This is a genomic window from Nocardiopsis sp. NPDC057823 (genome assembly GCF_042797335.1).
Taxonomy (GTDB): domain Bacteria; phylum Actinomycetota; class Actinomycetes; order Streptosporangiales; family Streptosporangiaceae; genus Nocardiopsis; species Nocardiopsis changdeensis.
In genome coordinates this window covers 166,417-223,001 of the sequence record NZ_JBHVLR010000011.1, presented here as the reverse complement: position 1 = coordinate 223,001, position 56,585 = coordinate 166,417, and the positions used below count along the sequence as shown (strand labels likewise).

Genomic DNA, 56,585 nt, shown 5'->3' with positions numbered 1-56,585 from the left:
AAGAACTTCGGCCGCCTGTTCGTCCACTTCAAGCACTGACGCCGCCCGGGACCACCGCCCCGGGGATCGAAACCGTGTTCGGGTGATTGCGGTGAGTTGTGCGAGACTTTGCCGCCGCCATCCCCGGGGCGCCGGGAGGACGGTCCACACTCGGGAATGACGTGTCCACGAGGGGGGACCAGATGATCACGACCGACTTCCTGCCCGGGTCGCCCTGCTGGGTCGAGGTGTCCTCGCCCGACACCGACGCCTCGGCCGCCTTCTACCGGCGGGTCTTCGGCTGGAAGGCGATCGAGGACAGCCCCGAGGCCGCCGGCTACCTGTGCTTCCAGCTCGACGAGGACAAGGTCGCCGGGCTCAGCCCCCTCCTCGGCGAGGGCGAGCACCCCGCGTGGACGGTCTTCTTCCACGACCCCGACGTGGACTCCACGGTCCCCGCCGTCGAACGCCTGGGCGGCACCGTCCTGTTCGAGCCGTTCGACGTGCTGCGGCTGGGCCGCACCGCCCAGTTCTTCGACCCGCAGGGCGGCCGGTTCGCGGTCTGGAACCCCATCGGGTTCCCCGGCGTGCAGCGCGCCGACACCCACGGGTCCCTCTGCCGGGTGGAGCTGTGGACCCCCGACGGGAACGGCTCGGAGGACTTCTACCGGGAGCTGTTCCGCTGGAGCTACGCCGACTCGCCCCGGTCGGCCTGGAACGGCCGCTACCGCGCCATCACACCCGCCGGGGCCGGTCGCGACCGCGACCAGGGCGGCATCGTGGCCCTGCCCCCCGAGCGGGTGGACGACACCGAGGGCTCGGCCGAATGGAACCCGGTCTTCCGGGTGGCCGACGCCGACAGGGCCCTGGAGGCCGTCCGCGCCGGAGGCGGACAGGTCTACACGGGCCCCGAGGACACTCTCGGCGCGGGCCGCATCGCGGTCTGCGCGGACCCCTTCGGTGCCGGGTTCGTCCTGTCGGAGCCTCCGCAGGGCTGAATCCCCGGGGTGTCCTCCGCCTCCGAAGAGCGGGGGCGGGGGACACCGGGCCGCCTCACTGGCGCGAGACCGCCGAGGCCCCGCCGCGCAGGACGAACTTCTGGATCTTGCCGGTGGCCGTCTTGGGCAGCGCCTCCACGAATTCCACGCTGGTCGGCGCCTTGAAGTGCGCCAGGTTGTCCCGGGCGAAGTCGATGATCTCCTGCTCGGTCGCCCGTGCGCCCTCGCGCAGCACCACCGCGGCGCGCGGCGACTCCCCCCACTTCTCGTGCGCGACGCCGAACACCGCCACCTCCAGGACGGCCGGGTGGCGCAGCAGCACGCCCTCGACTTCGACGGAGGAGATGTTCTCCCCGCCGGAGATGATGACGTCCTTGAGCCGGTCCTGGATCTCCACGTACCCGTCCGGGTGCACCAGGGCGGCGTCGCCACTGTGGAACCACCCGTCGCCCATGGCGCGTTCGGTGGCCTCGGGGTCGTTGTAGTACCCCTTCATCACCACGTTGCCGCGCACGGTGATCTCGCCGACCGTCCTGCCGTCCCAGGGCACCTCGTTCCCGTCCTCGCCGACCACCCGCAGTTCGCCGGAGGTGATCAGTTCGACGCCCTGCCGGGCCTTGACCGCGGCCCGCTCCCGCGGCGGCAGCCCCGCGTGCTCGGCGCGGGGCTCGCAGACGGTGATGAACGGCGCCGTCTCGGTCAGGCCGTACACGTGGGTGACGGTCCAGCCGAACCCGTCCTCCAGGCGCTCGATGGTGGCCGCCGCCGGGGAGGCCCCCGCCGTGAACACGTGGACCCCGGCCGGCACCTCGCCGCGCACGCCGTCGGGGGTGTTGGCGAGCATGATGAGCACGGTCGGGGCGGCGCACAGCCACCGGACGTCCTCGGTGCGGATGAGCTCGAACACCGTCGCCGGGTCCATCGCCGGCAGGCACACGTGCACCCCGGCCGCCGCCGTCACCGTCCACGTGAACGTCCACCCGTTGGCGTGGAACATCGGCAGCGTCCACAGGTAGGACTCGCCGATGCCGATCCGCCCGTACAGCAGGGTGCCCACCGAGTTCATGTACGCGTTGCGGTGGGTGATCATCACGCCCTTGGGCCGGGCCGTGGTCCCCGAGGTGTAGTTGATGGTCAGCAGCCGGTGTTCGTCGATCCCGGGCCGGTCGAACGCCGGGTCCGCCCCCGCGACCAGCGCCTCGTAGTCCTCCCACCCCTCCCGGGCGCCCTCCAGCGCGACGAACCGCTCCACCCCCGGCATCCGGTCGCGCACGCCGTCGACCGCGTCCAGCTGGTCGGCGTGCGCGCACAGCACCTTCGCGCCGGAGTGGTTCACGATGTAGACGAAGTCCTCGGCGGTCAGCCGGAAGTTCACCGGCACCAGCACCGCCCCCAGCTGCGGCACCGCGTAGAACGACTCCAGCTGGGCGTGCGTGTTGGGCGCGATGTAGGCGACCCGGTCGCCCGGGGACACCCCCATCCCCTGGAGGGCCGACGACCACCGGTCGCAGCGGTCGAAGAACTCCTCGTAGGTCAGCCGCAGGCCGCGGTCGACCACCGCGAGCCGGTCGGGGTGCAGCCTGCGGGTCCGGCGGGCGAACTCCAAAGGCGTGAGCGCGAGTTCCATGGCGGCCTTTCTCTGCGTCGTGCGGGCTCCGCGCCGTGCGGGCGCGTCAGAGGTCGAACAGTCGGGCGGCGTTGTCGTGCAGGACGCCGCGCATCCAGTCGTCGCCCAGGCCGAGGCCGGCCAGGGCGTCGAGCTGCTCCACGTAGGGGTAGGGGATGTTCGGGTAGTCCGTGCCGAGCAGGACGCGGTCGGCCAGGTCCTTGAGCCGGGGGTACCCGTCCGCGGGGAAGGGGGCCTTCCGCTCGGTGAAGCGGGTGAACACCATGGTGGTGTCCAGGTGCACGCCGGGGTACCGCTCGGCCAGGTCGAGGAAGGCCGTGTACTCGGGGGAGCCGGCGTGGGCGATGATCGCGGTCAGCCCGGGATGGCGGCGCAGCACCTCCCCGAACGGGCCCGGCCCGGTGTGCTCGCCGGGCTGCGGTCCGGACCCGCAGTGCACCACGACGGGGACCCCGGCGTCGGCGAGCGCGCCCCAGGCGCCGTCGAGCAGGGGGTCGCGCGGGTCGTAGCCGCCGACCTGCACGTGGGCCTTGAACACGCGGGCGCCCGCGGCGATGGCGGCGGGGACGTAGTCGCGCGCTTCGGGCTCGGGGTAGAAGGTGGCGCTGTGCAGGCAGTCGGGGTGGCCGGCGGCGAACCCGGCGGCCCAGTCGTTGAGCCAGGCGGCCATGCCGGGGCGGTGGGCGTAGAACAGCGAGGTGTACCGCCGCACGCCGAACCCCCGCAGCCGGGCGACCCTGGCCTCCTCGTCGTCCCGGTAGGTGATGGGCCAGTACCCGCCCAGGGCGTCGAAGTAGGACCACACCTTGCGCAGGACGTTGTCGGGCATGAAATGGGTGTGCACGTCCACGAGCCCGGGCAGGCCCAGGCCCTGCCAGTGGTGGCGGACGGCGTCTGACTCCGTTGAGACGTCGGTCACACGGACACGATACGAGGGCGACCGGCCGCGGACCAGCCCGGGGAGGCGGACGGCCGAATCCCGTTCAGGACGCCAGGAGCAGGACCCCGCAGACGACGATCGCGGAGGCGGCGACGCGCACCGCCCCGAAGCGCTCCTTGAACAGCAGGCTGCCCAGCAGCGCCGCGAACACGATGCTGGTCTCGCGCAGCGCGGCGATCCCCGCGAGGGCGCCGCTCAGCTGCGCCCACAGCACGATCCCGTAGGCGGCCGCGCTGATGGCGCCGCCCGCCAGCCCGACCTTCCACACCGGCCGGAGCTGCCGGAGCAGCCTGCCCCGCCGGGTGGCCGCCGCCACCAGGAAGAACACCGGTCCCTGGAGGACCATGATCCACGTGATGTAGCCCAGCGGGTCCTGGGTGAAGCGCACCCCGTAGGCGTCCACCACGGTGTACGCGGCGATGGCCAGGCCGGTGGCGAACGCGGCGGGCAGGGCCGTCAGCTGCGCCCGGGAGGGGCGCCCGCCGGCGAACACGAGGGTCATCAGCCCGGCGGAGACGGCCAGCACCCCCAGCAGGTGGGGCGCGGACACGGCCTCCCCCAGCAGGGTCACCCCGACCAGCGCCACCACCCACGGGGCGGTGCCGCGGGCCAGCGGGTACACCTGCCCGAACTCGCCGCTCCGGTAGGAGACCATCAGCAGGCCGAAGTAGACCAGGTGGGTGAGCACGGAGGCGGCCAGGAACGGCCAGGCCTCCCGGGGCGGCGGGCCGACCACGAACAGCAGCGGCAGGGTGGGGACCATGCCGCCCAGGCCGATGAGCGCGAAGCCCAGGAGCCGGTCGGTGATGCCGTGGGCGATGGCGTTCCAGGCGGCGTGCAGCAGCGCGGCGAGGAGCACCGCGGCCACGATCACAGGAGTCATGGAGGTTTCGTCTCGGTGGCGGGCAAGGCCGCCCACCCTACTCCCGGCCCCTCCCGGGCTCGCGCCCGCCCGCCGGCCCCTTCCGCCCGCCGCCCGCCGGTGGCGCGGCCGTGCGGGGCCGGGCTCAGGCCCGGCGGCGGGCGCGGGCGTTGGTGGGGGCGATGCGGTCGTTGCGCAGGTGCTCGAACACGATCGACGCGCGCACGTCGGCCACCTCGGGGCGTTCGGTGAGCTTGTCGATGACGAACGCGTAGAGGCTGTTGTTGTCCGGCAGCGCCACGTGGATGAGGAAGTCCTCGCTGCCGGAGGTCACGAACACCGACAGCGTGTCCGGCAGCGAGCGCACCCAGTCGCGGAACGCCTCGATGTTGTGCCGCGAGGGCTTGTCCACGCTCACGGTGATGAGCGCCTGCACCGGGCGGCCGATGAGCTCCAGGTCCACGTCCAGCAGTGAGCCGCGGATCACACCCCTCTCCCGCAGCGCGCGGGTCCGGTCCAGGGTCGTCGTGGGCGAGGCGCCCACCGCGGCGGCCACATCGCGGTTGGTCTTCCGTGCGTCCGCCTGGAGTTCGGCCAGGATCGCCGTATCAAGTTCGTCGAGATCAGCCATATGTGCATCTTACCCGTATTAAGTACGGAAAGTTGTGTATACAGCCGAGCTATGCCTAACATTTAGGCGACAAGGTCGTATTTGGCTCGCCCGAGAAGAGACCCTTCGGAGGCAGGCGATGACGCTCGCCGGTCGGCCTGGCTCTGGTGCAACGCCGCACCACCGCTGAACAAAGGGACGTCCGTCGCCGTTATGTCACCCTCGTCGATGACGGCCGTCGCCGACCGACCGTCGGTACGGCCCGCCCCGGCGCCCACCACAGCCCGCCGGGGCCGCATCCTCGCCCTCGTGGCCATCGCCTGCGCGGCGCTCAACCTGCGCCTGGTGGTCACCTCTCTGTCACCCCTGCTGACCACGATCTCCGCGGAGTTCGGGTTCACCGCCACGGTCGTCGGTGTCTTCGGAACACTGCCGCTGATCGCCTTCGCCGTGTTCGGACTGGTCACGCCGCTGATCATGCGGCGGATCGGCTCCGAGGCCACGGTCGTGCTCAGCATGCTCCTCACCGCCGCCGGGCAGGCGCTGCGCGCCTTCGCCCCCGGCACCGGCACCCTGCTGCTGCTCACCGCAGTGGCGCTCACCGGTGCCGCCCTGGGCAACGTCGTGCTGCCCCCGCTGATCAAGCAGTACTTCCCCGACCGGCTGGCCGCGCTGAGCACGGTCCAGATGGTCGCCATCCACCTCGGCGCCCTGTTCCCGCCGCTGGTGGCGGTGCCCCTGGCCGAGGCCTTCGGCTGGCGGGTCGCGCTGGGCTCCTGGGCCGTCATCGCCCTGGTCGCGGGCCTTCTCTGGATCGCCCGGTGGGCCTTCCCGGACGGGCGCGGCACCGGCCGTACCGCCCGCGCCGATCAGGGGCCCGAGTTGGCCCGCCCGCTGTACCGGGTGGGCATGGCATGGCGGATGGCACTGCTGTTCGGCCTGGTCACCTGGAACGTCTTCACCCTGTTCACCTGGCTGCCGACGCTGCTCACCGACGCCGGGCACACCTCCGCCTACGCCGGGACGATGGTGTCCCTCATGGTCGGGGTGAGCCTGCTGTTCGGACTGGTCGCACCGACGGCCACCGCCCGGGCCGCCGACACGTTCCCGATCGTCGCGCTGGGCGTGGCCGGGTACGCCGTCGGATACCTGGGCCTGGCCGCGGGCCCGGCCTGGCTGGCCCCGCTGTGGACGTGCTTCCTGGGCCTGGGCACGAGCCTGTTCGTGGTCGTCATGACCATGGTCAACACCCGCGCCACCACGGCCCGGGGCTCGGCCTCGCTGTCCGGGTTCGTCCAGGGGGTGGGCAGCGGCGTCGCCCTGGGCGGCCCGCTGCTGTTCGGCCTGCTCTCGGAGCTGACCGGCGGGTGGACCCTGTCGTACCTGCTCGTCGCGGGCGGATCGCTGGCCGGGGCGGCCGTGGTGGCCTACCTCGAACGCACCCCGTGGACGGTCGAGGCGGCCGCGGCCGGGCAGCGGCCCGCGCGCCGCGGGCGGCGCTCCGCCGGCGGACGCCGCTCCGGGGAGCGGCGGGACTGACCGCACCCGGGGCTACCGCCCCGGCACGGCCACCGCGTGGGGTTCTCACCCAGGAGCCCCACGCGGTTCTCTTTTCTCTTTTTTCCCATGTAGAGCACGTATTTCACGTGCACCTGCATTCTCACGGGTTTCTTCGCGGTACACATGAACGGAGTTCCCACTCTCCGGTCAAGAGGATTCCGGGCCGATTTCCCGGAGGTCCGTGGCCGGACGTGGCCACGTCGGGAAGCCCTGTGTTATGGGGGCTCCAGGAGGCGCGTCCGCCGCCGGGAAGACCTTTTCCGACCTGCGGAGAGAAGGTTTCCGGCGGGAATCACCGATGTGCGCGAACCGACACCGGAAAGACGTTTAATGTTGGGAACGCAAGCATAATGGCGGTATGACGACCTCACCCCCCGGGCAGCCCCCGGGGAGGCTTCCCTGACCCCGGAGACGGTGTGTGCCGGCCGCCCCGTAGGCGGCCCCGCACGCGCCCATCGAGCAGAACAGGCCGGCATCGCGTCATCCCCGGTACCGGAGGGACCCTCAGGGGAGTCGATCACCATGGCGGCGGACCAACTCCGTTTTCACCCCGCTCTCACCGTCCGGCGTTCCCCCGTGCCCGGCACGGCCGACCGCCCTCCGCTCCCCGGCGCGGACGCACCGCCGCCCGCCGGGCCGGTCCCCGCGCTCCCGGCCCCCGCGGTGCGCGGACCCCGCCCGGCCGCCGCGGAGGCCCCGCCCCCGATCGCGGCCGACCCGCCCCCGCTCATCCGCAACCGGGACTTCCAGGCCCTGTGGACCAGCCGGTTCTTCGCCGGGCTGGGCAAGGAGAGCGGAGAGGTCGCCTACCCGCTGCTGTGCCTCATGCTCGCCGGGTCCGCGTCCCAGGCCGGGATCATCGGTGCCGCCCAGGTGGTCACGACCATGGTCGCCGCCGTCGTCGGAGGCTCGCTCGCCGACCGCTCCAACCGGCGCGCCGTCCTGCTCTGCTGCGACCTGGGGCGGCTCGTCCTGCTCGGGGTGTTCGGGATCGTGCTGCTCGGCGGGAACACCACCTTCCCGGTCATCATCACCGTCGCCGTGTGCTCCTCCGCGCTCATGGGCGTCTCCAACCCGGTGGCCATGGCCGCCATCAAGCAGTTGGTGCCTCCGCCGCAGGTGGCGGACGCCTCCGCCCAGAACCAGATCCGCTTCTTCAGCACCAGCGCGCTGGGCGCGCCCGCCGCCGGGTTCCTGTTCAACCTGGGCCGGGCCTTCCCGTTCCTGGCCGAGGCGCTGGCCTACCTGGTGTCGGCGGCGCTGGTGCTGTTCATCCGGCGCCCCATGCAGGCGTCCGGGTACCGCGCCCGTGAACCGTGGACGCTGCGCGGGATGGTGGGCGGTTTCGTGTTCCTGGCCCGGCACCCCATCCTGCGGCCGATGCTGATGTGGATCGTCGGCTTCAACGTCGCCTTCACCCAGACCGGCGCCTTCCTGGCGCTCATCGCCACCGCCGAGAGCCAGGGGGCGGGGCACTTCCAGATCGGCCTCACCGTGTCCCTGGCCGGCGCCGGCGGCCTGGTCGGAGCACTGGCGGCCGGGCCGGTCATCAAGCTGGTGCGGCCCTCGGCGACGTTCCTGGCCGCCGCCTGGTCGGCCCCGGTGTGCGCGCTCGCGCTGGTGGTCGCGCCCAACGTGCTGTCCCTGGGCCTGCTGGTCGGCTGCGTGTTCGCGATCGTCCCGTGCGTGAACGCCGTGTTCTACGGCTACATCGCGGCGTCGGTCACCGACGAGTACCAGGGCCGGGTGCTGGGCGCGGTCACGTTCATGTGCCTGGTGTCCCAGCCGGTGGGGATCCTCGGCGTGGGCCTGGTGTTCGACGCCGCGGGGCCGAACTGGGTGTTCCTGTCCATGGCCGTGGTGTCGGGGCTGGCCGCGCTGTTCAGCCTCTCCCCGGTCATGCGGGACCTGCCCCGGCCCGAGGACGTCACCGTCGAGTGAACCGTCCCCGGGCCGCCGGGCCCCTCAGCCCCGGATGGGCATCGCCATGATGGGCTCGGAGGTGGGCTGCTCGGAACCGCCGAGCGGTTCGACGGTCACCGCGACCCCCTCGGTGTCGGCGCCCCGGGGGGCGGCCGGGACCGGGGCGACCACGCCCTGGTCGTCCACCGGCAGCACCCCGGCCGAGTACACGGAGCCGTCGGCCCGCGTGAACCACAGCTGGTAGTCCTCGTCCTCCAGCGGCTCCAGGCCGTGGCCGCTGAACACCAGGCTGCCGTGCGCCTCGGAGTACACCGCCGCGACGAAGACGCCCTCCATGGGCTCGGCGGTGGTGTACTCCGCGCCCGGGTCCGACAGCACCGCGGCCACCAGCCGCTCGTTCTCCTGGAGGTCCCGGATGCGCTGCGCCTGCTCCCAGGCCACCGCGCCCAGCGCGACCGCCACGGCCAGGCAGGCGGCCACCACCCATGTCGACCCGCGTGTCCACCACCGGCGGACGGGCTCGGCCAGCCGGTCGGGCGGCGGGGCCAGCTGGCGGGTGCGGGCCACTTCCGCCATCACCCGGGCGCGCAGCCCCTCCGGGGGCCGGGTCCGCGCCGCCTCGCCCAGCAGTGCGGCCGTCTCGGTGAACCCGCGCACCTCCTGCACACACGAGTCGCACCGGGCCAGGTGGTCCTCGAACCGGACCGTCTCCTCCGGGGGCAGGGCGTTCAGGGCGTAGGCCCCCGACAGGGTGTGCGGGTCCTGCCGCAGTCTCCGGTTCACCACTCCACCCCCAGGCAGTCGCGCAACCGGATCAGGCCGTCGCGCATCCGCGTCTTGATCGTGCCCAGCGGAGTGGACAGAAGCCTCGCCACTTCACGGTAGGTGTAGCCGCCGTAGTAGGCCAGCCGTACCGACTGCCTCTGGAGTTCGGTGAGCGTGTCCAGGCAGCGCCGCACGCGTTCGCGCTCCAGGCGGTCGGTGACCTCCTCGGCGACCTCGTCGTAGGGGCGGTCCGCCTCGGCGGCGGCCGCCCGCGCCTCCCGGGCCGCGCCGACCTCCTCCGAGCGCACCCGGTCCACCGCGCGCCGGTGGGCGAGGGTCATCAGCCACGCCCGCGGGGTTCCGCGCCGGGGATCGTAGCGGCAGGCGGTGCGCCACACCTCCACCATGACCTCCTGGGCCACCTCCTCGGACTGGGCCGGGTCGCGCAGCACCCGCCGCACCAGTCCGTACACCGACGGGGCGACCCGGTCGTACACCTCCCCGAACGCGGCCTCGTCGCCGCGCGCCACCCGCCCCAGGAGGTCGGCGAGGGTGTGTTCGGGCCCGGGCACCGCTTCCGGTTCCACGGCCCGGGGGCCGTGCGGGTGCGCCGCGTCGTGATCCATCCGGTCCTCCCTGCCGCGATGGCGGGCCGCGCCGTCCGGCGCGGCCCTGAAGAGCCCGGACGACCCGGCCTACGCTCGCGGGCCGTCCGGGAGTCGTGCCGACTACTCCGGCATCAGCACGGTGTCGACGATGTACACGGTGGCGTTGGCGGTCTGGACGTTGCCGCAGACCACCTTGGAGTCCCCGTTGACGGTGAAGTCCTCGCCGGCGCCCTCGGTGGTGACGTCCCCGCCCTGGAGCGAGGTGAACGTCCCGTCCTCCAGGTCGGCGGGCGCGTGGCGGCCCTCGACCACGTGGTAGGTGAGCACCTCGGTGAGCTGCTCCTGGTCGGCGAGCAGCGCGTCCAGGTCCTCCTGCGGGATCTTCTCGAAGGCGTCGTTGGTGGGCGCGAACACGGTGATGTCCTCCGCCGAGTTCAGCGTGTCCACCAGGTCGGCCTCGGTGACCGCCGTGACCAGTGTGGACAGCACCGGGTTGTTGGAGGCCGCGGTGGCCACCGGGTCCTGGGCCATGCCCTCGAAGCTGCCCGCGCCGTCGGCCGGGACGGCCTCGCAGCCGGGTCCGAAGTTCTCGCCCGCGGTCTCGGTCATCTCCCCGCCGCCGTTGTCCGTGCCCTGGTCGGTGCTCTCCTCGGTGGCGGCGCCCTCGGCGGGGGCCTCCTCCTCGCCCATACCGCTGCACGCGGTCAGACCCAGGGCCAGAACGGCGGCGGCACCGGCGAGCATGCTCTTGCGGATCATCTCTATCTCCTTTGACTCTTCTTTTCTCGAGAACCGTGGGATCGGTGGGAAATCGTGCGGTGCGCCGGGCCTCAGGTCGCGGTGAACGCGATCCGGTGCCATCCGGTGGCCCCGCTCGGTATGGGTTCGGCGCGTTCGGAGGTCTGCACGGCGCCGGTGGCGTCGGTGGCGCGGACCTCGACGTCGTGGCGGCCGGGTCCGACGGAGACCTCGGCGACCCACTGGACCCAGGTGTCGATGCCGGGGACCTTGGCGAGTTCGGCGTCGGCCCAGGGCCCGCCGTCGACGCGCACCTCGACGGCGTCCACACCCCGGTGCTGGGCCCAGGCCACCCCGGCCAGGACGACCTCCCCGGACGGGACCCGGGCCAGCGGCGCGGGCACGTCGATCCGCGACATGGTGCGGATCGGGGCCCTGACGGCCCAGCCGCGCTGCGCCCAGTAGGCCTGTTCGTCGGAGAAGCGGGTGAGCTTCAGGTCGGTGACCCACTTGGTGGCGCTCACGAACCCGTACAGGCCCGGAACGACGGTGCGGACGGGGAAGCCGTGTTCGTGGGGGAGCGGGGTGCCGTTCATGCCCACCGCGAGCAGCGCGTCGCGGCCGTCCATGACGACCTCGGTGGGGGTTCCACACGTCCAGCCGTCGTGGGAGGTGGCCAGGATCTGGTCGGCGCCGGCGTGCACCCCCGCGCGGCGCAGCAGGTCGGCCAGGGGGTACCCCAGCCAGCGGGCGTTGCCGGCCAGGTCGCCGCCCACCTGGTTGGAGACACAGGTCAGGGTGATGTCCGCCTCGACCAGGGGCAGGTCCAGGAGCTCGTCCATGGCGATCTCGAAGGGGCGGTCGACCATGCCGTGCACCCGCAGCCGCCACCGGGAGGCGTCCGGCCGGGGAACGGTCAGCGCCGTGTCGATGCGGTAGAAGACGCGGTCGGGGGTGACGAACGGGGTCAGTCCCGGAACGCCCAGTTCGGTCGCCGCGGGCAGGGGCGGGAGCGGTCGCGCCGCGGCGGGCAGGACCACGGACTCCGGCCCTCCGGAGCCGCCGATCCACCCCGGTACCAGGCGGGACAGGGCTCCGGCGGCCCCCGCCCCGGCGGCGATCCCCAGGGAGGTCAGCACGAACGCGCGGCGTCCCGGCCGGTGCTCGACCGGGCCGGCGGGCGCGGCCCCGTCGCCGGGGTCCTGTCCGGCCGGTCGCGCGCGCCGGGCGGCGCGCAGCAGTACCGCCAGGCACAGGGCGCCGACGGCCACGGCGGCGAGGACGGGGATCACGGTCCTCACATCGCCGCCGCGGCCGACGAACACCGCCGTGACGCCCGCCGCGCCGAACACCGCCAGGCCCGCGTAGCCCAGGGACGGCCGCCGCAGCGCGACCACCCCGAGCACGACTCCCGCTCCCAGGAGGGTGACGACGATGCCCGAGAGCAGCACGACCTTGTCGGAGGTCCCGAACAGCGCGATCGCCCACTCGGTCAGGGCCTGGGGGGTGTTGTCGACGACGGCGTCACCGACGGCGACCACGGGGGAAGGTGTTCCCAGGAGCGCGGCGGCCAGTTCTCCGGCGGCCGCGCAGGCCGCCACGGTCACCGCGCCCACGCACGCGCCGGGGAGGAGCCGCCCTCTCCTGCGGATCCGGTCCCCGGTGTCCTGCGTTCTCGTGGTCACATGGGGTATTCGGAGCCGGACGGGGGGCGGATGGGTCCCGGACCGGATTTTTTTCCGGGGGCTACTCGGCGGTGAACCTCAGGTAGTGGTGGCCCTCGGCGCCGTCGGGGATGGTCTCCACCTCGACGTGGGACTGGGTGAACCCGGTGGCGTCGGTGGCGCGGACCTCCAGCGCGTGCATGCCGGGCTCGACGGAGACCTCGGTGACCCACTGGACCCAGGTGTCGATGCCGGGGACCCGCGCGAGTTCGGCGGTGGACCACTCGCCCCGGTCCAGCCGGACCTCCACCGCGTCGATGCCGGTGTGCTGGGCCCAGGCCACCCCGGCGACGGCCACGTCCCCGGCGGGGACCCGGGTGAAGTCGCCGGGGACGTCGATCCGCGACATGGTCTTGACCGGTCCGCGCTCCGCCCAGCCGCGGTCGGCCCAGTAGGCCTGTTCGTCGGAGAAGCGGGTGAGCTTCAGGTCGGTGACCCACTTGGTGGCGCTCACGAACCCGTACAGGCCCGGAACGACGGTGCGGACGGGGAAGCCGTGTTCGTGGGGGAGGGGAGCGCCGTTCATGCCCACCGCGAGCAGCGCGTCGCGGCCGTCCATGACGACCTCGGTGGGGGTTCCACACGTCCAGCCGTCGTGGGAGGTGGCCAGGATCTGGTCGGCGCCGGCGTGCACCCCCGCGCGGCGCAGCAGGTCGGCCAGGGGGTACCCCAGCCAGCGGGCGTTGCCGGCCAGGTCGCCGCCGACCCGGTTGGAGACGCAGGTCAGGGTGATGTCGGCCTCGACCAGGGGCAGGTCGAGGAGTTCGGCCATGGTGATCTCGAAGGGGCGGTCGACCATGCCGTGCACCCGCAGCCGCCACCGGGAGGCGTCCGGGCGGGGGACGGTCAGGGCGGTGTCGATCCGGTAGAAGTCGTCGTTGGGAGTGAAGAAGGGGGACAGCCCGGGGATCCCGAGGTCCGTGCCGGGCGCGAGCGCCGGGAGCGGTTCGGCGGCCGCCGGCAGCCGCAGCGCCCCGGGTCCGCCGGTCCGGCCCGACAGGGATGGCAGCCACAGTCCGGCCCCGCCCGCCACCGCTCCCGCGGCGATCACCCCCGCGGACGCCACCACCGTGCGCCTCCCCGGGCCGCCCGGCGCGGTGTCCGCACCGGTGCCGGGCTCGGCGTTCCCGGGCTCCGCGTCCACGGGCGCGGCGTCGGCGGGCGCAGGGGCGGCCGGGGACGCGGCGGGCAGGGTGCGGCGCAGGAGGGCCAGGGCCAGGGCGCCGGCCAGCGCGGCCACCAGGACGGGGACCGCGGCCCACGGGTCGTCGGTGCGGCGCAGCCAGGCGGCGGCCAGACCCGCCAGTGCGACCGCGCCCAGGACCGCGTACCCCGCGGCCGGTCGGCGCAGGGCGGGTCCGCCCGCGGCGCAGGCCACCGCGACCAGCACCAGCAGGACCCCCGCGACCAGCACCGCCTTGTCGGCCGCGCCGAACACCGAGATCGCCCACGCCACCAGCCCGAAGGGGCTGTGGTCCACCACCGCGTCGGCCACCACCGTCACCGGCGGCGAAACCCGCAGCAGTGCGGCGGCGGGCTGTGCGGCTCCCAGTGCGGCGGCCGCCGTCGCCAGGCCGATGAGCGGCCCCGCGAAACGGGGCGGGGCAGGTGCTGACATACCAGCAAGAATCGCCCATCCCCCGCCCCGGCGCCAGGCCCGGCGGACTTTCCGCCCGTTGTGGGGCACCACGGTCGGTTCGACTCCCGGAGTGCTGGAGGATGTTTCCCGTACGTCGTCTCCCCAACGATCGGAGTTCCCCCACATGGTGCGGAAGACGCCCCTCGCCGCGGCCGCGCTCATGGTCTCGGGCAGCCTTCTGCTCAGCGGCTGCACGGTCACCGCGGACATATCGGACTGGTGGTCCGAGACGTTCGGGGACGCGTCCGGGCCGCCCGAGGTCCGGGAGGAGTTCCCCTACGTCCGGGAGGGACGCATCTTCCAGGACACCGGGCAGGACACCGAGATGCGCTTCTCCGTCACGGGGCTGGAGCGCACCGACGAGTACACCGTCATGTACTACGAGATCACCTATCTCGACGACTTCTCCGGCCCCAACCGGAACCTCAGCATGGCCCACACCCTCGTCGACCCCCTCACCGGGCGCGTCTACCGGCAGTTCCTCGACGAGAACGGCCTCAAGTACGGCTCCGAGAGCCCCAACCAGGACGGCCTCTACCCCGTCCACGACGGGGTCACCAACGAGTACGTCCGCTACTTCCCGCGCATCCCCGACGAGGTGCGGCAGGTCACCTTCGTCGGCAGCGGCCTGGGCGCCATGACCGGCATCCCCATCCAGGACGTCGAGGAGGAGCGCCCCGACCCGGAGAGCCCCAACGGCCCCGACCACCTCTCCCTCGACGACCCGCCGCCGAGCGGCGAGAACCTCACCTTCGCCAACCGGCGCCCCGACGGGGACGCCGTCGCCGACGAGGGCTGGGTGCAGAGCTTCGTCGACTCCGAGATCGCCTCCACCACCCGCGACGGCGACCGCGAGATCATCTCGCTGCACTCCGACGTCATGTTCGAGTTCGACCGCTCCGACCTGACCGAGGAGGCGGAGGAGGTCGTCCGCCGGGCGGCCACCTCCCTGGCGGCCAACGTCGACCCCGACGAGCCCACCATCACGATCATCGGCCACACCGACGGCATCGGCGACGACGCCTACAACGACCGCCTGTCGGTGCAGCGCGCCGAGAGCGTCCGCGACCTGCTCGCGGAGGAGATCGGCCCGGGCTTCACCCTGGAGGTGGAGGGCCGCGGCAAGAAGGAGCCCATCGCCCGCGAGGGCGGCCCGGACGACGAGCAGGCCCGCGCCCGCAACCGGCGGGTGGAGTTCTCGTACATCTTCAACGACACCACCGAGGCGACGGAGGAAGAGGAGTACGACGACGACGGCCTGAACACCGCCCAGCGCAACGTCACCTGGCCCGCCCCCTACGACGACGACCCGGGTTCGGTGGTGGCCGAGAGGGAGCAGGACGGCATCCGCCTGGAGGTCTACCCGCTGCGGCGCGACGGCGCCTACGTGATCGGCACGGTCGCCCTCACCAACACCACCGACGCGCCGCTGATACCGGAGATGGGCGGCTCCGACGTGGTGGCCGGCGGCCCGGAGCAGTTCAGCAAGGGCACCCTGGGCGGCTTCCAGCTGTTCGAGCCGGAGAGCGGCCTGGTGCGGTACGTGGCGCAGATGGACTTCGGCGAGGGCCGCTACAGCAGCTTCGCGGAGGAGGTGCACGTCCTCCAGCCGGGCAACACCTACAACCTGGTGGCGGTGTTCCCGGCCCCGGCCACGAGCGTGGAGGAGCTGACCCTGCGCGCCGGGCCGTTCGGCGAGTTCGAGGAGGTCCCGGTCGAGTACTAGGGAGTGTTCTTTTGAACCTCCGCTGCGCTGCGGCCCGCCCGTCGCCCGCCACCGCCCTCAACGGACGGCCTATGGCCGCAGCTCGGCCACCTTGCTCGGCGCCCCCCGAGGGCGGGAACCTCCGGCCCTGCGTCGCGGTCCTCGCCCGCCCGTCGAGCGGCGGAAGGTCCTCAACGGACGGCCTACGGCCACAGGCTTTCCTCGAGGGCCGCTCCTCCGGGACCTCCGGAACCCCGCCGGGCGCCTCACGAACCCCAGGCGGTACAGGAGGGCGTTCGAAGAACGGGCTCTAGGCGGCACCACGGGGGTCGTCGGCATCGCGCCGGCGGCCCCCGTTCCCGTGTCCGGGCCCGCCGCCCGGGGCACGGGGGGCACGGGACGCCCGGTGATCACGAAGCCGTAACCATGCGTGAAAACCTCAACTGTTACTTTTTCCTCGCGATCTACAGGTAATGGTGGTCTCCGTGTGACGAAGGTGGTGTCCCGCGATGAGCGGTGGAACGGGTGCGAATCCGAACGAGGCGCGGCAGGGCGGTGAGGACGCCGAGGCGCTGGCCACGGCGATGGCCGGCCTGGCCGACGCGTTCGACCTGACGGTCGACGACGCGATCCGGGTGGCGGGCGAGGAGGACGTCGAGGCCGGGTGGAGGTCCTTCCGCGAGCGCCACCTCCAGGGGTTCGTGGACGTACAGGGCCACGGGCTCCAGCTGGCCGACAACATCCAGGCCGGGGCGAGCGAGATCGCCCTCAACGACCTGGAGAGCTCCCAGGAGCTGTCCGGCGCCGCCCACCACGTGCCGCCCGGCCTGGGCAACGTCAACTTCTACTGACACCCCCTTCCCCCCTCCTCCCCCGAACCCCCTTTGAGGAACCCCCGTGGCTTCTTTCGACCTCTCCCTCACCCTGCGCACCACTGACGCGATACCCGCCCTGATCCGCGCCCGGACCGCCGACTTCGAGGACCTCAACGGGCGCGTCCTGGGCGACGCGGGGGACCTCCAGGCCGCCCTGGACGGCGCGGCCGGGCAGTTCACGAGCATCCTGGCCTGGGATATCAGCACCCTGTCGGCTGAGGACCGGCAGCTGTGGACGGACGCCGCGGTGGCGCTGACCTACGCGGCGATGGTCAGCGACATGTGGGCCGACCACGTGGAGGAGTTCCGCGAGGGCCGCGAGGAGCTGCTGGAGGAGTGGAACACCGCCGTCGCCGACTGCGAGGGGCGGGTGCCGGGCGAGTACTCCGCCAGCCGCATCACCTCGACGTTCCCCGAGCGCAGGGGGTTCTGGAGCGCGGAGAACACCTGCCGGGACCTGTACGAGGAGCTGGTCGAGAAGCGCACGAGCGTCAGCGGCCGGTTCGACACCCTGTGGACCGCCTACCAGGAGCACGCCGAGGAGATCGGCGACATGCTGGAGGAGGGCGCCACCAAGGTCAACGTGCAGAAGCTCATCGACGGCGGGTACGCGAACTGGGCGTTCTACAACCTGGACCCGAACCGGTACACGATGCTGGTGGACGGCCGGGAGCTGACCGAGGAGAACGCCCGGGAGTGGTCCACCGAGCTGGCCGCCTACTGGTCCGGGGACAGGCCGCTGGACGACCGCTACCACGAGCTGATGCTCATGATGGCGATGATCGGCACCAACGCCAAACAGGCGCAGAACACGGGAAGCGGGTTCCGCTCCGAGGAGATCGACTTCCTGGAGGCCTTCTACACCAACCTGGAGCTGGAGGGCGGCGGGCCCTACACGGGCGTCCTGGCCGTCCCGGCGCTGATGGACGGCGACCACATGAGCGGGGAGGAGCGCGAGCACGCCCTGGGGGTGCTCGGCGACGGGCTGCTCACGCTCTCCGACGAGGACCTGGGCGGCGGGTACGACCTGCTGCCGGAGAGCGTGCGCCGGGCGACCGAGGGGCCCTTCCTCTACGAGACGGGCGCCGACGAGCCGCCGTACCTTCTGGCCACCTACCAGGACGACGCGCGGGCCCTGTCGCAGCTGCTCCGGTACACCGACGACGAGCTCCAGGGCGGCGACGCGTTCTCCACCAACCTCACCCTGGGCGCGGGCGCGTACATGCACTACTGGGGCGTGGAGGGCGAGAACGGCTGGGTGGTGTCGGAGGACCTGGCCCCGCTGGTGGAGGTCGGCACCCGCAACGAGGACGCCAACCACTACGTGCTCACCGGCGAGTACCCGGACGGCCGGGAGACCGTCCCGGGCCTGCCGGACTTCGCCCCGCACGAGCGGACCAACGCGGTCGAGGGCCTGCTCACCTACGACTGGCACGACGACGGCGCGACCGCGCGCGGGCTCATCGACTGGATCGCCGAGGACGCGCTGAGCGAGGACGACGAGGTCCGCGACCGCGCGGGGACGGCGTTCGAGGGGCTCATGGAGACCCTCACCGACGAGGCGATGTACGAGCAGCTCGTCAACACGGGCGTGCATATCACCGAGGGGGACAACAAGTACGAGGACGCGGTGTTCACCCAGTTCAACACGGAACTCGGGCTCGGGCTCGTGGACGTGTTCGACGCGAACATCTACAGCTTCTCCACGAGCGATGTGTGGGAGTCGGAGGACGTTCCCGTCGCAGGCGTCGGCGAGTTCGACCCGGACAGCGGGACCGTGCGCTTGGGGGCTGAGGAACGTGCCCGGTTCATGCACTATCTGATGGGTGGCGACGAGTCCGCGGCGCGGCTGATCCAGTCGGTCGACGTCTACCAGCAGGTCGAGACGGCGGCGTTCTTGGAGAACGGGCGCCCCGAGGAGAACGCCCGAGGGCTGGGAACGCTGCAGGCACTCCTGGAGGAGGCCACCGAGCGCGACGCCCGGGACCGGGAGGACGATCTGGGCCACCAGGTCGAACGGAACACGGCGATCGCCGAGTTCTTCGTCGGTGAGGCGGCCTCGCTGTCGGAGAAGATCCCGCTCATCGGCACGGCGGTGTCCAAGGGCATGGAGTTGGGTCAGGACAGCATCGTCAACGCGATCATCGATGGCGATTACGAGGTGGTCCCCCGGGGCTCCACCTACAGCAGCGAGATCAACCGGATACGCAACTTCGAGGTGGAGGCCCTGGAGTACGTGGCGCACCACGACCCCTCGAAGTTCAACGAAGTCCAGTACAACGGGGATCTCCAGGACCTGGTCGAGGGCGGGGTGATCACTGTCCGCCAGAACGGGGCGGTGCTCGACGCCGAAGACATCGGGGAGGACTTCGTGTTCGGCGCCGATGTCACGGTCACCGTGGAGAAGGACTCGAACAACTGGAACGAGGACTTCCGGCAGGACGGTGGCAGGTGGTCCATGGACGCCTCCATGGGCAACGTCATCGGGGATATGCCCTTCACGACCAGTGACGGGCGAACCTACCCGGGCGACTCGCGGGTCGACCAGTTCACGGGAGAGTTCGGTATCGGATACGGCGACGTGCGGGAGTACTTCAAGCCTGCTGAGGGGAGTGGCGGCGATGGAGAGTGAGGACCGGCGGGGCGGAGGCGGCGCGCGCGGACTCGTGCAGGGCGTATCCGCCCTCCTGGCACTGCCGCTGCTGGTGGGGTGCGCATCCGGCGCAGCTCCAGAGGATCAGCCGTCGGAGCCGGTCGAGCGGGCCGGTGTCTCCTTCTCGTGGATGGAGCGTGAGGTGAGCGTCCGGACACTGGACCGGATGTTCGCAGAGCACGGCTCGGAGGAGGTGCTGGGCAACACCGACGAACGGTCGCTGGACGTCCTGCTGGAGTCGGGTGTGGTCCGGTCGGCCGAGGACGGCGGGGGGTATGAGGTCGTCCTGGACAAGGAACAGTGGAACACCGATGACGCCGCCGGCGGCCTGCGCCGTCTGGACGGGGCCCTCGGCGCGGCGATGTGGCCGAACGAGGTGACCTGGTGCGGGGATCCGGTGGACGGCGAGGCGTTCGTGGACGCCTACACGGAGGAGTTCGAGGGCGTCTTCGACACGACCGGGGAGTACGAGGCGAGTGTCGCCGACTACGTCGACTGCGGGGACGGGCGCCCGTGAGGGGCTCGGGGGCGGCCGCTGTGATCGCGGCAGCGGTCGGTTGCACGGCGCTGTCCGGATGTGCTGCTTTTTCGGAGCGGGAGGAGTCCGGGCCGCCGGAGGAGGCGGAGGCCTCGCGCGGACCGCACGCGGAATGGGTGCAGCGGACCGTGCGGGCCTTCACGCTGGAGCGCATGTTCGTCGAGCAGGACCCGGATCCGGTCACGCCGCACGCCGGCGACAGGCCGCGGGAAGTGCTGGCGGAGGCCGGGGTCCTGGTGGAGGACGGTGAGGGGGCGAGGGTGGAGACCGACCCGGACCTGTGGTCCTCCTCCCTCGGCGAAGGGCTGAGCGGTGACGGCCCCCTGCTCCAGGAGGTGGACCAGGCCCTGGCCGACTTCCTGCGGGAGAACACGGTCACCTGGTGCGGCCCCGAGGTGCCCGGCGACACCTTCGTCGACTCCTACCCCGGCTCCGGAGGCGACTCCTTCGACACGCACGAGGAGTACGAGGCGGACATCGCCGACTACGTCGACTGCGGGGACGGCGGTTGACCGGACCCGCGCTCCTGCGCACGGCCGCGGCCCTCGGCGCCGCGGTGTCGCGAGCCGGTGGGCGGTGAGGCGTTCGTGGACGCCTACACGGAGGAGTTCGAGGGCGCCTTCGACACGACCGGGGAGTACGAGGCGAGTGTCGCCGACTACGTCGACTGCGGGGACGGGCGCCCGTGAACGGGGCGGCCCCGGCGCCGTGGGGCGCCGGGGCCGCCCCGCCGGTCAGTGGGCGGGCGAGGTGAGGGCGAGGCGGGCGAGCAGGTCGCGGCCGCGTTCGGCGCTGCGGGGCTCGGACAGCACCTCGTACCGCTCGGCGACGATCTCCGTCCGCGACGCGAACGTCCGCTTCCCGCCCAGGGAGGCGTAGCCCATCGCCGCGAACGCTGTGCCGGCGCCCACGCCCGCGAGCAGCCCCGCGAGGATCGACCCGAGGAGGCCGCCCGGAGTGAACATCCCCAGCACGACACCGATGAGCAGACCGAACCACACGCCCGACAGGGCCGCCGAACCCAGCACCCGGCCCCAGGTCAGCCGACCGGTGACCCGCTCCACCACGCGGGGCCCGGTGCCGACGATGGTGAGGTCCTCGACCGGGAAGCCGTTGGCGGCCAGGTGGTCGACGGCGCGCTGCGCCTCGGCGTAGGCGGTGTAGGACCCGATCGACCATCCCGTGGGCGGGGTGGGCAGGGTCCGAGGGTCAGGGGAGAACATGTGCACCTCCGGGTGCGGGTTCCTTGGTCGCCGGACCGCCCCCGCAGGGGTCCGGCGGTCGGGTGGCCCGGGGCCCGCAGGACGGGCGGACCCCGGGTCGGGGGGCCGGGGGTCCCGGTGCAGCGGGACACCCGGGGCGATCAGCGCCGGGTGGCGGCGCGTTGGTCCGGGACCGGGGAAGAACGGGCGGCGGGCGGTGCCATGGCCTGTGCCTCCTCCCTGCGTGCGCGGCGGCCTGCGAGGTCCTGTACCTGGAACAACGGCCTTGCGTCGGTGGGTGTTCCCTAAGTTGAGCTTCTCTAACTCAACTCTAAAGAAGGGGGCGTGCGACCGGATCAGGGGCGCGGTGTGCGGGGGCGGCCCACGGACTCCTGGGCGGAGACGGCGGCGAGCACGGCGTCGGCGGTCTCCCCGGCGGTGCGGGAGCCGTCGACGGGCAGTTCGGCGAGGTGGAGCCGCTCGACCTCGGCGCGCACGAGCTCCTGGAAGCGCAGGGTGCGGGCCAGGAACACGTCGATGAGGCGCCGCTCCGGTGCGGAGGCGGCGGCGTGGCCGGAGTCCGTGTACATGCGCTCGCGCAGGAGGGCGTCCGGGGCGGTGAGCCACACGGCGCCCGTGCGCGGGGCGGTCAGGTCCGCGACGCGGGACGGCCACAGCGCCGACCCCTCCAGCACCAGGCCGGGGCCCCCGCCGACGGCGTGCTCGGCGACGATCTCCTCGACGCGCGGCCACTGGCGCTCGTAGTGGGCGAGAACGGAGTCGATCAGCTCGTCCAGGGGCAGGGTGCCGTAGTGCTCGGCGACGTGCGGCGGCACCTCCCGGCCGGGCGTCCGCCAGGGGCGGCCCGGGTGCCGGGCCAGGTGGTCGGTGGTGGCGTGGGAGAAGCCGAGCCGCTCCGCGAGCGCCCGCGCGGCGGTGGACTTGCCGGTGTGGGACGTGCCGCCGATGAGGATCACCCGGATGCCGCTCATGCCCCCGACCCTAGCCGTGCGGGACCCGCGGACGGGGCGAGAGGGCGGAGAAGGGGGCCGGGGGCGCCGCGGCACGGGTACGGCGCCCCCGGGGCGCCTCAGTGGTCGGCCAGGTCGAGCCGGGCCAGCCGGTCGGGGTCGGACAGGATGTCGATCGCGGCGATCCTGCCCCCGGAGACGGTGAAGCTCATGACGGAGAACGGTCGGCCGTCGACGGTGTTGACCAGTCCGGCCAGGCCGTTGACGAGCGCCGGACGGGTGTCGGTGCCGGTGGCCATGCGCTGGAAGGTGGAGAGCCGCCCGGCCACGGCCTCGACGCCGCGGACGACCTTCAGGCCGTTCGTGAGCGCGCCGCCGTCGGCGCGCAGCACCACGTCGGGGTCCAGGACGGACACCAGCGCCTCGAAGTCGCCGCCGCGCGCGGCGGCCAGGAAGGCGTCCACCACCTTCCGCTGCTCGGCCGGGTCCGGGTCCGGGCTCGGGGCCGCGCCGCGGACCCGCTGACGGGCCCGGCTGGCGAGCTTCTTGGCCGTGGCGGGGGTGCGGTCGACGATGGGCGCGATCTGCTCGAACGGCAGGCCGAACATGTCGTGCAGCACGAAGGCCAGGCGTTCGGCCGGGGAGAGCGACTCCAGCACCACCAGCAGCGCCAGTCCCACCGAGTCGGCCAGCAGCACCTGCTGCTCCGGATCGGTGTGCTCCTCCCTGCCGACCACCGGATCCGGCAGGCGCTCCTCCAGTGGCTCCTCGCGCCGCACCTTGCGGGCGCGCAGTACGTCCAGGCAGACCCGGCCGACCACGGTGGTCAGCCAGCCGCCGAGGTTGTCGATGTCGTCGGAGTCCGAGCGCGCCAGGCGCAGCCATGCCTCCTGGACCGCGTCCTCGGCCTCGGTGAGTGAGCCGAGCATGCGGTAGGCGACCGCCCTCAGGTGGGGGCGGTGGCCCTCGAACCGTTCGGCCAGGAAGTCATGGGATGTCATGCCGGGGGGCCTCTCTTCTTCGGCGGTTTCAGTACTGATGACGCGCGGGACCCCGGAAAGGTGACCGCGAACGGGCGTCACCTTCGCCCCGTTCGGCCCGTCAATGCGGCGACCGACACGAGGGAAGGGTTGCCGAGGATGAACAGGATCCGGGTCCACGGAACGGTGGAGGACGGCTTCGAACCGGTGGAGGAGGTGTTCGCCGAGGTCGTGGCCGAGCAGGACGGCCTGGCGGGCTCGCAGCTCACCGCCTACGCGCACGGCCGGCGGGTGGTGGACCTGTGGGCCGGGGACGGGGTGGACGGCGACACGATGACCGGGGTCTACTCCTCGACCAAGGGTGCCGCGACGCTGGTGGTGGCACTGTTGGTGCAGGAGGGGGTCCTCGGCCTGGACGAGCCGGTGGCCCGGCACTGGCCGGAGTTCGCCGCCGCCGGCAAGGACACGATCACGCTGCGGGACGTCCTGACCCACCGCTCCGGCGTCATCGGCGTCGACGGCGGCCTGTCGGCGGCCGAGCTGGCCGACGACGCGGTGATCGCGCGCCGCCTGGCCGGACAGCGGCCGTACTGGCGTCCCGGGGCGGCCTACGGCTACGGGGGCTTCGTCTCGTTCGCCATGGTGGGCGAGGTGATCCGGCGGGTGACCGGCCGGTCGCTGCAACGGATCTACGAGGAGCGCATCCGGGAACCGTACGGACTGGACCTCTACCTGGGGCTGCCCGAGTCCGAGGAGGAGCGGTTCCGGCCGATCCTGTGGTGGGAGGCGGACCCGGAGCGGGAGGCCGCGTTCTGGGCGAACGTCCCGGGCCCCCGGAGCCTCGTCGGCATCGGCTACGGGCTCGACGGCACGCCCCCGCTGGACCAGGTGGGCTTCGCCAACACGCGCGGCGTCCGCGCGAACGGCCCGGCCTCGGCCGGGGGAGTGGGCAGCGCTCGCGGCCTGGCCGGCCTGTACGCGGCGGCCGTCTGGGGCGTCGACGGGCGGCCCCCGCTGCTGGAGCCGGACACCGTCGGCGAGTTCGCCCAGCTGCACTCCGTCGGCGCGGACCTGGTCCGCGGCGATCAGGGGAACTATGCGCTCGGCTTCCAGGCCAAGGGGCTGCGGTACCCGTTCCTGAGCGCGAACGCCTTCGGCCATGACGGCTCGGCCGGTTCGGAGGCCTTCGCCGATCCGGTCGGCGGCATCGCCTTCGGCTATACCCGGCGCCGTTTCGGCTTCGGCTGGTCCTATCCCGAACACGACCGACTCGCCGCCGCGGTGCACGCCGCCGTCGCCTCCCGAGGAGAACGCGCATGAGCGACCACACCCCCGCCCGTTCGGACAGAAGCGGACTCGCACTGCTGGTGATGGCGGCCGCGCAGCTGCTGATGGTGATGGACGGCACCATCGTGACCGTCGGCCTGCCCGTCATCGGAGCCGATCTCCGGATCCCCGAGGGCGAGCTGGACCGGGTCCTCACCTCCTATGCCCTGGCCTTCGGCGGCCTGCTGCTGGTCGGGGGCCGCGCCGGCGACCTGTGGGGTCGACGCAGGCTGTTCCGTGTCGGGCTGGTCGTCTTCCTGCTCGCCTCTCTGCTGGGCGGTGCGGCCGGTAGCGGCGCCGTGCTGATCACCGCACGCGTGCTCCAGGGCGTAGGCGCGGCCATCGTCGCCCCGGCGGCGCTGTCCCTGCTCGCCGAGACCTTCCCCGCCGGGCCCCGGCGCAACAGGGCACTCGGCGTGTACGGAGCCATGGGCGGTCTCGGCTCCGTGGTCGGCCTGCTCCTGGGAGGCGCGCTCACCGAGTACCTGGGGTGGCGGTGGATCATGTTCGTCAACATCCCCATAGCCCTGCTGGTCCTGGTCGGCACCGTCGTCCTGGTGCCCGGAACCCGCCGCCCCGGCGGCCTGGACCTGCCCGGCGCCGTCACCGCGACCCTGGCCCTCGGCTCGCTGGTCTACGCGATCAACCGCGCCGGATCCCATGGGGTGGGCGACGGGACCGCCCTGGTCTTCGGCGCGTGCGCCGTCGCGCTGTTCACGGTGTTCCCGTTCATCCAGCGCGGCGCGCGCAACCCGATCCTGCCGCCGGGTGTGCCGGCCGACCGCGGCAGGCTCGGCGCCAACCTGGTCATGCTGCTCATGGGCGCGGGACAGCTGGCCACCTTCTACTTCCTCACCCTGTACATGCAGACGGTCCAGCAGTACTCGCCCATGACCACCGGCCTGGCCTACCTGCCGTTCGCCATCGGCGTCGGTATCGGCTCCGGTGTCGTCGGGCCTGCATTGCAGGCCCGCGCCTCCACCCGGACCGTTCTGGTGGTCGGCACGGCGACGGCCGCCACGGCGATGGCGTGGTTCGGCCTCCTGGCACCGGACCAGAACCCGCTGCTGGTGCTGCTGCCCGCGCAGCTGGTGGGGGGAATCGGCCTGGGAACCGGATTCGTCGCCGCCACCATCGGCGGCGTCAGGGGCGTCGCATCGCAGGACTCGGGCATCGCCTCCGGCCTCGTCAACACCAGCCAGCAGATCGGCGGTGCCCTGGGTTTGGCCGTGCTGGCCGGCGTCGCCGTCGCCACCACTGCGGCCCAGCCGCCGGGGACGGGCCTGAACGAGGCGCTCACCAGCGGATACACCGTCGGCATGCTCGGTGCGGGCGCCTTCTACGTGGTCGCCCTCCTCACCGCCGTCCTGCTGCTGCGACCACGCTCCGCGGAGCGGGACACCGAACCCCTCGAAAAAACCGCCGGATGAGGTCGCGTCCACCGGTCACCTTCGGCCCGAGCGATCCGTCATAGAGGCAGAACACCGAACGGAAGGAAACACCACCATGACCGCCACCGAGCAGCAGAACCGCCAGTCCCGCCTCCCCGACCCCGTCGCGCTCGTCCCCGAGCTCAAGGACATCGCCGGCGCCCTGTTCAAGGCGACCGGGAACGGCACGGTTCCGCGGACCACCATCGGCCTGGTCCAGCTGCGCGCCGGACAGATCGCCGGCAGCACGTACCTGACGAGCCTGCACACCGGCAACCTCCGCCGGGCGGAGGCGACCGAGGAGCAGATCACCGCCGTGGCCTCCTGGCGGGACGCGCCCTACTTCTCCGACGCCGAACGGGTCGCGCTGGAGCTGGTCGAATCCGTCCTGACCCCGAACGCGTCGGGCGAGCGGGTCCCCGACGAGCTGTACGCCAGGGCTTCGCAGCACTACGACGACAAGGCGCTCGCCACGCTGATCATGGCGATCGGCCAGGTCTGCTTCTTCCTGCCGCTGGCCCTCATCGGCAAGCCGCTGCCCGGGGTGTCCCCGGCGGAGCAGTGGAGGGCGTAGCGGCCCGGACCCCATGAGGTCGGTGGATCCCGTCCCGGGATGATGCCGACCGCGGAAAAGCCCTCGTGCTCCGACCGGAGCACGAGGGCTTCGCGTTGGGCGGGGTCGGGCGCGGGGCGGGCATGGGAGGCCGCCTATCCCCGTGGCGACCGGCTTCGGTTGGCGGTGGCGGGCTGTGGGGGATCTCCCGACGGGTGAGCCGGAAGATATCCACAGGCTGTGGACGACTTTCCGGCGCCGGTCCGCGACGGGGGCGGAACACGTGGCCGGGGCGCCGGCGCGGCGCGAAGTGCCCGAAGTCAGTGGGTATCGGTCGGCTCGTGCCCGGGATGCGATTTTCGGGGGACGGGCAAGAGAAATCGGCCGACCGGTGGGTACCGGTCGGCCGTTGAGCGCGGTCGAAACCTAGGAGGCCCGATTCTTCACGCCGTGGAGGAACGCGGTCCAGGCATCGGGGTTGTAGTCGAGGTGGCCCAGGGGGCGGTTCTGGGTGTCACGGACAAGGACGAGAGGCCCCTCGGCGACCTCGACGCAACTGCCTTCTCCACTGCTGTGGCTGCTCTTGTGCCACTTCTCCACGGCGATCCTCTCGCTCGGGCTCAGGCGTGGAGCTTCACGCCCTGGAGGAAGGATGTCCACGCTTCGGCGGAGTAGTCGAGGTGTCCGAGAGGACGGTTCTGGGTGTCCCGGACGAGGACGCTCTGCCCCTCCGCCACCTCAACGCAGCTGCCCTGCCCCGAGCTGTAGCTGCTCTTGTGCCACAGCGGCCGACCGGACTCGTGCCTGCTCTTCAATGCTTTCCCTGACCTTCCTGACGAATTCGACGCTGGCGCCCATGGACAGTGCCTCGGCTTGCAGGAGCCCAAAGATGGTCATGCACTTCTGCACGGTCTCTTGATCGTCGATGAGCACCTCACCGCTCGCGTACTCGGCGGAGGCCAGCGGCGGATTGTCGGGAAAGGTGTAGATCCGGAACGGGCCTGCGGTCCCGGGGTGATAGTGGGACCGCGGGGGTGTGACCTGGAAGCGGATCCTGCCTTCCTCGGCAAGCTGGAGGACCCAGTCCAACTGGGCGATTTGAGTACGTTCGTCCCCCATGATGAGGTCTAGGACGAACGCCTCTACCACGATAGACACTAGCGGAGGGTGGTCCCTCATAAGTATCTCTTGCCTCTTTTTCCTCGCCAGCACCATCTCTTCCACCACTGAGGTGCTGGCCCACGGCAGGGAGTCACGAATCGTGGTGCGGGCGTACTCGGGCGTCTGGATCAGTCCGGGAAAGATCTGAGACTGGTACTCGCGGAGCTCGGTTGATTTCTGCTCCAGCTTCGGGACCTTTTTGTACCAGGGTGGGATGGTTTCGGTCTCCTGGCTCCTCTCCCACGCGCGGACCAGTTGGCCGTTGGCCTGGAGGGCCTGGTCGAGGAGGGTCACCTGGTCCTCGCTCATGCCCCGCTTGCCGTTCTCCCAGGCGGATACGTGAGCGGCGACCACGCTGGCGTAGGGCGCCAGCTCCGCCTGGGTCAGCTTGGCCTTGCGGCGGAGGGCCTTGAGTTCCTTGCCCACCCTGGCCCATTCGGGCTTGCGGCGATCCGACATTCGTCACCTGCTCAAAGGAGGGGGAAACCGGGGATAACCACGATGCAACGCCCTCTCAACCGCCCGCAACCGATTCACCGAAATGTTGTCCCTGTGGTTGATTCGCTGGCCTTTCCCCGAACCGCTGGCCCAAGGTGTTGTCACGAAGGCGCACGGTGACCGAAAGGGTCTTTGTACCCTTCTCGGTTCTTCTGGGTGGTTCTCGGCGTCGTCGGACAACGGTGCGGAAGGCGGATGAGCGCAGAATGGAATCGGTGACCCGCATGGAACCCCGTCGAGAGCGGAACACGGCCTCCAGCGACGACATCGAAGAGGTGGTGCCGCGACCGCCCTGTACCGCGCCGCCGGGCAGGATTCCGCTCCAGCGCCGGACCGCCGACCCGCGCGACCGGGTCGCGATCCTCGTGGACGTCGAGAGCGGGGAGCTGGGGCACTCCATCACGGTCCCGGGCGTCGCCGAGCAGACGGGGGTGCTGCGGCGGCAGCTCTCCGCGCTCGCGCTGCTGCCCGAGGCGCAGACCGACGTCCTTCAGGGCCTGGTCAGCGAGCTGTTCACCAACGCCGTCCGGCACACGCGCAGCGGGCTCCCCGGGGGCCGGGTCGTCGTGACCCTGCACCGGCTCCGGGGGCGGGTGCAGGTCAGGGTGACCGACCAGGGGCCGCGCGGCGGCGGTGTCGGGACCCCGCACGTGCGCGAACAGGACCTGGACCGGGAGGGCGGGTTCGGGCTGAGGCTCGTCGCCATGCAGGCGGACAGGTGGGGGACCCTGTCCGAGGGCGGGCGGACCACGGTCTGGTTCGAGCTGGATCGCGGGTGAGCCCGGCCATGTCCTGGAACCGCGCCGACGACGGTGAACAGTACGAGGCGGCCCGGCGGCTCAACGCCGAGGCGGGCCGGATGTGGACGGTGATGTGGGCCCCGGCCCTGCGCGCGTACGTGGCGTTCTACCAGGGGGCGGCCGTGGTCCGCTGGCAGAGCGCACCCACGGCGGAGGGACTGGTGGAACGGCTGCGTGAAGCCGAACGGCTTCTCGGCGCGGACACGGGGAGGGCGTGGGCGCCGGCTCCCCGGCGTGACGGGGACGGCTCGCGGGCCCCCGGGGCCCGAACCGCCAGCGCGCACCGCCGCCCTTCGACCGCACCGCTTCCGCCGCCGGCTGGGACGCCGAAGCAGCGCCCCGTGCCCACACCGGTCCCCGCGCCGACCCCGCCCACGGCGGAGGCGACCGTGGCGGAGGCGCAAGCGATATGGGCGCCCGCGACGGAGCCGGTGCCGCTGATGACTTCTCCCGGCCGCCCTTCCCCGGCAGGGGACACCGGGACCGACGGCCGTACCGCTTCGGCGGAGGCGGCCGGGGATGATGCCCGCATGCTTCGGGCGGGGGCCATCGCCATCGATGGCCTGTCCACCCCGGCCGGGTCGGTCAGGGCCGTTGACCGCCCGTCCCCGGCAGGGGACACCGACATCGACGGCCGTACCGCCGTCGGCACGCGTGCCGCGGGGCGTCTTCCCCGTACCCTCGGCGCACCCGACGGCACGGGGTTCCTCCCCGAGCGCGTCGTCCCCGAGGAGGAGCGGACGGACCCGGGCGCGTCCGCGCGCGGCGGCGCCCGCACCGGGGACGTTCCCGCGCGCACCGGCCCCAGGGGCCTCCGGCACGCCCGGCTCGGCGGAGCCGACGACCGCGCCGCCGTGACCGCGCGGCTGCGCGGCCCGCGCACCGGAACCCGCACGGTGGTGATCCCCGGAGAGGGCCCGCCGCCGCAGGTGTGGGGACCCCTCGGGACCGGGGGACACGCGCGCGGGGGTTCGGCACCGTGAGAACCGAGCCCGCGACCGTGCACGAGGCGCTGCTCATGCTCCAGGACCGGAAGGACACGACCCGCGGCGCGCACCGGGAGGCCGCGACGCGGACGACCGGTTGGGAGTGGCCGATCCCGCAGCCGACCCTGGAGGAGGTCATCGCCTCCCTGGAGATGGTGTACGACCTGGCGGAGGGCACCGCGGAGGACGCCGAGGCGATCCTTCGCCTGGTGCACACCCTGCGCGGCCTGCACACGGGCCCCGCACACCGCTCCGTCCTCGACCACCTCCACTCCGCTCATCGCTGACCCCGGCCCGGCACCGGCCCCGCGCCCCGCCCCGGGCTCCGGCGGGACGCGGGGACCGGTTCAGGACACGGGTGGTCGGGTGGCCGACCAGCGGCGGAGTTCGTCGGCCAGGGCGACCGGGGCGTCCAGCTGGATCAGGTGCCCGGCCTCCGGGACGAGGGACAGCGTGCTGCCCGGGATCGCCTCCCGCAGCCGGTGGGCGCGGTCGACCGGGATCCAGGTGTCCTCCGTCCCCCACACGATGTGCACGGGGAACGGCAGCTCCGCCAGGTGCGGTTCGACCTCTTCCGTGAACCGCTCGTCGGCCTGGGCGATCTGCCGGTAGAACGCCTCCTTGCCCTCCTCGCCCAGCCACGGGCCGACCAGCGCGTCGAGCTCCTCGGGCCGCAGCCCCCGGTGCGACGCCCCGGCGATGTAGGCGCGCAGGGCCCCCTCGTGCACCGCGTCCGGCAGGCGGGCGAACACCGCCGCGTTCTCCCGCACCAGCCGGAAGAACGGCGACCCCCACGGCCGCAGCGCCACCACGTCCACCAGGCACAGCGCCAGGTACGCGGCGCCGTGCAGCAGCGCCGCGCGCAGCGAGACGGCGCCGCCGTAGTCGTGGGCGATGACGCGCGGGCGCTCCAGCCCCCAGTGGTCCAGGAGCGCCGCGAACGCCTCGCCCTGCACCCCCAGGTCGACCGGGTTCCGCGGGTCCTTCGAGGAGGCGCCGTAACCCGGCATGTCCCACAGGTACACGGTGAAGTCGCGGGCCAGCGCGTCGGCGAACGGCGACCACAGCCGCGAGGACCACGGTGTGCCGTGGCACATGACCAGGGGCGGTCCCGCGCCCCGGCGCCCCCAGGCGATCCGGTGCCCGCGCCACTCGAACATCTCTTTCACGTCCATGGTCTCCAGGGTGCCGGAGATCGGGGCGGGAGGAGGGTTCGTCCACAGGGCGGATTCCACAGAGGCCGGCACGGAGCGCGTGGACCGGAAAACGTGTGGACACCGGCCCGGGGTCGGGGGATAGGTTCTGTTCCGTGTCCTCTCCCGAAGCGTCCAGACGCGTGCCGCCGGTCCGCCGGTAGGCACGTGACGCCGCCGACGCCCTCAGCCGTCGGCCGAGATCCCAGGCCCCCGCAGCGGGGTCTGCCTCCCATGCGCTCGTGAACACCGGCGGTGCCGCGCGCCCGCCTTCCCTTCACACGACGCTCTCGGGAGACACCCGTGCCATTTCTGCTGTACATGCTCGCCCTCGCGGTCTTCGCGCAGGGCACGTCGGAGTTCATGCTCGCCGGGCTGCTGCCCGCCGTCTCCGCCGACCTGGACGTTTCCATTCCGCAGGCGGGGCTGCTGACCTCGTCCTTCGCCGTCGGCATGGTGATCGGCGCGCCCGTGATGGCCGCGCTGGGCCGCCGGTGGTCACCGCGGTGGACCCTGACCGGCTTCCTCGGCCTGTTCACCGCCGCCCACGCCGTGGGCGCCCTCACCGACGACTTCTCCGTCCTGCTCGCCACCCGGGTGGTCGCGGCCCTGGCCAACGCCGGATTCCTGGCGGTCGCCCTGGCCGTGGTCGCCGCCGTGGTGCCCGCGGGCCTGCGGGCCCGCGGGCTGGCGGTGGTGCTCGGCGGCACCACGCTGGCGCTGGTCGCGGGGGCCCCGCTGGGGGCGGTCCTGGGGGCCGGGTTCGGCTGGCGGTCGACGCTGTGGGCGGTGGCCGCGGTCTCGCTGCCCGCGCTCGTCGCGGTGGCCGTCGCCACCCCGAACCGGGCCGGCGGCGCTCGGCCGGACGCGGACCGGGACGACCTGCCCGCTGCCGACGCCCCCGGCTTGGGCGCCGAGCTCGCGGTCCTCGGCCGTGCCCGCCTCCAGGTCGTCCTGCTGCTCGCCGTGCTCGTCAACGGTGCGACGTTCTGCGTGTTCACCTACCTCGCCCCGCTGGTGACGGACGCGGCGGGGCTGTCGCCGGGCGCGGTCCCGGTGGTGCTGGCGCTCTTCGGGGCCGGGGCGTTCGCCGGGGTGCGGGCGGCGGGGGCCTTCGCCGACCGGCACTGGCGGACGCTGCTCCTCTGGGGCGGATGCGGGCTGCCGGCGTGCTGGGGCCTCCTCGCCGCCACCGCTTCGCACGCCGCCGCCGTGGTGGCGCTGGTCCCCCTCGCGGGCGCGCTGTCGTTCGCGGTGGGCGGCACCCTCATCGCCCGCATCATGGCGAACGCCGCGGAGGCGCCCACCATGGGCGGTTCGTTCGCGACGGCGGCCCTCAACCTGGGCGCCGTCGCCGGGCCCGTGCTGGGCGGGACCACCTACGCCGCGGCCGGGGCGCACGGCCCGGTGCTGGTGGCGGTGGCCCTGGTGCTCGCCGCCCTCGCCGCGGGCGGCGTCCAGGCCCTGGCCGCCGCCCGGACGGCCGCCCGGGCGGGTGCGCCGACGCCCGACGACGTCCGCGACTGAGTCAGCGGACGGCCGACGCGAGCGGCCGCCTCCCCGCCCGTCGCGGGCGGGGAGGCGGCCGCGACGCGGCCCGGGAAATGTCGGGGGCGGACGGTACAGTGCGGGGAACGCCCGCCGCCGAGTCCGTCGAGGGAGCCGTCCATGGCCGGGACCGTCCTGCGCACACGCGCGCTGAACCGGGCCACACTCGACCGGCAGCTCCTCCTCTCCCGCACCGAACTGCCCGTGGCGGACGTGGTCACCCACCTGGTCGGCCTCCAGGCCCAGACCACCCACACCTGGTACCTGGGACTGGAGAACCGCATCGAGGGCCTGGACCCCCACCGGGTCGGCCGCATGCTCACCGACGGCGAACTGGTCCGCGTCACCCTCATGCGCGGCACCCTCCACCTCGTCACCCCGCGGGACTGCCGCTTCCTGCGCCCCACCGTGCAGCCCGCCATCGACCGCGGGTTCTCGGGCAGCCGCCACGGCCAGGCCACCCGCGGCATGGACCTCGACGCCGTCGCCCGCGCCGGGTACGACCTCCTGCTCGCCCGTCCCATGACCCCGAACGACCTGGCCGGACACCTCGCCGAGCGGTGGCCCCGGGTGGGCGGCGAGCACCTCGCCCAAGCGGTCAAGGACCGGCTCCCCCTCGTGCAGATCCCCCCGCGCGGGGTGTGGGGCGCCACCGGGGCGCCCGCGTTCGCGCCCGCCGACACCTGGACCGGGCTGGCCATGGACGCCGACCCCGACCCGGAGGGCCTGGTGCTGCGCTACCTGGCGGCGTTCGGCCCGGCGAGCGTCAAGGACATGCAGGCGTGGTCCTCGCTCACCCGGTTCAAGCCGGTCTTCGACGGCCTGCGGGACCGCCTCGTCGAACTGCGGGCCGAGGACGGCACCGTCCTGTTCGACCTCCCCGACGCGCCCCGGCCCGACGAGGACACCGAGGCCCCGGTCCGCTTCCTCTACGACTTCGACAACGTCCTGCGCGGCCACGCCGACCGCAGCCGCGTGCTGCCGCACGAGCACCGGGCGCGGCTGGTCTCCCGCAACGGCATGCCCCCGGGGACGGTCCTGGTGGACGGGTTCGTCCGCGCCTCCTGGAAGGTGGTGCGCGCCCGGGGGGCCGAGCCCCACCTGGAGGTCTCCCTGTTCGAGCCGATCACCGCCGCGGACCGCGAGGCGGTCGCCGCCGAGGGCGAGCGCACCCTGGCGTTCCTGGAACCCGGGGGACACGGGATCCGGTTCGTCGAGCCCTGATCCCGCACCGGTTCCCCGGACCGTATCGCCCGCCCGCTTCGCCCGTGGGTGCCCTGATGTGGACGTATGCATCCGGACCACGGACAATACGGGGTGATATGGAAGGATTCTCGGGTGACTGAAGAGTTCCGTGCCGCGTTCCAACGCGTGCTCGACACCGCCGCCGAACAGGCTCCCGGGTTTCCCGCGGCCGTGCACGACGTCTTCCGGCTCTCCTCCCAGGTCCCGCAGGAGGAGCTGGCCGTCGCCATGGAGGCGCTGGCCCCCGTGCTGTCGGACTGCGAACCCGTGGCCGGCATCGCCGCCGACCTCGCGGTCCTGGCCGGCGCGCTGGTGGAGGCCGGTGCGCCCGCGGGGCAGGTGGGGCTGGAGGTGCTGCGCCAGCTCGGCAGTTACGGACAGGCCGCAGCCGCGTTCATGCACGCCTGGGACAAGACCGGCGGCGGCGCCCCGCCGCACCCCGGCGAGGTGGGCGAGGCCGAGGAGCAGCGGGTCGAGGAGGTCCTGGGCGAGAACGCGCCCCTGGCCACCGTCGGCTGGTGGACCTGCCTGCGCTACGGGCTCGCCGCCAAGGCCATGCTCGGCGACTCCCGGGTGCGGGCGGCCGTGCGCGCCGACTCCGGGGCCCTGGAGAGCCTGAGCCAGATCGTGCACGCCCTCTCCACCCGGCTGCCCGAGTTCACCGAGGTCGGCGAACTCCTGAAGATGGCCGAGGCGGACAGCGCGCTGGTGCTGGACCGGGCCTCCTGGCGGGCCTTCCGCGTCCGGTTCGACGGCATCGGCGACAACTTCCAGCTGCACACGCTGCTGGCCGACGCGCTCATCGGCAAGGAGGGGCAGCGGCTGCCCGGCACCCGGCCGGACCCGCGGTGGACCGCCGCCTGCCTGGACGGCGCCCCGGACCCGCTGGCGGACGTGGTGCGCGGCGAGTGGGACCTGGTCGGCGGTGACGGGACCTGGGTCGGCAACGAGGCGTGCCCGGCGGACATCCCCTTCGTCGACGGGGAGCGTGTGCTGGTGTTGGAACCGCAGACGCTCGCCCACTCGTGGCGGGCGGGGCGGCGCCACGCGCACATCCCGGGCAGCCTGACGATCGTCGAGGAGCTGCACCCGGACGAGGCCACCGGGTGGTGGTCGCGGATGCACCCGGCCGGATCGGTGCGCCACCCGCTGGCGCCCGCCATCGAACACGGGGACACCGGCGCGCACCGGCCGCCCCGGCACTTCGGCGTGGCCGCGCACTTCGAGGAGGTCGACGCGGGTCCGCTGTCGTCGACGTTCCCGGCCCTGGAGCCGGACGACCTGTCGGACGGCCTGCCGGGCGGGCTCCCGCAGGAGGCGTCGCCGGGCGGCCCGTGGGCCGAGGCGTACCCGCGCGAGGCGGTGGGGTGGGCCGACGACCCCGCGCCGCGGCCCGAGCCCCGGGTCGAGCCGCAGATCGAGGCGTGGCCGCTCGTCGAGCGGGCGCCCGACCCGTGGCCGGCCGTCGAGCCCGAACCCGAGCCCCGGGGGTACATCCCGCCCGACGACGGCCGCCCGCCGGGCGCGCACCTGGTGCCGCCGCTGCCGCCCGGGGTGTCGGACAGCTGGGCGTGGGCCCCGCACTGGAAGTGGCCGCCCCCGCCCGGCCCCGCGCCGAGCCCGTGAGACCCCGCCGCCGAAGGCGGCACCCGGGCACGCCGTAGCGCACCCGGTATCCCCCGAACACCGAACCCGGAGACCCCCATGCCCGAGCCCGCCCGGAGCGCTGCCCCGGAACCCGCCCCCGCCGAGCCTGTCGAGCCCGCCGGAGCCGCGGCGGCCGCTGAGGACGCCGTGATCGAGACCCCCCGGACCCCCGGGGCAGAGGAGCCCGAGACGGCGGGCGGCCCCGTCGGGGAGGACGGGGGCACCGGGACCGCGGCGACCCCGGACACCGCCGACGGCGTGGAGAGTGCTTCCGGCCCTGCGAAGTCGTGGGCGGCCCGGGTGGCGCTGGTGGCGGCCGCCGGACTGGTGGTGGGCGGCACCGCCTACCTGGGAGTGGAGGTCGCCGACGCGTTCGCGCCGGCCGCCACGACCGGGGCGGCCGAGTCCGGGCCCGACCGGGACACGGGCGAACGCCGCACCACGCCACTGCTCGCGGACCCCGGCGAGGGTGCCCCCCAGGGGACCGGTGCCGGCCCCGAGGCCGGCGGTGAAGCGGCGGCCCCCGCCCAGGGCCCCGTCGACGCACCGGTGGAGGGCACCGCGCCCGCCGACGGGAGCGGCGGTACCTCCGGAGGGGAGGACCCGCGCGCGCAGATCCTCGACGACATCCTCAACACGCCCCAGGAGCGCCCGCCCCTGGTCAACGACTGCGACCAGGCCTGCGTCGACGCCCAGACGGCACGCGAGGAGGAGGGCGTCGAGCCCGTGGTCGTCGAGTTCCACCCCGAGGACTACGAATTCCCCACCACCCCCTGACCAGGGAACGGGGCGGCGGGTCCGCGCGCCGTGGGCGCGGACGGCGCCGCGTCGGCGGCGGGCCTGGGCCCGGGCGGGAATACGCAGGTGGACGCCCCGGGAGCCGGTGTCCGACCGGCGCGGCAGCCGCGGTCGCCCACAGGGAGCACGGACCCGACTAGGCTGGCGTTCGGCAATCCGACACCCCGGCAGGCCGACCGCGCTGGGTGAGTCACGAGCACACTCAAGGAGATCCCGTCATGGGGCAGCGACACTTCGATCTGGTCGTTCTCGGCGCGGGCCCGGGCGGCTACGTCGCCGCGATCCGGGCCGCCCAGCTCGGCCTGAACACCGCCGTCATCGAGGAGAAGTACTGGGGCGGCGTCTGCCTCAACGTGGGCTGCATCCCCTCCAAGGCCCTGCTGCGCAACGCGGAGCTGGCCCACCTCTTCACCAACGAGGCCGACCTCTTCGGCATCAAGGTCGACGGCAAGGTCGAGTTCGACTACGGCAAGGCGTTCAGCCGCAGCCGCGAGGTCGCGGACGGCCGCGTCAAGGGCGTCCACTTCCTCATGAAGAAGAACAAGATCACCGAGATCGACGGCCGCGGCACCTTCGTCGACGACCACACCATCGAGGTCGCGGGCGGCGACGGCTCCAGCGAGACCGTCACCTTCGACCACGCGGTGATCGCCGCCGGCTCCTCCACCAAGCTGCTGCCCGGCACGCAGCTGTCGGAGCGGGTCGTCACCTACGAGGAGCAGATCCTCGAATCCGAGCTGCCCGGCAGCATCATCATCGCCGGAGCGGGCGCCATCGGCGTCGAGTTCGCCTACGTCCTGGCCAACTACGGCGTGGACGTCACCATCGTCGAGTTCCTGGACCGCATCGTCCCCCTGGAGGACGAGGAGGTCTCCAAGGAGCTCTCCCGCGCCTACAAGAAGCTCGGCGTCAAGGTCCTGACCTCCACCCGCGTGGAGGGCGTCGAGGACACCGGGAGCAACGTCAAGGTCACCGTCACCACCACCGGGGGCGACCAGCAGGTCCTGGAGGCCGACAAGCTGCTCCAGGCCATCGGGTTCGCGCCCAACGTCGAGGGCTACGGCCTGGAGAAGACCGGCGTGGAGCTGACCGAGCGGGGCGCCATCGCCATCGACGGCCGGGGCCGCACCAACGTGCCGCACATCTTCGCGATCGGCGACGTCACCGCCAAGCTGATGCTGGCCCACACCGCCGAGGCCATGGGCATCGTCGCGGTGGAGACCATCGCCGGGGCCGAGACCCAGGAGATCGACTACAAGTTCATCCCGCGCGCCACCTACTGCCAGCCGCAGATCGCGAGCTTCGGCTACACCGAGAACGAGGCCCGCGAGGCCGGGTTCGACGTGCAGGTCGCGAAGTTCCCGTTCATGGCCAACGGCAAGGCGCACGGCATCGGCGACAGCCGCGGGTTCGTCAAGGTCCTCTCCGACGCCAAGTACGGGGAGATCCTGGGCGCCCACATGATCGGCCCCGACGTCACCGAGCTGCTGCCGGAGCTGACCCTGGCCCAGCAGTGGGACCTGACCGTCCACGAGGTGTCGCGCAACATCCACGCCCACCCGACGCTGAGCGAGGCCGTCAAGGAGGCCGTGCACGGGCTGTCCGGGCACATGATCAACTTCTAGGCCGTCCGCCGCGGGGGCCCGTCCCGCGGCGTGCGGAACGAAGGGCGCCGGGGCCGGTCCCCGGCGCCCTTCCCCGTGTCCGGTGCCGGGCGCGCCGGGCGCGGTCGCGGCCCCGGCGGCCGTCCGTCGTCCTGTTGTGCCGGACCGCGGCGGACTTGCTAAGTTTCCCTGTGTCCCCCGCCGGAACCGTCCCCTTTCGTCCGGCACACTCCCGACACCGAGAGTCACCCATGCGACTGATCCCGTCCTCCCCCCTGTCGTGCCTGGGCACGGCCGTCGCCGCCGCAGTGATCGGTGGTTTCGTCCTGGTCGGCTGCGACGTCGTCGAGTTCGACGAGTTCGACACGGACTTCGGCCTCTTCTCCGGGGACGGGGAGGCGTCCCCGAGCCCGGAGGCGAGCGCGAGCCCGAGCCCGGAGGACGGGGAGGGGCAGGAGGAGGCTGCGCAGTACGCGCTGCCGGAGTCGTGCGCGGAGGCCGGCGCCGCGGAGGTTGTCGGGGACCTCGCGCCGGGGACCGTGCTGGCCGAGGACCGCGGCGAGGTCGAGGGGTTCGCCGACGCCGAGCAGCTGACCTGCTCGTTCAGCGACGGCTCCGGGACGCCGGGCGCGGCCACGTTCACCCTGGTGTTCACCCTCAACGTCGACCCGAGCCTGAGCCCCGACGTGGTGGCGGTGCCGGGCGCCGAGGAGGAGATGAACTGGGAGGTGGACATCGACGTGGACGTCGACACCTACCACACGGACGAGTCCGACTCCCTGGGCGGCGACCTGGAGTACGTGGGCACGGTGGACGGCGGCACCCGCCACCTGTACCTGTCGCTGCCGGGCGAGCTGTACGTGACCGCGATCGCCTACGGCGGGGAGGTGCCGCGCGAGGACCTGGAGCGCGTGGTGATGCTGGCCGCGGAGCGGGTGCGCGGCTGACCCCGGCCGGGGCGCAGGGAGCACGGACGTCGAGGCCGCCGGCACCGCCGGCGGCCTCCGCCGTGCCCGCCCCCGGTCAGCGCAGGAGGTCGGGCAGCCCTCCGGCGAGGGCGTGCAGGCAGCGCGCGGCCAGGGCGGCGGGGCCGTCCTCTCCTCCGGGCGGTGCGTCCCCGGCGGACCAGGTCTCCATGGACAGGCGGATGGCGTCGGTGACGGCGGCCGCCGCCAGGCGCACCGTCAGGTCATCGTCGGGGCGGCCGGCGGCCGCCGCCAGCAGCGGTACCAGGAGCTCCTCCGACTCCTGGTTGACCCGGTACCAGACGGTCCGCAGGGTGGCGTCCTCGCGGGCGGCGCGCAGCAGCGCGCGCGTCCACTCCAGGGCGCGCTCCTCCTCCGGCCCACCGGGCGTCAGGGCGTCCACGACGGACCGCTCGACGGCCTCGGGCAGCCCCGGGGTCGGCCCGCCGTCGCCGACGGGCTCCTCCAGTGCGGCCAGCGCGTCCCGCCAGTGCTGTGCACCGGTGCTGAGCAGCGGGGCGACGGCGTCCTGCTTGGTGCGGAAGTACCGGTAGAACGTGCGCAGCGCCACCCCGGCGGCGGCTGCGATGTCCTCGGCGGTGGTGTTGTCGACGCCGCGCTCGGCGAAGAGCCGGGCGGCGGCCCGGGCGATCTCCACCTGCGTCGCGGCCTTGCGGCGGGCGGTGAGGGAGGGGCGGGACCCCCCGGATTCTGCGGTGACCATCGCGCTCGATCCTAAGTCCCACCCAGGGCGGCATAAAAAGTCGGAGTGGCATGTTGTGCCAATTGGACATTTCATGCACGAAGCCGCGCCCGGCCGGACGCGGCGGAGGAGGTAAGGGCCGTGAACCGTTACGAGGGACGACGGGTCCTGGTCACCGGCGGCGGGTCGGGCATCGGCCAGGCCACCGTGCTGCGCATGCTGGCTGAGGGCGGCAATGTCGTCGCCGCCGACGTCAGCGAGGCCGGGCTCAAGGACACCATCGACCGGGCGGGGGACCTGGCCGAGCGGCTGACCACGGTGTTCCTGGACGTCTCCGACGAGGATTCGGTGCGCACCTGCGTCGGCATCGCCGTCGAGGCCCTGGGCGGGCTCGACGCGCTCGTCAACGCCGCCGGGATCCTGCGCTCCTCGCACACCGAGCGGACGGCGCTGGCGGACTTCGAGCGGGTGCTGCGCGTCAACCTGGTCGGCACGTTCCTGGTGATCCGCGAGGCGCTGCCCGAGCTGAAGCGGGGGAACGGCCCCGCCGTGGTGAACTTCAGCTCCACCTCGGCGGCGTTCGCCCACCCCTACATGGCGGCGTACGCGGCCAGCAAGGGCGGGATCCAGTCGATGACCCACGCGCTGGCGTCGGAGTTCGCCGGCGCCGGGATCCGTTTCACCGCCGTGCAGCCCGGCTCCATCTCCAGCGGGATGACCGACGGCAGCGGCGCCAGCGGCCAGAGCCGCGGGCCCGGACTGCCCGACGACGCCGACATGGCCCTGTTCGCCAAGCTCGGCCCCGCCCTCGGGCAGGGGTTCGCCGGGCCGGAGACGGTGGCCTCGGTGGTGGCGATGCTGGCCTCCGACGACGGTGCGTTCATCACCGGGACCGAGGTCCGCGTCGACGGCGGCACCCACTTCTGACCCCGGGGAGCGAGAAAGGGGCCGTGCCGCGGAACATCCGCGGCACGGCCCCTTCCGTTGTGCCCGGGGCCGGTCAGCCCTGGTCCAGGAGACGGGCGCAGCGGATCAGGCCCAGGTGGGAGTACGCCTGCGGGTGGTTGCCCAGCGCGCGTTCGGTCACCGGGTCGAACTCCTCCGGCAGCAGGCCGGTCGGACCGGCGCAGTCCACCAGGTGAGCGAACAGCTCCTCGGCCTCCGCGCGGCGCCCCGTGGCCAGGTAGGCCTCGATCAGCCAGGTCGTGCACAGGTGGAAGCCGCCCTCGCCGCCGGGCAGGCCGTCGTCTCGGTGGTACCGGTACACGGTGGGGCCGCTGCGCAGCTCGGCCTCGATGGCGGTCACGGTGGCCTGGAACCGCTCGTCGGAGGGGTCGATGAGCCCGGACAGCCCGATGTGCAGCGAGGCCGCGTCCAGGTCGGTGCCGTCGTAGGCGGTGGTGAACGCCTGCGCGTCCGCGTTCCACCCCTTGTCCACGACCTCGGCGGCGATCTGTGCCCGTAGGGGCTCCCAGCCGGGGTCGGGGGCGCGGTCGTAGGCGGCCGCCAGGGTGAGCGCGCGGTCCAGGGTGAGCCAGCACATGACCTTGGAGTAGACGCGGTGCCGGGGCTCGTCGCGCTCCTCCCAGATGCCGTGGTCGGGCTCCTGCCAGCGCCGGGCGACGGCGTGGGCCATCTCCTGGACCAGCTCCCAGTCGCGGTCGGCCAGGGTGCCGCGCACCCGGGCGAGGTGGGCGATGAGCTCCACGACGGGGCCGAACACGTCGAGCTGCACCTGGTGGTCGGCGAGGTTGCCGACCCGGACGGGGCGGGACCCGGCGTAGCCGGACAGGGAGTCGATGACCTCCTCGGGGCCCAGGTCGGTGCCGCGCAGCGAGTACAGGGGCTTGAGCAGCTCGGGGCCGGGGAGGGTCTCCACGACGCGGTGCACCCAGTCCAGGAACGCCTCGGCCTCGGCGGTGGAGCCGAGGTCGACCAGGGCCTGGACGGTCAGGGCCCCGTCGCGCAGCCAGCAGTACCGGTAGTCCCAGTTGCGGATGCCGCCGATCTCCTCGGGCAGGGAGGTGGTGGCCGCGGCCATGACGCCGCCGGTGGGGGTGCATAGCCCGCGCAGGGTCAGCGCGGAGCGCGCCACCAGCCGCCTCTCGGTCTCGGGCAGGGACAGCCCGCCGAGCCAGTCGGCCCACTCGGCCTCGCCGGTGCGGCGCCGCTCGGCCTCGGGGAGGTCGCCGGGGGCCAGGGAGTCGGTGCCGCAGCGCAGCTCCAGCACCACGGGGCGCTCGGAGGTGGGCTGGACGGTGGCGTAGGCGATGTCGTCCACGCCGTCGTGGTCGATGCGCCAGGACACGCCGGGCGAGTACAGGGCGATGGGGAACTCGGCGCCCTCGACGACGAGGCCGTCGTCCTTGGGGGTGATGCGCACCGGGGCGCGGCCGAAGTCGGGGCGCGGGGCGAACTCCACCACGGCCGGGGTGGTCCCGGTGATCACCCGCACCAGGTCGGTGCGGCCCGGTGCGGTGTCGGTGGCCAGGTAGTCGATGACCTCCAGCCGCGAGAAGCGCGTGCGCACCGTCATCGTGTCGCGCTCGTACCGCTGGCCCAGGGGCAGGCCCTTGTGGGCAGGGGCGATCGCGAACACCCCGGCGGAGCGTCCGCCCAGCAGTTCGGCGAACAGGGCCGGGGAGTCGGGCTCGGGGTGGCACAGCCACAGCAGGCGGGCGTCCGGGCCCACGAGGGCGACCGAGGACTGATTGGACAGCAGCGACATGCGCTCGATCGGGGTGGGGCGCTCCCCGAACACCCAGGATCGGCGCTCGGCGGCCAGCAGGGAGAGCAGCTGGGCGGCGGCCGGGGTGTCGGCCACCCGGTGGGCGGCCACGGAGGGTTCGGTGGTGTCGCCGACCCGGATCCCGGCGTCGGCGCCGGACAGGTGCAGGAAGACGGGCTCCTCGCCGTCGCCGCCGCCCATGTACAGCACCGCGGTGGCCTCGACCTGCCCGCGCAGGACCTCCAGGGCCTCGGCCTTGCCGTGCGCGGAGGGGTCGGCGGTCAGGTCGGTGTCGAACTCGGTGCCGTGGGCGCCGACCAGGCGCACCTCGCCGGGCAGCCGGGACAGGGCGGCCAGGTCGCGCAGCGGGCGGGCGGAGATGACCGCGCACACCGTGCCGGGGAGTTCGGCCAGCTCGCGTAGGGCGCGCACCGCTTCGGGCAGCGGGCGGCGGTCGGGGCGGCCGTCCGCGTCCAGCGGGGCCAGGGCTCCGTCGTAGTCGCAGGCCACCAGCAGCCGGGAGGTGCGGGCCAGTGCCGACACCCGTCGGCGCGCATCGGTGGACAAGGGGTCGGGGGTCACGCCGGTGGGCTCTTCCGGCATGCCCGGGGCCGCGTTCACCGTTTGGGTGAGCGTCACTGTGCCTCCTCCGCTGGTCCACGCAACGACCTGGGAAAAATGGGTGATCTGTAGGACTCCGTACGCATACGCCGGGTTCACACGAGACTGGTGTGGAAAACGTAGAACCCGGGGCTTGTGGCACGGGTGGGGCCTCAGGGGACTTGAAGCAGATCTCAGGAACTTTTAACGCGGATGTGGATGAAAGGGATCGCGCGCAGCGTCAAGATCCGGTCCTCCGGAAGTCAACGCGAGACTACCTGCGGTCTGTTGCCCCTGAGGCCCGTGGGGGGCGTGATGCAGGTCACTCTAGAGGTGTTTCGGGTGAATGGCGAGGGTGTGTCCGAGATGGAGGCGGGGCGTCGAGCGTTGCGAATGCGGAGAAAGCACGCAAAGCCGACTTGACCGGGACTCTTCCCCTTCTTGGCCGAGAGGATGGTGTGCGGTGTGCCACCGGCCGATCGGGATTTTTTCGTCGGCGCCGGCCCGCGGGAGCCGGGCGAGGGCGCGGCCGCGTCCGCGTGAACCGCGGGACGCGCCCGGGCGTCCTCCCCGGGCGGACCCCCCTCTACGGAACGAAGAAGAACGACCATGACCGAGGACCGGCACGCCCCCGGGCCCGACGGGTTGGACGGAGTGGACGAGGTGCCGTGGGGCGACCTCGAACACGCCTACGGCAGCGCCGAGAACGTGCCCGGACTGCTGGCCGCCGCGTTCACCGCCGAGGAGGCGCCGGCCCGGGAGGCGGTCACGGCGCTGCTCAGCGCCGTGCACCACCAGGGCGGCCGGATACTCCCGGTGGCGGTTCCGCTGTTGCCGTTCCTGATCCGGCTGGCGGCCGACCGTGGAAGGCCGACCGCGGTCCGCGAGGCTTCCACGACCCTGATGACCGAGCTGGCCCACTGCGGATGCGGGGTGGAACAGCGGTTCGTGGCTCCGGGCTGGAGGGAAGCCCTGGTCGCGGCGGTGCCGGAGCTCATCGCGCTGCTGGAGGACCCGGAGCCGTTGTTGCGCTCCGGCGCGGCTTCCGTGCTGGCCTGGTGTCCGGTCGCGGGGAGTGGGAGCGCGGCCGCACTGCGCCGTCGCTGGGAACGGGAACCGGACGAACAGGTACGGCTGGTGCTGCTGGAGAGCGCTGCCCGGCTCTCCGCCCGCCGATCGGACCCGGCGGCACCGGGCACGGCCACCGGAGAGGACGTCGAGTGGCTGCTGTACCTGCGCGAGCACGGTGACGTCGATGAACGCATGATCCTCGGACTCGCCGACCCGTTGCTGCTGCCGGACGACCCGGCGGGGCTCTTCGTCGAGGCGGTCGAACGCGACGGCCGCCCACCGTGGCAGCGGGCGGCGTTCCGGGCCTGCTCCCGGGGGCACTTCACCGATGAGCAGTACCGGCGGTCCTCGCTGCTCCGGGCCTCCCACGTACTCGCGAACCGGCCCGGGGTCCGTGCCGAGCTGGCCCTTCGGCTGCTGGGATCGCCGTACGCGGGGGCGCGGCTCGGGGCGGTGGACACCGTCACCGGTCTGGTCGCGGAATTCCGTGGGGCCGAGGCGGAATGGGCCGACACCGCGGGTGGGCTGCTGGAGGAGACCGTCACGGAGGCCCGGACGATCGCCGCGCAGGTTCTCTCGGTGGCCGGGGAGGCCGCCGTTCCGTGGGCGGACGCGCTGGCCGAGCGGGCGGCCCGGGCGGAGGACACGGCCGAGCGGGCGTCCGCCCTGTTCGCGCTGTCCCGCTTGCGAGACTTCCGAGCGGTGTCGCTGGTGCTGGAAGGGTCCGGGGAACCGGGCTTCGGACTCGCCTGGTCGCGGGGGCCCGGCGGATGGTCTTCCGCCCCCGGGCTGCCCGATGTACTGGAGGCGTTCGCCCACGAGGCCGGACCGCTCACCCCTTGGCTGCGGGAACGGCTGCGCCGGGATGACGATGCCGTCCTCGGCGTGCTCCGCCTGCTGGAGCGGTGGGGCGCGGCCGCGGCCCCGTTCACCGATGAGGTGGCCGCCCACCTGGACGCCGGGCCGCGGTCCAGAGCGGCGATGAACGTTCTCGCCGCCGTCGGCCGGCCCGCCTCCCGGCAAGCGGAGGCCGTACGCCGCAGCGCGGGATCGGTGAACGCGGGTGCCGCGGCACTGGCCTACTGGCGGCTCACGGGAGACGGTGAGGGGGCGATGGGCCTCGTCGGTGGGTTCCGCCGCCGGCAGTGGGCGCCGGTGTGGACCCTGCTCGCCGAGATCGGCCCGGCGGCCGTGCGCTTTGTGGACACGGTGCGCAGCGAGGTGGGGAGACCGGGCGGGGACCCGCGGGCGGTCCTGGCGCTGTGGCGGACCACCGGCGATACCGACACGGCCCTGAGCCTGCTCCTCGATGGGGAGACCGCCCCGTTGACGGTGCTCACGGCCTTCTGGCAGGGCCGTGAGGCCGTGCGTGCGCTGGGGGAGATGGGTGCGGCGGCCGCGCCCGCCCTGCCGCTGTTGCGAGGGTTGCGGGCCGCCCCGCGGCGGCCGTGGCGGCAGGGGTGGCCCGGCTCCGGATGGCGGGACGTCCTCCATGATCGGGAACTGCTGGGCCTGCTCGACGAAACGATCACTCACATCGAGGGGTGACCCCCTTCGACGGAACGAAGAAGAACGACCATGACCGAGGACCGGCACACCCCCGGGCCCGACGGGTTGGACGAGGTGCCGTGGGGCGACCTCGAAGACGTCTACGGCAGCGCCGAAAGCGTGCCGGGCCTGTTGACCACCGCCTTCACCGGCGACGAGAACGAGGCCCACCGGGCGCTCTCCGATCTGGACACGAACGTCTACCACCAGGGCGGCCAGATCTGTTCGGCGGCGCCCGCACTGCTGCCGTTCCTGCTGCGGCTGGCGGCCGCGGCGGACCGGCCCGCGGCGGTGCGTTCCCACGCGCTGCAACTGGTGGCGGACCTGGGGTCGAGCGGGTGGTGTGCGCGGTCGCGCTTCGTGGATCCCGGCTGGCCGTCCGCCTGGCAGGCCGTGCTCCCGGAGGTCGTCGCCCTTCTGGACGATGCGGAGGCCCCGGTCCGCGCTTCGGCCGCGGCGGTGCTGTCCTGGGCGGTGGCCCGGGCGGACGAGATGCTCTCCGTGCTCCGGCGCCGCTGGGAGGCCGAGCCCGATGAGGTGACCGGGTTGAGCATGGTGGAGGCCGCCGCCGCCCTCACGGACCGGCATCCGGAGGGAGAGGCGCGGGTGTCGTCCGCCGAGGGCGACGTGCGGTGGCTGCTGGAGCTGCGCGACCACGGAGATGTGGACACGCGGATGACCATCGGCTTCCGGAGTCCGCTGCTGCTGCCGGACGACCCCGTGGGCCTGGCCGTCACGGCGGTCGAGGGGGACGATCCGCGGCCGCCGTGGCTGCGATCGATCTACGGTGACCACCTCGACGATGAGCGTGCGATGGCCGCGGCGCTGGAACAGCGGGTGGCCGAGGCGCTCGCGGACCGTCCCGACGACCGCGCGGAGCTGGCCCGCCGGTTGCTGGGGTCCCGGCGGGCCGGGGCCCGGGTGGGCGCGGTGGAGCTCATCGCCGGACTCGTCGGCGGGTTCCGGGGCGCCGAAGCGGAGTGGGCCGACACCGTCGGGCCGCTGCTGGCGGAGCCCTGGTCGAAGCGGCGGACGCGGGCGGTCCAGATCCTCTCGGTGGCCGGGGAGGCCGCGGCGCCGTGGGCGGACGCCCTGGCCGAGCGTGCCGCCCGGGTGGAGGATACCGGGGAGCGTCACCCGCCCGGCAAGGAGCGGGCGGCCGCGCTGTTCGGTCTGGCCCGTCTGCGCGATCCGCGGGTGGTCCCACTGCTGCTGAAGCAGGCGGACGAACCGTGTCTCGGGCTCTCCGCCGCGCGGAGTCACGGCGGTGGGTGGCTCTTCTCCCCGGCGCTGCCCGATGTTCTGGGCCTGCTCGCGACCGAGGCCGACGCGCTCTTGCCCGTACTGGCCGAACTGCTGCGCGGGCCGAAGGACGGCATGCTCGCCGCCCTGGCCACGGTCGGGGAATGGGGGCCGTTGGCGGCTCCGCTCGCCGACGGAGTGGCCGCTCTCCTGGAGGGCTCCGACCACCCGTCGCGCGAGCTGGCGGTGCTGGCCGCGATCGGCCCCGCCGCGGCGCGGCACGCCCCGCTGGTGCGGTGGTTCACCGGGCCCGAGAACGACGGTTCGGCCGCGTTGGCGTTCTGGCGGCTCACCGGGGACGCGGCAGGCGCCCTGGCCCTGCTGGAGGAGGTCGGCCCCCGGAGGTGGGGCCCGTACTGGACCCTGCTCGCCGAACTCGGAGCGGTGGCCGCCCGCCACGTCGACGCGGCGCGCGAGGAGGCGGAGAAGGGGAACCCTCCGGCCGTCCTGGCGTACTGGCGGCTGACGGGGGACGCGGACACGGCCCTGTCGGCCCTCCTCGACGGCGGGTACGCGCCGCTGGGCGGCGGGGTGCACTCGTGGACCGGACCGGCGGCGGTCCGGGTGGTGGAGGAGATGGGCGCGGCGGCCGCGCCCGCGCTGCCGAGGCTGCGGGAGCTACGGGCGGCCCCCCGGCGGCCGGGGAACCTGAGCTCCGGCTGGCGCGACGTGGCCGACGACCGGGACCTGCTGGCGCTGCTCGACAGGGCCATCGCGCGTGTCGGAGGAGGGTGAGGCCCGGCCTCCGAAAGGGGGCTTGCGTTGCGGTGGGCGGAGCTGTTCGGTGGTGCCCATGGCCGATGACGAACGCCTGCGCGGGCTGGACGGGGTGCCCTGGGGCGATCTCGTGGACTGCCACGGACAGGACGGCACCGGGGTCCGCGACGACCTCGCGGCGGCGCTCGCCGGGGACCCCGCGGAGGCCGCCGGGGCCGTCGAGGACCTCTGCGTGAGCCTCGCCGACCGGGGGTACGGGTACCGGCTCCCGTCGGCGGTGCCCGCGGCGCTGCCGTTCCTGGCGCGGGCGGCCGCCGATGCCGTGCGCCCGCGGCAGGTCCGGCTGGACGCCCTCGACCTCGTCGGGGACGTGTGCTCCGGCTGGGACCTGCCCGCACCGGCCACCGTGCGGGAGGCGCTGCTCCCCCTGCTGGCCGACCCCTGCCCCGAGGTGCGCGTCAAGGCCGCCGAGGCCCTGGCCCGGGGGCGGGGCGGGGACGCGGCCGTGGTGGAGGCCCTGCGCGAACGCCACGGGGCCGAGACCGACCCCGGGGTCCGGCTCCGTCTCCTGGCCGCCGCCGTCCGGCTCACCGGGCGTGGCGGCCCGGTTCCGGGATGGCTGCGCGACCGGTTCGAGAACGGGGACCGCGACGAGCGGGTGCTGGTCGGGTCCGGGGCCTTCGGGGACCCGGTGCCGACCGCCCGGGCCGCCATGGACGACCTGGTCCGGGAGCCGTGTCCCCGGTGGTTCCGGGCCGCCGGGCTGGGCGCCGACGGCCGTGACGACCGGCGCTTCCGCTACGCCCAGGTCTGGATCCACCGGGCGCTGGACCGCGACGGGCGGGAACGGGTCGCCCGGGACCTGCTCGGGCACGCCGACGCACGGGTGCGCGCGGCCGCCGTGCGGGCGGCGCTGGACCTGGTCGGGGAGTTCCGTTCGGCGGCCGGGCCGTGGGCCGGGCGGGTCGCGCCGCTGCTGGACGACCCCGACCCGGAGGTCCGGCGGTGGGCGGTGCGGTCGCTGTCCGCGGTCGGGGATCGGGCACGCCCGTGGTCGGACCGGCTGGCCGGCATCGCAGCGGAACCCGGCGACGACGCCGCGCAGGCGCTGCTCGCCCTGGCCCGGCTCGGCGACCCCCGCGCGCCCGCGCTCCTCCTGGCCCGCTCCGGCCTGCCGCTGTTCGGGTTCGACCCGGTCCCCTCCCGGGACCCGTGGGGCTGGGACCCGACGTTCGAGGAGGCCATGGAGGCGTTCGCGCCCTGGGCCGACGAGCTGCTGCCGCACCTGCGCGAACGGATGGGGGGCGACCCCTGGGAGGCCCGGTGGGCGGCCCCCGCCCTGGCGGCGTGGGGTCCCCGCGCGGCCCCGCTGGCCGACACGGTCGCCGGCCTGCTCGGCGGCGGCGACCGCGACCCCGGCCTGGTGGCGGTGCTGGCCGCGATCGGCCCCGCCGCGGCGCGGCACGCCGACCGGGTGCGGGAGTCCGCGGCCGGCCCCGGACGGGCCCACGCGTACCTGCGGCTCACCGGTGACACGGGGGCGGCGCTGGACCTGCTGGGCCCCTTCGGCGCCCGGTGGCACGACCGGGAGTGGGCGCTGCTCGCCGAGGCCGGTCCCGCCGCCGCCCGCTACGAGGCCGACCTGCGGGAGTACACGGACCTGCGGGGGGCGCACGACGCCCGGGCCCTGCACGCCCTGTGGCGGGTCACCGGGGACACGCGTGCGGTGCTCGCCGCGCTGCTCGACACCGACCACCCCTACCTGGGGGAGCGGGTGCTCACCGGCACCGGCACGGCCGCCGTGCGCCTGCTCGGCGGGATCGGTCCCCCTGCCGGGCGGGCGCTGCCGCGGCTGCGCGCGCTGCTCGGCTCCGACCGCACCGCCCACGTGTCGCCGCAGGCTCTGAGCAGGCGCGGTATCGCCCAGGACCGGGACCTGACCGCCCTGCTGCGCGACGCGGTCGCCCGGATCGGAGGAAGGGGCTGAGGGGCCCGCACCGGGCGGGCCCCGGCGGTCACGAGGTCTTCTCGGGCTTGCGCAGGTGGTGCACGAACGCGGGCGGGACGTTGGCGATCACCCGGTCGGACCGGACGCCGTAACGGTCGATCCAGTCCTGCACCACCCAGCTGGTGCGCGCCTGGCGCAGGTAGTCCTCGCGCCGGGCGATGACCGCCTTCACCTCCTTCGTGTACAGGTAGCCGTAGAAGGAGAGGTGGCCGCCGGGGCGCAGCACCTCGAAGTAGTACTCCAGGATCTCCCGGACGGCGTCGGCGGTGAAGTTCGCGAACGGCAGCCCCGACAGGATCACGTCGTAGGTGCGGTCGGTGCCCATGTCGCCGACCAGCTTGGCGTGCACCCGCGCCTGCGCGGCGATCGGTGACAGCGCGGGGTCGGTCTCCAGCAGGTGTTCGAGGTGGGCGGCGAACTCGGGGTTGGCCTCCACCAGGTCGGCGGTGTCCCCCGGACGCATGGCGGCGGCGATCCCGCGGGTGATGGCCCCCGTGCCCGCGCCCACCTCCATGATCCGCAGCGGCTCGTCGGGTACCGGACGGACACGGACGTGTTCGGCCATCGCCCGGGCCAGCGCTGGGCTGCTGGGCAGGATGGAACCGGTGGCATGGAACGTCCGCAGCGCCTGGGTGAAGAACAGCCTGGTGTCGCGCAGGCGTTCGTCGAGGGCGGCGAGGGGTCCGGCGGTGCTCTTTGTCTCGGACATAACCGAACGCTAACCCCTGGCGGCCTCCGATGGGAGACACCGGTGTTCCCGCGCCGTGAATTGCGGGTGTGGACCATCCCACCGCCCCGGCGGGAACCCCGGCCGCGGCACCGCGCCGACCGTGGTGGTTAGGCTGGCCCCATGAGCGAAGCGGACGAGGGCACCCGTACCGAGCACCCCCGGACGGCGCTGGTGACAGGCGCCTCCTCCGGCATCGGCGAGGAGTACGCGCGCCGCCTGGCCCAGCGCGGCTACGGCCTGGTGCTGGTGGCCCGGCGCAAGGAGCTCCTGGAGTCGCTGGCCGAGGAGATCCGCGACATCTACGGCACCCCCGTCGAGGTCCTGCCCGCCGACCTCGGCTCGCGCGGCGGGGTGGACGCGGTCGCCGGGCGCCTCACCGCCGACGGCACGGGGGAGCGCCCCGCCGTCGACCTGCTCGTCAACAACGCCGGGCGCGGCGACGGCGGAGCGTTCACCGAACAGGACCCCGCCGACATCGACGCCATGCTCGAACTCAACGTGCGGGCCGTCCTCCAGCTGACCCGGGCCGTGCTGCCGGTGCAGATCGCCCGCCGCGAGGCCGGGGAGCAGGCCAGGCTCGGTGTCATCACCGTCTCCTCGCTGGCCGGGGAGCCCGCCGTGAACCCTGGCGGTTCGGTGTACGGGGCGGGCAAGAAGTTCCTCACCCTGTGGAGCGAGAGCGTGTCCGCGGAGGTGCGGGGCAGGGGCGTGTCCGTCACCGTGGTGCTGCCCGGGTTCGTGCGCACCGACATGACCCGGGGCGTCCAGGAGAAGGGGCTGCCCGAGTTCGCGTTCGTGCCCAAGGAGCACATCGTCCGCGACTCGCTGCGGGCCTGGGCTGCCGGGCGCTCCCACGTGGTCCCCGGAGCCCAGTACAAGACCGCCGACGGCCTGCTCAAGGTCCTGCCGCGCTCCCTGGTGCGGCTGGTGGCCCGCCGCATGGTGTGACGGGCCGGTGCCGGGGCGGGCGCGGCGGCGGATGTGACGTGTTCCCCGACCGCATGGTGAGACTCCCGCCCCCGCGTGCAGCGGATGGTGGCCGCAACGCCTAGGCTTGTCAGTGCACTGTCGGTCGAGGAAAGACACCATGAAGACCTTCGAAGAGCTGTTCGCCGAGCTGTCCGAGAAGGCGCGCACCCGACCCGAGGGGTCCGGGACCGTCGCCCAGCTCGACGCCGGCGTCCATGCCATCGGCAAGAAGGTCGTCGAGGAGGCGGCCGAGGTCTGGATGGCCGCGGAGTACGAATCCGACGAGCAGGCCGCCGAAGAGATCTCGCAGCTCCTCTACCACCTCCAGGTCCTGATGCTGGCCCGTGGCCTGCGGCTGGAAGACGTCTACAAGCATCTGTAGGTCGGCGCGCCCCGACCACGGCGCGTACGGCCGCTCGACGTCTTCGAACACGCAGAGCCAACACGAAAGCCAGAACACATGCCCGACATGCTGAGAATCGCCGTGCCCAACAAGGGCCAGCTGTCCGAGCCCGCCGTCGAGATGCTGCGCGAGGCCGGCTACCGGCAGCGCAAGAGCAGCCGCGACCTGGTGATGGTCGACCCGGACAACGAGACCGAGTTCTTCTTCCTGCGCCCCAAGGACATCGCCGTGTACGTCGGCGAGGGCATCCTGCAGGCCGGGATCACCGGCCGCGACATGCTGCTGGACTCCGGCGCCCCCGTGGACGAGGTGCTGCCGCTGGGGTTCGGGGGGTCCACGTTCCGGTTCGCCGCGCCCAACGGCGCGAACATGACGGTCGCCGACCTCGACGGCAAGCGCGTCGCCACGTCGTTCGACGGGCTGCTCCGCTCCTACCTGGAGAAGGAGGGGGTCGACGCGCGCGTCATCCACCTGGACGGCGCGGTGGAGAGCTCCGTCCAGCTGGGGGTGGCCGACGCCGTCGCCGACGTGGTGTCGACCGGCACCACGCTGCGCCAGGCGGGGCTGGAGACGTTCGGGGAGCCGATCCTGGTGTCGGAGGCGGTGCTGATCCGCCCCGTGGACGCCGGACCCGACGCCAAGTTCGACACCCTGCTGCGGCGGCTGCGCGGCGTCCTGGTCGCCCGCGACTACGTGATGATGGACTACGACGTGCACGCCGAGCGCCTGGAGGCGGCGGTGGCGCTGACCCCCGGCATGGAGGGCCCGACGGTGTCCCCCCTGCACCGGGAGGGCTGGGTGGCGGTGCGGTCGATGGTGCCGCGCCGGGACGCCCAGCGGATCATGGACGACCTGTGGCAGCTGGGCGCCCGGGCGATCCTGGTGACGGACATCTACGCCTGCCGCCTGTAGGCGGCGGGTGGAGGAGGGGCCCGCGGGCGACCGCGGGCCCCTCCGCGCGTCCGGGGCGTGCGTCCCGGAGGGTGCGGGCGGCCGCCGCCCTCCGACGGGGGTACCGGTGCGGGCCGGGCGGGACGCTCAGGCGGGGACGACGGTGATGGTGTACTCCGTGCCCTCCCCGTGGTCCGGGATCTCGACGGACAGCACGCGGCGCTCCGCGTCCCAGTCGGAGGTCCAGCCGTCCGGGGCGTCCACGGTGAGCTCGTGGTCGGGGAAGGCGTGCGCCGGGAGGTGGATCTCGGTGGGGCCCGACACGCCCTCGCGTTCGGTGAACCGGAGCCGGAACCGGGCCGGTCCGGCGTCGTAGGAGACCTCCACCGGCCGCCCCGCCACCGCCCGGGGGTAGGCGCGGGACATGACCTCCGCCAGCGGCCCCGGGGTGAGGTCGGTGTCCGCCCACGGCCCCCAGCCGTCGTGGTCGTTGGACCAGTAGGCGCGGCCGGAGGCCATCGACTCGGTCTCCTCCAGCATGCGGCGCACGTAGGCGTCCGCGCCCGGGCCCGACATGTCCAGGCCGAACTCGCCCAGCACGATCGGCGCCCCCAGGCGTTCGGCGGTGACGCGGACGCTGTCGGACCACAGGTCGATGCTGCGGTCCACGGTCGCGCGGGAGTCGCCCTCGTAGGGCCGCCCGAGGTCCATGGGCAGCGGGTAGGCGTGCGGGGCGTAGGCGATGCGGGGCCCGCCCTCGCGCGGGTCCTCCAAGCGGGGGAGCGCGGAGGGGAAGCCCCAGTTGACGCCCACGGCCTGGCCCTCGACGAAGATCCAGGCGTCCTGGTCGACCTCGCGGATGCGCTCCAGGCAGCGCCGGTACAGCTCGGCCAGGGGGCCGGCCTCGAAGTCCGGGCCCTGGAGGCTGCCGCCGAACGGCTCGTTCATGAGGTCGTAGCCCAGGACGGCGGGCTCGTCGGCGAAGCGGGCGGCCACGTGGTTCCAGGCGGCGGCGTAGTCGTCCATGAGGTACGGGTGCTCGCCGGTGGTGTTCCAGAAGTGGTCGAAGGAGCGCATGACGCCCGGCTCCAGGTAGACCAGCTCCCACATGTCCTGGGACTCCACCGGCAGGCCGTCGTTGTGGGTGGCCCACCGCGGGGCGCCGTTGCCGGAGTGCTCCTGCGGGCTGGTGTAGCGGCCGTAGAGGTCCTGGTGCATGTCGAGGAGGACGTGGTAGCCGCGTTCGGCGTACCAGTCGACGCGCTCGGCGACGGCGTCGAGGTAGTCCTCGTCGTAGACGCCGCGTTCGGGCTCCAGCGCCTGCCACTGGATGAGGAAGCGGACGAAGTTGGTCCCCATGAGGTCGTACTCGGCCTGGACGGCGTCCTCGGTGATCCAGGGGAGGCGCTCGGGGTCGGACTTGGCCGAGCCGGAGGTGTTGAAGCCGTGCAGGAACAGGGCGCGCCCCCGGTCGTCGGTGATGTAGCGGGTGGGTCCCGGGTCGTGCCGGGTGGCCGCGGCGAGCAGGCCGGGCAGCAGGACCAGGACGGCGAGGACCGCCGCGAGACGTTTCAAGTCGCGTCCTTCGGGGGGGTGGGGAAAAGAGACGTACGTCACTATCCTGCAAAACGTGAATCTTATTCGCAATATCCCGGCGGCCGCCTCCGCCGCCGCGCTGCTGCCGTGTCTGCTGTTCGGCACCACCGGCTTCCTCACCTGGCTGGGCGCGCGGGGCGCCTGGCTGCTGCTGCCCAGCGCCCTGGGGGCGCCGTTCGCCGTGCCCGGGCTGCGGTTCGCGCCGCTGGGCGAACAGCCCTGGTCGGCGCTCGCCGCCGAGCTGGCCGGGGTGGCCGTGCTCGTCGCCGTCGTGTGGTGGGCGACGGCGCGGTCCGTGGCGCGCCGCCCCGACGCCTCCGCCGTCCGGGCTTTCCTGGCGGGGTGGGGCGCGTTCGCCCTCGGGGCGGCGGCCGCCGGTGTGCCGCGCGCCCTGCTGCCCGCCTGGGAGATGGGGCTGGGCCCCGTCGGGTGGTACGCGATGCTCGCGGGCGGGCTGGTCACGGGGCTGCTGTGGGGTTCGACACTGGGCTGGATCTGCGGATTCGCCCGGCTGGCGACCCGGCCGCGGGCGGCGGTGGCGGCCTGAAGACCCGGGTGGGACGGGGTTTCGGACGCACCTGAACCCGTCGTCCGTCGGTTTGATGGTGTTCACGCGCTGTTCGTCCACGGTGATCCCCCGTGGCCGAAGGTGGTCGTTTCCGGGGGAGGACTCCGGCACTGACGGAGGACTGTGTCACGATGCCCGAATGATCGAAGACTTCCGCCGCGCCGTCGCCGACGTCGTCGAGGCCGCCCAGTCGCGGCCCCACGAGGTTCTACCGCTCGCCGGAACGCTGTTCCAGCTGGCCGGGCACGTTCCCGTCGAGGAGCGGGCCGCAGCGCTCGCGGCCATCGCCGAACGTCTCCGCACGCCGGAGCGGATCGCCCTGGGGGCCGTCGCCGACCTGGCGGTGCTGTGCGGCGCCCTCGTCGAGGTGGGGACCCCGGCCGGGCCCGCCGGGGTCGAGATCACCCGACGCGCGCGGGAGGTCGGCGCGCAGGCGCTGCGGTTCGCGGACGCCTGGGAGTCGACGGGCGAGGACGACCCGCCGCACCCGCGGGAGACCGGCGAGTCGCACCGGGCGCGGGTGACCCCGGTGCTCGGCGACGCCGACATGTACTCGCTCGCCTCGTGGGCGACCATGCAGCCGTACGGGATCGCGATCCGCGCCGTGCTGGGCGACGCCGAGGTGCGCGCCGCGCTGCGCCATGACCCGCGGGGGCTCGCCGAGCTGCAGGCGTTGTCCTCCCGGATGCGCCGCCACGTCGAGGAGTTCGGCGAGGTGTACGAGCTGCTGCTGATGGCCGAGGCCGACCGGATGCTCGTCCTGGACCGGGCGTCGGGGCGCGCCTTCCGGGTGCGCTTCGACGGTGTGGGGGACAACTTCCAGCTGCACACGCTGCTGGCCGACGCGCTCATCGGCCCGGAGGGCCGGGGCGTGCCGGGGCAGCGGCCGATGCCGGACTGGGTGGCGTCCGCCACCGACCTGCGCGACGACCCGCGGCTGTCGATCGTCGAGGGCGAGTGGGACCTGGTCGGCGGCGACGGCATGTGGGTGGGCAACGAGGCGACGCCGGGATCGGTGCCGGTCGTCGACGGCGAGCGGGTGCTGGTGCTGGAGCCGATCTCCCTCAAGCACACCTGGCGGACCGGCCGCCGCCACCCGCACATCCCGGGGTGGCTGCGGGTCGAGGAGGAGCTGGGGCGCGACGAGGCCGCCGCCTGGTGGGGGCGGGTGCACCCGGCGGGCACCGTCGTGCACCCCCTGGTGCAGAGCCAGGAGGAGACGTCCCCGGTGGTGGACGTGCCGCCGGAGGACTGGAGCCCCGCCGACGCGGCGCCGGCTCCGGGCCGTCCCGGCCCCCGGGACGCCGACGACTCCTGGAACGCGGTCGGCGCCTCGGGCGCCTCCGGTGCGCACACCGCCGCGGCGTACGAGGGCGACTCCGGCTCCCACGGCCACGGCGGCCCCGCCGGCGCCGACGCGTCCGGGCCTTCGGGCGCCTACAGCGCCCCCGGGTACACGGATGCGGCCGGGGTCCCTGGTGGGCACGGTGCCCCTGGACACGGCGGTGCCCCCGGTGTGCCGGGGGCCGGTGATGTCCCGGGTGGCTGGACGCCTGCGGCCGGTGCCCCGGGTGCCCACGGGCACGGTGGTGTCGCCGGTGCCCCGGGCGCGGCTGGGACCTCTGGTACGTACGGTGACTCCGGTCATGGCGGTGCTGTAGGTGCGGGTGCGCCCGGTGTTTCCGGGTACGGAGACACGGCTGGTGCCCCGAGTGGGCATGGTGCCTCTGGACACGGTGGTGTGCCCGGGGCGCATGGCGCCTCCGGGTACGGAGACACGGCTGGTGCCCCGAGTGGGCATGGTGCCCCTGGACATGGCAGTGCGCCCGGGGCCTCCGGGTACGCAGATGCGGCCGGTGTTTCTGGTGGGCACGGTGCTCCTGGGCACGGCGGCGCGGCTGGTGCGCCCGGGGCACATGGCTCCTCGGGGTACGCGGATGCGGCCGGTGCTTCTGGTAGTCATGGTGCGCCCGGGCATAGTGGTGGTTCTGGTGCCTCGGGTGTCGCTGATACCTCTGGTGCGTACGGTGGCTCTGGCCATGGTGGTGCGGGCGGTGCGGGTGCGCCCGGTGCTTCCGGGTATGGAGACACGGCTGGTGT

At 73.5% G+C, this 56,585-nt stretch carries 50 protein-coding genes (1 of these 50 running past the window's edge); 30 read left to right on the top strand and 20 right to left on the bottom strand.

All coding sequences use genetic code 11. The features are described from left to right. Together ACFVNO_RS19325 and ACFVNO_RS19320 are read left to right on the top strand one after the other, a co-directional pair. Positions 1-39: the final stretch of a Smr/MutS family protein gene (locus ACFVNO_RS19325; RefSeq protein WP_220564166.1), read on the top strand. Its footprint begins 213 nt before the window's first position; only the last 39 of its 252 coding nucleotides appear in the window; its start codon lies beyond the left edge, outside the window; it ends in the stop codon at positions 37-39. Positions 40-182: 143 nt separating this feature from the next. Beyond that, positions 183-977, top strand: coding sequence for a VOC family protein (locus tag ACFVNO_RS19320; RefSeq protein WP_355257875.1), 795 nt, complete (start codon positions 183-185; stop codon positions 975-977). Between the two features lie 55 nt (positions 978-1,032). On the opposite strand, the gene ACFVNO_RS19315 is transcribed toward ACFVNO_RS19320, so the two are convergent. The 4 genes from ACFVNO_RS19315 to ACFVNO_RS19300 all read right to left on the bottom strand — a co-directional run bounded on the left by ACFVNO_RS19315 (position 1,033) and on the right by ACFVNO_RS19300 (position 5,037). Further along, entirely contained in the window at positions 1,033-2,604 is a 1,572-nt protein-coding gene (locus tag ACFVNO_RS19315; RefSeq protein ID WP_355257872.1) for a long-chain-fatty-acid--CoA ligase, read from the bottom strand. Positions 2,605-2,650: 46 nt separating this feature from the next. Continuing rightward, positions 2,651-3,523 (bottom strand): amidohydrolase family protein, encoded by an 873-nt coding sequence (locus ACFVNO_RS19310; protein WP_355257869.1) that lies wholly within the window; start codon positions 3,521-3,523, stop codon positions 2,651-2,653. A gap of 64 nt (positions 3,524-3,587) precedes the next feature. After that, positions 3,588-4,427 carry an EamA family transporter gene (locus tag ACFVNO_RS19305; protein WP_355257866.1) on the bottom strand — a complete coding sequence of 280 codons (840 nt, stop codon included), beginning with the start codon at positions 4,425-4,427 and terminating at the stop codon, positions 3,588-3,590. 124 nt (positions 4,428-4,551) lie between these two features. Further along, on the bottom strand, positions 4,552-5,037 hold the full coding sequence (locus tag ACFVNO_RS19300) for an Lrp/AsnC family transcriptional regulator (protein ID WP_220564230.1): 486 nt from the start codon (positions 5,035-5,037) through the stop codon (positions 4,552-4,554). 192 nt (positions 5,038-5,229) lie between these two features. Here ACFVNO_RS19300 and ACFVNO_RS19295 point away from each other — a divergent pair, with 192 nt between their 5' ends. Beyond that, positions 5,230-6,555, top strand: coding sequence for an MFS transporter (locus ACFVNO_RS19295; RefSeq protein ID WP_355257863.1), 1,326 nt, complete (start codon positions 5,230-5,232; stop codon positions 6,553-6,555). Positions 6,556-7,239: 684 nt separating this feature from the next. Continuing rightward, complete coding sequence (locus ACFVNO_RS19290) at positions 7,240-8,517, top strand: MFS transporter (protein ID WP_355257956.1); 1,278 nt, start codon at positions 7,240-7,242, stop codon at positions 8,515-8,517. A 24-nt stretch (positions 8,518-8,541) separates the two neighbouring features. Here the strand turns inward: ACFVNO_RS19290 and ACFVNO_RS19285 are convergent, their stop codons facing one another. From ACFVNO_RS19285 to ACFVNO_RS19265, 5 genes are all read right to left on the bottom strand, one after another. Next, a complete protein-coding gene (locus tag ACFVNO_RS19285) occupies positions 8,542-9,282 on the bottom strand; it encodes an anti-sigma factor (protein WP_355257860.1) in 741 nt (246 codons plus the stop codon). Beyond that, positions 9,279-9,890: a sigma-70 family RNA polymerase sigma factor gene (locus tag ACFVNO_RS19280; RefSeq protein WP_355257857.1), complete on the bottom strand. Its 612-nt coding sequence runs from the start codon at positions 9,888-9,890 to the stop codon at positions 9,279-9,281. Before ACFVNO_RS19280 ends, ACFVNO_RS19285 begins: the two co-directional genes overlap by 4 nt. A gap of 102 nt (positions 9,891-9,992) precedes the next feature. Beyond that, complete coding sequence (locus ACFVNO_RS19275) at positions 9,993-10,631, bottom strand: fasciclin domain-containing protein (RefSeq protein ID WP_355257854.1); 639 nt, start codon at positions 10,629-10,631, stop codon at positions 9,993-9,995. A 71-nt stretch (positions 10,632-10,702) separates the two neighbouring features. Continuing rightward, the gene (locus tag ACFVNO_RS19270) at positions 10,703-12,304 is read right to left on the bottom strand and encodes a molybdopterin-dependent oxidoreductase (protein WP_378894293.1); all 1,602 of its coding nucleotides are present in this window, start codon (positions 12,302-12,304) and stop codon (positions 10,703-10,705) included. 52 nt (positions 12,305-12,356) lie between these two features. After that, positions 12,357-13,952: a molybdopterin-dependent oxidoreductase gene (locus tag ACFVNO_RS19265; RefSeq protein WP_378894253.1), complete on the bottom strand. Its 1,596-nt coding sequence runs from the start codon at positions 13,950-13,952 to the stop codon at positions 12,357-12,359. A 145-nt stretch (positions 13,953-14,097) separates the two neighbouring features. On the opposite strand from ACFVNO_RS19265, the gene ACFVNO_RS19260 reads away from it, so the two are divergent. The 5 genes from ACFVNO_RS19260 to ACFVNO_RS19240 all read left to right on the top strand — a co-directional run bounded on the left by ACFVNO_RS19260 (position 14,098) and on the right by ACFVNO_RS19240 (position 20,256). Further along, complete coding sequence (locus ACFVNO_RS19260) at positions 14,098-15,699, top strand: OmpA family protein (protein WP_220564237.1); 1,602 nt, start codon at positions 14,098-14,100, stop codon at positions 15,697-15,699. 488 nt (positions 15,700-16,187) lie between these two features. After that, a complete protein-coding gene (locus ACFVNO_RS19255) occupies positions 16,188-16,529 on the top strand; it encodes a hypothetical protein (protein WP_220564238.1) in 342 nt (113 codons plus the stop codon). A gap of 46 nt (positions 16,530-16,575) precedes the next feature. Beyond that, positions 16,576-19,185: a hypothetical protein gene (locus ACFVNO_RS19250; protein WP_355257844.1), complete on the top strand. Its 2,610-nt coding sequence runs from the start codon at positions 16,576-16,578 to the stop codon at positions 19,183-19,185. Positions 19,186-19,348: 163 nt separating this feature from the next. Then, positions 19,349-19,723 (top strand): hypothetical protein, encoded by a 375-nt coding sequence (locus ACFVNO_RS19245; protein WP_378894248.1) that lies wholly within the window; start codon positions 19,349-19,351, stop codon positions 19,721-19,723. A 137-nt stretch (positions 19,724-19,860) separates the two neighbouring features. Then, positions 19,861-20,256, top strand: coding sequence for a hypothetical protein (locus ACFVNO_RS19240; protein WP_378894244.1), 396 nt, complete (start codon positions 19,861-19,863; stop codon positions 20,254-20,256). 222 nt (positions 20,257-20,478) lie between these two features. On the opposite strand, the gene ACFVNO_RS19235 is transcribed toward ACFVNO_RS19240, so the two are convergent. From ACFVNO_RS19235 to sigJ, 3 genes are all read right to left on the bottom strand, one after another. Then, positions 20,479-20,967, bottom strand: a complete 489-nt coding sequence (locus ACFVNO_RS19235; RefSeq protein ID WP_378894241.1) for a general stress protein — start codon at positions 20,965-20,967, stop codon at positions 20,479-20,481. 335 nt (positions 20,968-21,302) lie between these two features. Further along, positions 21,303-21,938, bottom strand: coding sequence for an AAA family ATPase (locus ACFVNO_RS19230; protein WP_378894238.1), 636 nt, complete (start codon positions 21,936-21,938; stop codon positions 21,303-21,305). Between the two features lie 98 nt (positions 21,939-22,036). Further along, complete coding sequence (sigJ, locus tag ACFVNO_RS19225; RefSeq protein WP_378894235.1) at positions 22,037-22,918, bottom strand: RNA polymerase sigma factor SigJ; 882 nt, start codon at positions 22,916-22,918, stop codon at positions 22,037-22,039. 138 nt (positions 22,919-23,056) lie between these two features. Between sigJ and ACFVNO_RS19220 the strand changes: the two genes are divergently transcribed. From ACFVNO_RS19220 to ACFVNO_RS19210, 3 genes are all read left to right on the top strand, one after another. Beyond that, on the top strand, positions 23,057-24,217 hold the full coding sequence (locus ACFVNO_RS19220) for a serine hydrolase domain-containing protein (RefSeq protein WP_378894232.1): 1,161 nt from the start codon (positions 23,057-23,059) through the stop codon (positions 24,215-24,217). Beyond that, positions 24,214-25,653, top strand: a complete 1,440-nt coding sequence (locus ACFVNO_RS19215; protein WP_378894229.1) for an MFS transporter — start codon at positions 24,214-24,216, stop codon at positions 25,651-25,653. The genes ACFVNO_RS19220 and ACFVNO_RS19215 overlap by 4 nt, the downstream gene beginning before the upstream one ends. 76 nt (positions 25,654-25,729) lie before the next feature. Beyond that, a complete protein-coding gene (locus tag ACFVNO_RS19210) occupies positions 25,730-26,227 on the top strand; it encodes a carboxymuconolactone decarboxylase family protein (RefSeq protein ID WP_220564246.1) in 498 nt (165 codons plus the stop codon). Positions 26,228-26,632: 405 nt separating this feature from the next. Here ACFVNO_RS19210 and ACFVNO_RS19205 read toward each other — a convergent pair whose 3' ends face one another. From ACFVNO_RS19205 to ACFVNO_RS19195, 3 genes are read right to left on the bottom strand one after another with little or no spacing between them, the layout of a single operon-like run. Beyond that, positions 26,633-26,806 (bottom strand): DUF397 domain-containing protein, encoded by a 174-nt coding sequence (locus ACFVNO_RS19205; RefSeq protein ID WP_220564247.1) that lies wholly within the window; start codon positions 26,804-26,806, stop codon positions 26,633-26,635. Positions 26,807-26,826: 20 nt separating this feature from the next. Next, positions 26,827-26,943, bottom strand: coding sequence for a DUF397 domain-containing protein (locus ACFVNO_RS19200; RefSeq protein ID WP_378894225.1), 117 nt, complete (start codon positions 26,941-26,943; stop codon positions 26,827-26,829). Position 26,944: 1 nt separating this feature from the next. Further along, the gene (locus ACFVNO_RS19195) at positions 26,945-27,793 is read right to left on the bottom strand and encodes a helix-turn-helix transcriptional regulator (RefSeq protein WP_355257823.1); all 849 of its coding nucleotides are present in this window, start codon (positions 27,791-27,793) and stop codon (positions 26,945-26,947) included. A gap of 296 nt (positions 27,794-28,089) precedes the next feature. On the opposite strand from ACFVNO_RS19195, the gene ACFVNO_RS19190 reads away from it, so the two are divergent. The 3 genes from ACFVNO_RS19190 to ACFVNO_RS19180 all read left to right on the top strand — a co-directional run bounded on the left by ACFVNO_RS19190 (position 28,090) and on the right by ACFVNO_RS19180 (position 29,938). Further along, a complete protein-coding gene (locus ACFVNO_RS19190) occupies positions 28,090-28,644 on the top strand; it encodes an ATP-binding protein (protein WP_220564253.1) in 555 nt (184 codons plus the stop codon). Positions 28,645-29,195: 551 nt separating this feature from the next. Next, positions 29,196-29,648 carry a hypothetical protein gene (locus tag ACFVNO_RS19185; RefSeq protein ID WP_355257819.1) on the top strand — a complete coding sequence of 151 codons (453 nt, stop codon included), beginning with the start codon at positions 29,196-29,198 and terminating at the stop codon, positions 29,646-29,648. Continuing rightward, entirely contained in the window at positions 29,645-29,938 is a 294-nt protein-coding gene (locus ACFVNO_RS19180; RefSeq protein ID WP_220564257.1) for a hypothetical protein, read from the top strand. Before ACFVNO_RS19185 ends, ACFVNO_RS19180 begins: the two co-directional genes overlap by 4 nt. Positions 29,939-29,998: 60 nt before the next feature. Here the strand turns inward: ACFVNO_RS19180 and ACFVNO_RS19175 are convergent, their stop codons facing one another. Then, a complete protein-coding gene (locus tag ACFVNO_RS19175; RefSeq protein WP_355257817.1) occupies positions 29,999-30,826 on the bottom strand; it encodes an alpha/beta fold hydrolase in 828 nt (275 codons plus the stop codon). A gap of 321 nt (positions 30,827-31,147) precedes the next feature. On the opposite strand from ACFVNO_RS19175, the gene ACFVNO_RS19170 reads away from it, so the two are divergent. The 6 genes from ACFVNO_RS19170 to ACFVNO_RS19145 all read left to right on the top strand — a co-directional run bounded on the left by ACFVNO_RS19170 (position 31,148) and on the right by ACFVNO_RS19145 (position 38,633). Next, entirely contained in the window at positions 31,148-32,371 is a 1,224-nt protein-coding gene (locus ACFVNO_RS19170) for a Cmx/CmrA family chloramphenicol efflux MFS transporter (protein WP_378894218.1), read from the top strand. 141 nt (positions 32,372-32,512) lie between these two features. Continuing rightward, on the top strand, positions 32,513-33,616 hold the full coding sequence (locus ACFVNO_RS19165) for a winged helix DNA-binding domain-containing protein (RefSeq protein ID WP_378894215.1): 1,104 nt from the start codon (positions 32,513-32,515) through the stop codon (positions 33,614-33,616). Between the two features lie 114 nt (positions 33,617-33,730). Next, positions 33,731-35,263, top strand: coding sequence for a hypothetical protein (locus ACFVNO_RS19160; RefSeq protein ID WP_378894212.1), 1,533 nt, complete (start codon positions 33,731-33,733; stop codon positions 35,261-35,263). A gap of 168 nt (positions 35,264-35,431) precedes the next feature. Continuing rightward, positions 35,432-36,061 (top strand): hypothetical protein, encoded by a 630-nt coding sequence (locus tag ACFVNO_RS19155; RefSeq protein ID WP_355257806.1) that lies wholly within the window; start codon positions 35,432-35,434, stop codon positions 36,059-36,061. A gap of 239 nt (positions 36,062-36,300) precedes the next feature. Beyond that, positions 36,301-37,707 (top strand): dihydrolipoyl dehydrogenase, encoded by a 1,407-nt coding sequence (lpdA, locus tag ACFVNO_RS19150; RefSeq protein ID WP_220564266.1) that lies wholly within the window; start codon positions 36,301-36,303, stop codon positions 37,705-37,707. A 230-nt stretch (positions 37,708-37,937) separates the two neighbouring features. Further along, the gene (locus ACFVNO_RS19145) at positions 37,938-38,633 is read left to right on the top strand and encodes a hypothetical protein (protein ID WP_355257802.1); all 696 of its coding nucleotides are present in this window, start codon (positions 37,938-37,940) and stop codon (positions 38,631-38,633) included. A gap of 76 nt (positions 38,634-38,709) precedes the next feature. Here ACFVNO_RS19145 and ACFVNO_RS19140 read toward each other — a convergent pair whose 3' ends face one another. Next, positions 38,710-39,375, bottom strand: a complete 666-nt coding sequence (locus ACFVNO_RS19140; protein ID WP_378894206.1) for a TetR family transcriptional regulator — start codon at positions 39,373-39,375, stop codon at positions 38,710-38,712. Positions 39,376-39,495: 120 nt separating this feature from the next. Between ACFVNO_RS19140 and ACFVNO_RS19135 the strand changes: the two genes are divergently transcribed. Further along, positions 39,496-40,281: an SDR family NAD(P)-dependent oxidoreductase gene (locus ACFVNO_RS19135; protein WP_378894203.1), complete on the top strand. Its 786-nt coding sequence runs from the start codon at positions 39,496-39,498 to the stop codon at positions 40,279-40,281. Between the two features lie 73 nt (positions 40,282-40,354). Here the strand turns inward: ACFVNO_RS19135 and ACFVNO_RS19130 are convergent, their stop codons facing one another. Continuing rightward, positions 40,355-42,721, bottom strand: coding sequence for a trehalase-like domain-containing protein (locus ACFVNO_RS19130; protein WP_355257793.1), 2,367 nt, complete (start codon positions 42,719-42,721; stop codon positions 40,355-40,357). 570 nt (positions 42,722-43,291) lie between these two features. Here ACFVNO_RS19130 and ACFVNO_RS19125 point away from each other — a divergent pair. The 3 genes from ACFVNO_RS19125 to ACFVNO_RS19115 are packed head-to-tail and all read left to right on the top strand — an operon-like array spanning position 43,292 to position 49,307. After that, the gene (locus ACFVNO_RS19125) at positions 43,292-45,301 is read left to right on the top strand and encodes a hypothetical protein (RefSeq protein ID WP_378894200.1); all 2,010 of its coding nucleotides are present in this window, start codon (positions 43,292-43,294) and stop codon (positions 45,299-45,301) included. Between the two features lie 30 nt (positions 45,302-45,331). Continuing rightward, entirely contained in the window at positions 45,332-47,338 is a 2,007-nt protein-coding gene (locus ACFVNO_RS19120; protein ID WP_378894197.1) for a hypothetical protein, read from the top strand. A gap of 58 nt (positions 47,339-47,396) precedes the next feature. Continuing rightward, positions 47,397-49,307 carry a hypothetical protein gene (locus ACFVNO_RS19115; protein WP_378894194.1) on the top strand — a complete coding sequence of 637 codons (1,911 nt, stop codon included), beginning with the start codon at positions 47,397-47,399 and terminating at the stop codon, positions 49,305-49,307. A 28-nt stretch (positions 49,308-49,335) separates the two neighbouring features. On the opposite strand, the gene ACFVNO_RS19110 is transcribed toward ACFVNO_RS19115, so the two are convergent. Next, positions 49,336-50,037 (bottom strand): class I SAM-dependent methyltransferase, encoded by a 702-nt coding sequence (locus tag ACFVNO_RS19110; protein WP_220564277.1) that lies wholly within the window; start codon positions 50,035-50,037, stop codon positions 49,336-49,338. A 141-nt stretch (positions 50,038-50,178) separates the two neighbouring features. On the opposite strand from ACFVNO_RS19110, the gene ACFVNO_RS19105 reads away from it, so the two are divergent. The 3 genes from ACFVNO_RS19105 (at position 50,179) to hisG (ending at position 52,342) form a co-directional block, all read left to right on the top strand. Beyond that, complete coding sequence (locus ACFVNO_RS19105; protein ID WP_220564278.1) at positions 50,179-51,006, top strand: SDR family oxidoreductase; 828 nt, start codon at positions 50,179-50,181, stop codon at positions 51,004-51,006. Between the two features lie 139 nt (positions 51,007-51,145). Beyond that, positions 51,146-51,409 (top strand): phosphoribosyl-ATP diphosphatase, encoded by a 264-nt coding sequence (locus tag ACFVNO_RS19100; RefSeq protein ID WP_306367642.1) that lies wholly within the window; start codon positions 51,146-51,148, stop codon positions 51,407-51,409. A 78-nt stretch (positions 51,410-51,487) separates the two neighbouring features. Continuing rightward, entirely contained in the window at positions 51,488-52,342 is an 855-nt protein-coding gene (hisG, locus tag ACFVNO_RS19095) for an ATP phosphoribosyltransferase (RefSeq protein ID WP_220564280.1), read from the top strand. A 126-nt stretch (positions 52,343-52,468) separates the two neighbouring features. On the opposite strand, the gene ACFVNO_RS19090 is transcribed toward hisG, so the two are convergent. Beyond that, positions 52,469-53,896 (bottom strand): cellulase family glycosylhydrolase, encoded by a 1,428-nt coding sequence (locus ACFVNO_RS19090; RefSeq protein ID WP_355257781.1) that lies wholly within the window; start codon positions 53,894-53,896, stop codon positions 52,469-52,471. Between the two features lie 55 nt (positions 53,897-53,951). On the opposite strand from ACFVNO_RS19090, the gene ACFVNO_RS19085 reads away from it, so the two are divergent. After that, entirely contained in the window at positions 53,952-54,464 is a 513-nt protein-coding gene (locus ACFVNO_RS19085; protein WP_378894187.1) for a hypothetical protein, read from the top strand. 160 nt (positions 54,465-54,624) lie between these two features. Next, positions 54,625-56,585: hypothetical protein (locus tag ACFVNO_RS19080; protein WP_378894184.1), on the top strand; the 1,961-nt coding region annotated here is incomplete at its 3' end.

What these genes read in the sequence shown, in the direction of transcription:
- ACFVNO_RS19320 (WP_355257875.1), top strand. Translation starts at nt 183, where the DNA reads ATGATCACGACCGACTTCCTGCCCGGGTCGCCCTGCTGGGTCGAGGTG.
- ACFVNO_RS19315 (WP_355257872.1), bottom strand. Translation starts at nt 2,604, where the DNA reads ATGGAACTCGCGCTCACGCCTTTGGAGTTCGCCCGCCGGACCCGCAGG.
- ACFVNO_RS19305 (WP_355257866.1), bottom strand. Translation starts at nt 4,427, where the DNA reads ATGACTCCTGTGATCGTGGCCGCGGTGCTCCTCGCCGCGCTGCTGCAC.
- ACFVNO_RS19300 (WP_220564230.1), bottom strand. Translation starts at nt 5,037, where the DNA reads ATGGCTGATCTCGACGAACTTGATACGGCGATCCTGGCCGAACTCCAG.
- ACFVNO_RS19295 (WP_355257863.1), top strand. Translation starts at nt 5,230, where the DNA reads ATGTCACCCTCGTCGATGACGGCCGTCGCCGACCGACCGTCGGTACGG.
- ACFVNO_RS19280 (WP_355257857.1), bottom strand. Translation starts at nt 9,890, where the DNA reads ATGGATCACGACGCGGCGCACCCGCACGGCCCCCGGGCCGTGGAACCG.
- ACFVNO_RS19275 (WP_355257854.1), bottom strand. Translation starts at nt 10,631, where the DNA reads ATGATCCGCAAGAGCATGCTCGCCGGTGCCGCCGCCGTTCTGGCCCTG.
- ACFVNO_RS19265 (WP_378894253.1), bottom strand. Translation starts at nt 13,952, where the DNA reads ATGTCAGCACCTGCCCCGCCCCGTTTCGCGGGGCCGCTCATCGGCCTG.
- ACFVNO_RS19260 (WP_220564237.1), top strand. Translation starts at nt 14,098, where the DNA reads ATGGTGCGGAAGACGCCCCTCGCCGCGGCCGCGCTCATGGTCTCGGGC.
- ACFVNO_RS19255 (WP_220564238.1), top strand. Translation starts at nt 16,188, where the DNA reads ATGAGCGGTGGAACGGGTGCGAATCCGAACGAGGCGCGGCAGGGCGGT.
- ACFVNO_RS19235 (WP_378894241.1), bottom strand. Translation starts at nt 20,967, where the DNA reads ATGTTCTCCCCTGACCCTCGGACCCTGCCCACCCCGCCCACGGGATGG.
- ACFVNO_RS19230 (WP_378894238.1), bottom strand. Translation starts at nt 21,938, where the DNA reads ATGAGCGGCATCCGGGTGATCCTCATCGGCGGCACGTCCCACACCGGC.
- sigJ (WP_378894235.1), bottom strand. Translation starts at nt 22,918, where the DNA reads ATGACATCCCATGACTTCCTGGCCGAACGGTTCGAGGGCCACCGCCCC.
- ACFVNO_RS19220 (WP_378894232.1), top strand. Translation starts at nt 23,057, where the DNA reads ATGAACAGGATCCGGGTCCACGGAACGGTGGAGGACGGCTTCGAACCG.
- ACFVNO_RS19215 (WP_378894229.1), top strand. Translation starts at nt 24,214, where the DNA reads ATGAGCGACCACACCCCCGCCCGTTCGGACAGAAGCGGACTCGCACTG.
- ACFVNO_RS19210 (WP_220564246.1), top strand. Translation starts at nt 25,730, where the DNA reads ATGACCGCCACCGAGCAGCAGAACCGCCAGTCCCGCCTCCCCGACCCC.
- ACFVNO_RS19190 (WP_220564253.1), top strand. Translation starts at nt 28,090, where the DNA reads ATGGAACCCCGTCGAGAGCGGAACACGGCCTCCAGCGACGACATCGAA.
- ACFVNO_RS19185 (WP_355257819.1), top strand. Translation starts at nt 29,196, where the DNA reads ATGCTTCGGGCGGGGGCCATCGCCATCGATGGCCTGTCCACCCCGGCC.
- ACFVNO_RS19175 (WP_355257817.1), bottom strand. Translation starts at nt 30,826, where the DNA reads ATGGACGTGAAAGAGATGTTCGAGTGGCGCGGGCACCGGATCGCCTGG.
- ACFVNO_RS19165 (WP_378894215.1), top strand. Translation starts at nt 32,513, where the DNA reads ATGGCCGGGACCGTCCTGCGCACACGCGCGCTGAACCGGGCCACACTC.
- lpdA (WP_220564266.1), top strand. Translation starts at nt 36,301, where the DNA reads ATGGGGCAGCGACACTTCGATCTGGTCGTTCTCGGCGCGGGCCCGGGC.
- ACFVNO_RS19145 (WP_355257802.1), top strand. Translation starts at nt 37,938, where the DNA reads ATGCGACTGATCCCGTCCTCCCCCCTGTCGTGCCTGGGCACGGCCGTC.
- ACFVNO_RS19140 (WP_378894206.1), bottom strand. Translation starts at nt 39,375, where the DNA reads ATGGTCACCGCAGAATCCGGGGGGTCCCGCCCCTCCCTCACCGCCCGC.
- ACFVNO_RS19125 (WP_378894200.1), top strand. Translation starts at nt 43,292, where the DNA reads ATGACCGAGGACCGGCACGCCCCCGGGCCCGACGGGTTGGACGGAGTG.
- ACFVNO_RS19120 (WP_378894197.1), top strand. Translation starts at nt 45,332, where the DNA reads ATGACCGAGGACCGGCACACCCCCGGGCCCGACGGGTTGGACGAGGTG.
- ACFVNO_RS19115 (WP_378894194.1), top strand. Translation starts at nt 47,397, where the DNA reads ATGGCCGATGACGAACGCCTGCGCGGGCTGGACGGGGTGCCCTGGGGC.
- ACFVNO_RS19110 (WP_220564277.1), bottom strand. Translation starts at nt 50,037, where the DNA reads ATGTCCGAGACAAAGAGCACCGCCGGACCCCTCGCCGCCCTCGACGAA.
- ACFVNO_RS19105 (WP_220564278.1), top strand. Translation starts at nt 50,179, where the DNA reads ATGAGCGAAGCGGACGAGGGCACCCGTACCGAGCACCCCCGGACGGCG.
- ACFVNO_RS19100 (WP_306367642.1), top strand. Translation starts at nt 51,146, where the DNA reads ATGAAGACCTTCGAAGAGCTGTTCGCCGAGCTGTCCGAGAAGGCGCGC.
- hisG (WP_220564280.1), top strand. Translation starts at nt 51,488, where the DNA reads ATGCCCGACATGCTGAGAATCGCCGTGCCCAACAAGGGCCAGCTGTCC.